Consider the following 57,066-nt stretch of genomic DNA (forward strand, 5'->3'; position numbering starts at 1 on the left):
GATCCAACCATTCTTTAAGTCGAGTGATTGCGCCAACAACGCCGCGCGACCGAGGTGGAAGAAGTCAACAGAGATTTCTTCGCCTTGATAGGTCAATTTGCCTTCGTAGGCATTTAACGCAGCACCATAATCCATTTCCGCTTGGAAAGTTTCGATGATCTGACGGAAACGCTCTGATTCAGACACGTTTGATTGATCCATCAAGTCACGCAACATAGCAACACGGTCAAGACGGCTTTGCTTGTTGATCGGCAAGTCTAACTCGATGAATGCTTCGAGTGAGTCGATCATTTTGTACATCAACGGCACAACGCCTTGCTTCGTCTCATCGATGCGATCGATCTGACGCTGCAATGAAGCGAGCGAGGCATTCTGGTCGTCGACCAAACCTTGAACGTGGTCATTGTAGACTTTTAAGTTTTCATACTCGTCTACAACAGCGCGATATTCATACAGCAGTTCCTGACTTTGCTCGAACAACGAATCGATCTTCTGTTGTGAGCGAACGTCAGCTGCATGGACTTTTGCTTCTTCGTTTTGCAACGAAGAAACATCTTGAGCGGCAACGCTAGCGCTACCTGCAACCGCGAACATGCCGAGTACGGCAGCTGCGACTTTGCTTTTATTGATTACTTTGGTCATAGTTCCCAACCAATTTGACTTAACTTCATATCAACGGCAAAACACCGCCAATATCCCAGTTATGTGAATGACGAAAAGAGTTTAATCAACACTTGCAGCTATTACCGACAAAATTTGTACGGTAATAATGCCTCAATACTCCCACGATCAGCCCGACTCTGTCAACAGCAGATATGCACCGAAACGCTAGATAATATCTATTCATTTTGCGACCCAGAACAATCCTTACATCCGCTTAACAGAAAGCCTGCAATATCTTGTCTTTTACTTTCCAAGCGCAAAGATGTTAGGCATACTCAAGCCCATCCAAGCAACCGTTGGCGGCTCGATTGAGACCATGATTGAACCTGAAATTGTGCATAGAATAGAGAAGATTCTGCAATCTTATGCAGAGCAAATTGAGCGCCTACAACTCGCTGAGGAAGATTTTCAAGACTGGTTTGGGCCGCAACTGTTTTACCGCGAAGTAAACCATCCGCGCGACTATCTGCTCGAAATGCAGCACAACTTAGCGCAGTTAAAAGATGCCGATAGCCCGCAACGCGAGCTGATCTTAAGTGAACAACTCGCCCGCCAACTCAGTGCCTTCGAGCAAGCGCTACGACATCATCAATCGCGCTGAAAACCGAGCGCCCGTTTGACCGAATCAGGCAGTTGCGGTAAGGCCGCTTTTGGCAAGAGATAGGTGGCCATGGCAAAGAAATCTTTAAACACTCGGTTTTGCTCGGTCGTGCGGCGCAAATAATCGTGCCCTGATGAACCTCCGGTACCGATTTTAGTCCCTAACATCCGCTGTACCATCATCGCATGCTTGTATCGCCAAATAGTCAGTTTCTCATCCATTTCAGCCAGCGCTGTAATGGTCTGAAATGCCAACTGGAATACAGGCTCTTCGCGATACTGAGTAATAAACAATGCACTCAACATGGCGCGCTGTGATAATCTTACCGCTCCTTGCTGTTGTAACTCAGCATAACGCTCAGCGTCGAAAATTGCGGAGAAATTATCCCGGTTCGCTTGCAAGCCCTGCAACTCCTGCGCCAGCTGCTCTGCATCCACACTATTATCACGGATAATCTGCTCATCACGGTCAAGCGCGGCATTGACCGCTGCCTGATAATGCTGCCAGAACTTAAATTCGCCAAACTCCAAAAATGGCATCCGCGCCAACCACGCATCGACACAGTCGAACAAACTCGGCTGTTGCTCCAGTTGCTCAAGATAATTTCGGTCGTCATCATGCAAACGGTTGTAGAACGACTGCTGGTCGAAAGCAATGCGCCGCGCACGAGTCAGTCCCAGCATGATTTCCAGCTCTTTAAACTGAATACTTTGAAACCCAGAAGCCGGTACTAAGTAATCACGAAAGGCTAAGAATTCCTGTGGCGTCATCGTCTCGAGCACCGCAACCTGGTCATTCATCAAATCTTGGATGGTCAAGACCCGTCGTAAACGATGGCTAACTGTGTATAAATCACTATCGCCCAGACTCGGCTGTTGAAATAAGCGATAGATTGAACGCAGTTCATGAAGGACTTGCTTGAACCAGAGTTCGTAAACTTGGTGCACGATAATAAAGAGCATCTCTTCATGCGCTTCATCGCCATATTTCGGACTGTGGGGATGTTGGGCATCAAGCAGACGATCAAGCTTTAGGTAGTCACCGTAATAAACTGGCTCTTGATTTTTAGGCATCTGAGTCTTCTTTACTAAGCAAATAAGTGGACTAGATGGTAACGAGATTGCTTGAGTTTGTATAGCGGCAGAGAGAATGGGTGGCGGCCTCACCAGCCAACACCTCGGCACCCACATCCCTGACTACGGCTGCTCCCTTCCGGGCCTGACCGGGTTCGCCAGTTCGTGTTGCGAGGGGACCAATAAGGCCGCCATAACGCCGCGCATTATCCACGACTGGCGTCGCAAAGACAACCATAGCGGACGCGACTGGCGAACATTTCACCGATTATTTTTGCAAACGTGCAGCAATCGCCGCCCGCGCAGTGTCAGAACGAAGCGCTTTAGCAAACACTTCCACTTCACGGCGAATCCGCGCTGCGGTAGTTTCTCCAGGAGCTTTAAGCAAGGCTTTACTGGCCCGCACAGCCGCTGCTGGACGCTGCGCAAGTTGTTCAGTGAGCTGCTCGACACGAGCCTGCAGTTGATCGGCAGCAAGCACTTCGTTTACGAGCCGCATTTCGAGTGCTTGCTCGGCGTTAAAGCTATCCCCAAGTAGCAACAATTCTGCCGCTTTGAGATAACCGCATTGCTGCGGGAGCAATAAACTCGCTGCGGCCTCGGGAACCAAGCCCAAATGGACAAATGGCATCGCAAACTTGGCGTCAGAACTGGCATAAACAAAGTCACAATGGAGCAGTACTGTGGTGCCAATGCCGATAGCCAAGCCATTTACGGCGGCAATCAAAGGCACTGATAACTCGTTTAAGGTGAGTAAAAACTCAAACGGTGGCGCATTCTCATCCAAGCTATCCATCTGCAAGAAATCCTGCAGATCATTACCCGCAGTGAAACTGTCGCCACTTCCGGTGAGCACCACAGCCGTAACGCTCGGGTCAGCATCAGCCTCTTTCAAGGCTTGCGTGAGGGCGCGGTACATGGCCGCAGTCAACGCATTTTTCTTATCACTTCGAGTTAACTGCAGCCAAACTGTCGTGCCACGTCTGGATAGGGTCAGATGTTCGACTTCTTGCACTGCTTTTTGCACCTTATTATTCACCACTTTGCTCACGTTTTTGCCAAGCAGCTTTGGTGTTTTGATGAAGTGGCAAAATCAAATCAAGGGCACTTTGGCCATTGCTTTCAAGCTGCATATTGTTCGGTCGTTTCGGAGTGACGCGAGAACCCCATTTAATGATCCCAGCGCCACAAGTGAGTCCGCCACCGAACACTGCCGAAACAATGGTATCGTGAGGTTTGACAATCCCCTGTTCAACCGCTTCAGCAAATGCAATCGGCAGGGTTGCTGATGAGGTGTTGCCGTATTTCTGAATATTAATCACGGTTTTCTCTGCCGGAACCTGACACATTTTGGCCAAGTAATCGATCAGACGTTTATTGGCTTGGTGTGGAATCAGTGAGTCGATATCAGCCGTGGTCAAGCCCGTTTCAGCAAATACCTTTTCGACGGCCATGTTCATCCCTTTAACGGCTCGTTTAAAGATCTCTTGGCCGACAAAGTTAAATGGCATAATCCCGTCGAAACCGAAGCGGTCGAAACTCATCCCAAAATCGAGCGAGAGCACATCGCGCGCTTCGGCATCACAGGTCACATGCGATGCCAGCAAACCACACTCTTCAGTGCTGGCCTCAAGTACCATAGCACCTGCACCATCACCAAATAACACCGCACTTTCGCGCTTGGTCCAATCTAAAATGCGAGTTAAGCGCTCAGCACCAATAATCAGTACTTTTTTGTGCGCACCCGTGCGAATGGCTTGGGTCGCATAGTGCATGCCATACAAGAAACTGCTACAGGCTGCATTTAAATCAAACGCTGCAGCATATTTAGCCCCAAGGTCACGCTGCACCGCCGATGCAACGTTAGGAATAATCTCATCAGCGGTACAGGTACCGACTAGAATCAAATCTAACTCGTTCGGGTCTAAATCAGCTGCGGCTAGCGCGTTGCGCGCAGCAACTGTCGCTAAATGCGACGTCCCAACATGACTCACGCGACGTTCTTCGATTCCAGTTCGCGTCTTAATCCATTCATCAGAGGTGTCGAGGAATGTGGCTAAATCATCATTTGTCATAATGGCTGGCGGTAAGCATTTACCCCAGCCGGTAATCTCAGCGTATATTTTCACGTGCTAAAACCTATAGTCATCTCGTCTTTTTCGGTATCATAGCACGATTATTCGCAGCTAAAACGTCCGACCAATGCCGAATACAGAATTTTCTACCGCACTCGGTAACTGGCAATTATATCGTTACCCCAAACGGCGCAACGAAACCCTACAAGCTTGGGATGCGGGGGATCTGTTATTACTTGAGCGCTTGGCGCCGATAATAACCGGTAAATCACCCCGCTCTTGGGTGGTGGTCAATGACCAATGCGGTGCGCTCAGTCTGCCACTGTGCGCTCTCAAACAAACAGTGTATAGCCTCAACGACTCCTATGTTAGCGATTGCGCCGTAACCGCTAACCTCGAGCACAATCAGATAGCGACACCCGTGCAAGTCCTCGATCCAACCGAGCTCAACCCGGTAACGGCTGAACAGGTTCTGCTTAAAGTTCCGAAAAGCCAGAGCTTGCTGGACTATCAGTTACTGCAACTGAGTCAACGTTTGCCCGTTGGCACACCAATTATGATCACCGGTAAGAGTGCGCTTTTTACGCCGAATATGCGCTCACGAGTAGAGCGTTATCTCACAGAGCCCGAGTATTCTTTGATTCAGCGTAAACATCGAGTGCTGATGGCCAAGTTACGCCGCGACTCGACCGCGGCCAATTTTATCGAAGCATGGCAATGTCCGGTTACGCAGCTGCAGTTACAACATTACCCAGGGGTATTTGCGCGCCAACAGCTCGACATTGGTGCTCGCTTTCTGCTCGATCATTTACCCGCGCCCGGCGCTCGGCATGTGATCGATTTAGGCTGTGGTAATGGTGTGCTTGGGCTTGCGTACGCCAAGCTCTCGCCTGCTTCAGAGGTAACTTGGGTTGACCAATCAAAATTAGCGCTCGCATCATGTCAGCTTAATATCGAGGCAAACCTGGGCAACTCAGCACAATACCAGACTCAGCTTGATGATTGCTTACAGCACCAAGCTAGCCAAACTGCCGATTTAATTTTGTGTAATCCACCCTTTCACCAAGAACATGCGGTGACTGAGCATATTGCCCTGCAAATGTTCCGCGATGCGCATCGAGTTCTAGAGCGCGGTGGTGTTTTGGTGGTGGTAGCTAATCGCCATCTGCCGTATTATCGACCTTTAAAAGGTTTATTTCGCTCTGTTGCGCAGCTTGGAGCCCACCCTAAATTCACGATTTACTGCGCAACCAAATAATTGATTACTGGAGGTTTGCAATGGGTTTGACGCGTTATTTTTGCATGGGTGCGATCGCTGTGTTGAGTTTGCTCTCGTTCTCGACCCACGCCAAAGTGCAACCGGACAATCCCTTTCCAAAAGTAAAATTAGTCACGACGCAAGGCGAGATAGTAGTTGAGCTAAACCGCTTGCGCGCGCCGTTGACGGTCGATAACTTTCTCCAATATGTTCAAGCCGGTAGTTACAATGGCACCATTTTCCATCGCATCGTTCCGGGGTTTGTGGTCCAGGGCGGAGGCTATGACGCGCAATTCAGTCCGCGCGATGATTTTGGCCCCATCCCGAATGAATCTGGCAATGGCCTTAAAAACGTTTACGGCACGATCGCAATGGCCCGCGAAAACGACCCACATTCTGCAACCCGCCAGTTTTTCTTTAATATGAACGATAACGAAAGCTTAGATCCGGGCAGTCGCTGGGGGTATACCGTGTTTGGCTGGGTCGTATCGGGCGAAGCAGTGTTAGAAGAAATGGCAAGCCTGAGCACAGCGCCATTTCATCAACCCACCGGCTGGGAAGATGTGCCCTTAGAGCCGCCAGTGCTTGAGAAAATTGAGATTTTACCGCAACCATGAGTAAACACTGGCTGGACGATTTAAGCGTCTATCGCGAGCCGCGCGTTTGGGTCATCTTTACCTTTGGTGTGATCAGTGGTTTTCCATGGGTGGTGATTGGCTCCATGCTCTCGGCTTGGCTGCAAGAAACGGGCGTTGATCGCGCCAGTATTGGCCTATTCGGCTTAGTCTTTGCCTCCTATTCAATTAACGCCTTATGGTCGCCTGTGATCGATCGGGTCAAACCTTGGCCATTTGCCAAAGGACTTGGCATGCGGCGCGGCTGGATGGCGATCTGTACCCTCGGTCTACTCCTTTGCACGCTGGTCTTGAGTCAGCTCACACCGGCCTCTGAACTGTGGCTTATCGCCCTCTGCGCAGTATTCATTGGTTTTTTCTCGGCGACCCAAGATATCGCTATCGATGCCTTTCGGATTGAGTCGTTTGCAGCTCATGAAGCACGCCTACAATCGGCTGGAGCCGCTATGGCGACCGCGGGTTGGTGGACCGGTTATAGTGGTTTAGGAGTGATTCCGTTTTACCTCGTCGGTGGCGACATGGGCTGGACTTGGTCACAAGCATACAGCTTAATGACCGGCTTGTTCGTACTGCAGTTACTGTGGCTGCTCAGAGTCAAAGAATCGACCCGCTTTAGTGAAGTCGCACCACTGACAAGCCAAGAAAGTTTTATCCGCACGCTTTATCAAAGTGTGGTGCAACCGATCGCGGAATTTTTTCAACGCAGTGGCGTCGGTTTTGCCTTGGCGCTGCTGATATTTATTTTCACCTTTAAAATCGGTGAAGCTTTTTTAGGTCGAATGTCGATCGTTTTCTATAAAGAAATCGGCTTTAGCAACCAAGACATTGCGGTTTACTCAAAGTTTGTGACCTGGTGGGTAACCATCATCTTTGCGGTGCTCGGTAGCTACGTTAACCTGCGCTTAGGTATTGTTCGCGGGCTACTTATTGGTGGTATCGCAATGGCCAGCAGTAACCTGATGTTCGCTTGGATCGCGCAAGTCGGCCCGGATACGCAGTTGTTGCTCAGCGCGGTCCTGATTGATGGCTTCACCGGAGCTTGGTCAACGGTTGCTTTTGTTGCCTTTATTTCGTTGCTTTGTAGTCGAACCTTTACCGCAACTCAGTACGCCCTGCTCGCCTCCTTGGGTAACCTCGCCCGCACCATGTTGTCCTCCTACAGCGGCTATGTCGTGGATTGGCTCAACGGTGATTGGAGTCTGTTCTTTATTCTTACCGCGGTGATGGTGCTGCCAAGTTTGGTCATCTTGTTGCTGCTCCGTAAGCGCCTTACTCAGCTTGAACAGAACTACCAACAAGCCAGCACGGAGCCTGATCTATGAGCTGGTTAATCGTGGGTGAAGGTGCCTTGAGCGGCCTCATCACTGCCGAGATGGCCAGCCAAGGTTTGCCGTACTATGTCAAAACCCGCGGGCAAGCCGCGCGTCCATTGGCGTATTGCAATCGTCAGCAACAATGGCTGCCAAGCTTTCAGCCAGAGACTTGGCGTGGCGAGCCCGTCAGTACCATTTTTGCGGCAATCAAAGCCTATCAGGTCAGCGACTTTATCGCCGAGTGGCGCACTTGGGAGGTCAGCACAGTCCCACTTATTTTGAGCTATAACGGGATGTTGCTTGATGAACAGCAGTTGCTGCCGGATGTCACCGCCCATTTAGTCTGTACCACCGCAGCTGAGCGCATCCGCGCAGATGATTTTGATCGTCTCAGCTACCACGGCAGTGGTCTGAACAATCTTGGTTGGGCGCTCCCCTCTGCAGCCCGAGCTCACGACAGCGAAGGCCAGCAAGCGGAATTGCTCGCAACTCTCGAGCGCACCTTAGCGCCGGTGCATTGGGTCGATAATATTCGCCAATTACGTTGGGAAAAACTCGCCATCAACTGCTTGATTAACCCCTTTACGGTGATCTACCGCTGCCGCAATGGTCGACTCGCTGAGCTGAACCTAGAGCAGCGGCAACAACAATTAGCCGCGGAAATCGTGCTGTTAGCGAGGCAGTTCGGGGTCACCCTCGAACTCGAGAACTTACTTAAGAAAACCCAATATATTATCGCGCAGACCGCCAGCAATCGCTCCTCAACACTGGTTGATGTGTTAAGCGGCAGACCGACAGAAATGGATTATTTGACAGGTTTTGTGGTGGCCCAGAGCGAACGGTGCGGGCTTGCCGCACCGCACCATCAGTTACTACTCGAGCAATTTTACCAGAGCCTTACAGCTCCCGCTGATCCTCAATAAAATCAACCACTTCAAGACCAAAGCCGGAGAGGGCTGAATAGCGTTTCGGCGAACTCATCAAGTTCATTTTATGCACGCCTAAATCCGCTAAAATTTGCGAGCCAATGCCGACATTACGGGAGGCGTTCGAGGCTTTATTGGTCGGTTTACGTTCGCCCCGATCTTCTTGGGCAAATCCCGTCACCATATCAATGATATCTTGCGGTTGTTGCTGCCGCCCGATCACCACTAATACCCCCTCATTTTCGGCGATATATTGCATCGCGTGAGGCAATGGCCAACTCCGTGTCGCCGCCCGTTCCGTCGCAAACAAGTCGTGAAATTGATCTTGCAGATGAACACGCACATTGGTCACGCTATCTGCGCCGATTTCGCCTTTCACCAGAGCATAATGCACTTGAGCATCAATGGTGTCTTGGAACGTGATGAGATCAAACTCACCATACGCAGTGGGCAGTTTACAACGGCCTTTGCGGGCAATGGTTTTTTCAGTCAGTGCGCGATATTCGATTAAGTCAGCAATGGTGCCCATCTTCAGTCCATGCTGCTGGGCAAATACCTCAAGATCAGGACGCCGCGCCATGGTGCCATCTTCGTTGAGGATTTCGACGATAACAGCCGCGGGCTCGAATCCTGCTAAGCGCGCCAAGTCACACCCTGCTTCAGTATGCCCGGCACGGTTCAAAACCCCACCTGCTTTGGCCTTTAACGGGAAAATATGGCCCGGCATAACTAAATCCGTCGGCTTTGCGTCACGCGCGACTGCAGCTTGCACGGTACGGGCGCGGTCAGCCGCAGAGATCCCCGTGGTGACCCCTTCTGCCGCCTCGATCGAAACCGTAAAATTGGTCGCGAATGGGGAATGATTTTGGTCAACCATCAAAGGCAAGCGTAACTGCTTACAGCGCTCTTCGGTCAAGGTTAGACAAATCAAACCACGGCCAAAACGGGCCATAAAGTTGATGGCCTCAGGAGTGATGCATTCGGCTGCCATGATGAGATCGCCCTCATTTTCACGATCTTCATCATCCATCAGAATCACCATTTTACCCTGACGAATATCTTCGATAATCTCAGCCGCGCTATTGAGCGTAGTCACGATTCTAGGTCTCCTCTCCCGTTATCGGGAATTGCGATTAGACGGAGGTCAGCTCCGATTAAACGAGTCTCTGTAAACTTAAACTTTGGGGTTTGCTGTAATTCACTATAATTCGGCAACTGCAGCATGGATTGTGCTTGATGACCCAATACCTGTGGCGCCAGATAAACGATCAATTCATCCGCCCAACCTTGTTCGATCAGACGTCCAGCGAGGGTTGCACCACATTCAGTCCAAACAATATTAATTTCGCGACGGGCCAGCTCCTGCCAGAGTGCTTCCAAATCCAATCCTTGCCCATCTGCAGCAACACCAAAATGTTCAACATGTTGTGGCCATACCACCTCAGCGTTTGGCTGCAGGGCCTGGTCATGAACTAACAAAATAGGACCAGTTTGCGCAAAGAGCGCCGCCTCAGGAGTGAGTTGTAAGCTTCTATCCAACACCACTCGCAACGGTTGCTGCACAGTTTCTGGAGCGCGTGCGGTAAGCTTGGCTTGGTCGCATAATACGGTTTTTGCCGTACTAAGGACCGCACTGCTGCGTGCCCGAAAACGGTGCACGTCAGCGCGGGCATCCGGCCCGGTAAGCCACTGACTCTCGCCATTTGCGAGCGCGATGTTGCCGTCCAAACTACTTGCCATCTTAACTTGTAGCCACGGCCGACTGCGGGTCATGCGGCTGACAAAGCCACGAATAAGCCAGCGTGCTTGCGCTTCACAAACCCCAACCTTGGTTTTGATACCAGCGGCCTCGAGCGCTGCTAAGCCACGCCCGGCAACCTGCGGATTCGGATCCACCATAGCCACCACGACTTCCGCAACTTCAGCTTCAATCAGGGCATTTGCACAAGGGGGAGTACGGCCGAAATGGCTACAGGGTTCAAGGGTCACATAAACCGTCGCACCTTTCGCTGCAGCCCCAGCCTGCTGTAATGCGTGCACTTCAGCGTGTGCCTCACCTGCGCGTCGATGCCAACCTTCACCAACAATTTGCTGGTCGCGCACAATCACACAGCCCACCATAGGATTGGGTGCGGCGCTATATTGAGCTTGTGCGGCGAGCGCTAGAGCACGCTCCATGTAGAGTTTGTCAGTCATTAAGTCGGGCAATTTCTTCGCCGAATTCACGAATATCATCAAAGGCGCGATACACGGATGCAAAACGAATGTAAGCGACTTTGTCGAGCGCTTTTAGGTTTTCCATCACTAGCGCGCCGATTTCTTGCGAGGTCACCTCGCGTTCGCCGGTTGCCCGCAAACTTGATTTGACGTTGTTGATCGCCTGTTCAGTTGCTTCGATACTCACCGGACGTTTTTCGAGGGCACGGTGCAAACCACTGCGCAGTTTATCTTCGTTGAAAGGCTCGCGGGTGCCATCGGTCTTAATCACCCGCGGCATAATCAGTTCAGCGGTTTCAAAGGTAGTAAAACGCTCTTTGCAATCGGTACATTCGCGCCGCCGGCGCACAGAGGCCCCCTCAGCCACGAGCCGTGAGTCGATGACTTTGGTGTCTTGCATTCCACAAAAGGGACAATGCATGGGCCTCTCCTATCCGATTCCAATCAAATCCAGCTTAACCGTACACTGGGAATTGCGCGCACAAGGCTTTCACTTGCTCACGCACACGCTCGACGACGCTTTCGTCGCCCATGTTATCCAGCACATCACAGATCCAGTTCGCCACCTGCTCTGCTTCCGCAACTTTAAAGCCACGGCGAGTAATTGCCGGTGTTCCTAAGCGCAGGCCCGAAGTCACAAACGGTGAGCGCGGATCATTTGGAACCGAATTCTTGTTGACTGTGATATAAGCACGTCCAAGTGCTGCGTCTGCGTCTTTACCGGTAATGTCTTTGTCGATTAAATCAACTAAGAACAAGTGATTTTGAGTACCACCCGAAACAATCGAGTAGCCACGCTCTTGCATCACTTTAACCATGGCATTGGCATTATCGAGTACTTGCTGCTGATACGCCTTAAAGCTTGGTTCCATGGCCTCTTTGAAGGCCACTGCTTTGGCGGCAATTACATGACACAACGGCCCACCTTGGCTGCCTGGGAAGACGCCACTGTTGAGCTTCTTGTGCAATTCTTCATCATCACGACCCGATAAAATCAAGCCTGAACGCGGGCCTGCCAACGTTTTGTGCGTTGTGGTGGTGACCACATCAGCATATGGCACTGGGTTCGGATACAAACCTGCGGCAACCAAACCGGCAACGTGCGCCATATCGACCAGTAAATACGCGCCAACTTCATCGGCAATTTCGCGGAATTTTGACCAGTCGACGACGCCTGAATAAGCAGAGAAACCAGCGACAATAAGTTTCGGTTTATGAGCACGCGCTAATTCTGCAACTTCAGCGTAATTGATTTCACCTGTGCGCTCGTCAAGCCCATATTGTACCGCGTTGTAAAGCTTCCCTGAGAAGTTTACCCCCGAACCATGGGTCAAATGACCACCGTCCGCCAAGCTCATCCCAAGCACGGTATCACCGGCTTTAAGGAGGGCCAAAAATACGGCTGAATTGGCTTGCGAACCAGCATGTGGCTGCACGTTGGCATATTTTGCGCCGAATAGTTGCTTGGCCCGTTCAATCGCCAAGTCTTCAACCTTATCAACAAACTCACAACCACCGTAGTAACGCTTATGTGGGTAGCCCTCTGCGTATTTATTGGTCAACTGCGAGCCCTGTGCTTCAAGCACGCGTGGACTGGTATAGTTCTCAGACGCGATCAATTCGATGTGCTCTTCTTGACGCGTCACCTCATCGGTCATCGCTTGCCACAATTCAGCATCGTAATCGGCAATGTTCATATCACGCTTTAACATCAGGGCTCCTAACTATTTCGAGGGGGGTTTAGGCATAATTTATGTGCGCTAGTTTACCAATATACTTGGGTTAGCGCCAACTTAAGGGTTAAAATAACTGCCAAGATCACCCAAGCTTTCAGGAGCAACCAAAAACATGGCTCAATATATCTATTCGATGTCACGCGTAAGTAAGGTCGTGCCACCGAAAAAAACCATTCTAAAAGATATTTCGCTATCGTTTTTTCCCGGCGCTAAAATCGGCGTGCTGGGCTTAAATGGTGCCGGTAAATCTACCCTTTTGCGGATTATGGCTGGGGTCGACAAGGAAATTGACGGTGAAGCCCGCCCACTCGCGGGGATTGAAATCGGCTACCTACCTCAGGAACCTCAGCTCGACGAGGGTAAAACCGTTCGCGAAGTGGTCGAAGAAGCCGTTAGCGAAGTTAAAGATGCGTTAGCAGAATTAGACCAAGTCTACGCAGCTTATGCGGATGAAAATGCTGACTTTGATGCCCTTGCGAAAAAACAAGGCGAACTTGAAGCCATTATTCAAGCCAAAGATGGTCACAACTTAGAGAATATCCTCGAGCGGGCAGCCGATGCCCTGCGCTTACCACCTTGGGATACGCCGATTAAGGTACTCTCAGGGGGAGAGCGTCGCCGGGTCGCCATTTGTCGCCTGTTACTTAGCAAGCCAGATATGTTGCTCCTTGATGAGCCAACCAACCACTTAGATGCTGAATCAGTCGCTTGGCTGGAACGCTTCTTACACGATTATGACGGCACTGTGGTCGCGATTACCCACGACCGTTACTTCCTCGACAATGTAGCTGGCTGGATTCTTGAACTTGACCGTGGCTACGGTATTCCATGGGAAGGTAACTACTCCTCTTGGTTGGAGCAAAAAGAAAAGCGCTTAGAGCAAGAAGAGCGCTCTGAAAAAGCCCGTCAGCGCAGCATCAAACAAGAGCTTGAGTGGGTTCGAAGCAATCCGAAGGGGCGCCAAGCCAAGAGTAAAGCGCGGATGGCCCGATTCGAAGAGCTGCAAAACAACGACTATCAAAAGCGTAATGAAACCAATGAGTTATTCATTCCACCGGGGCCACGCTTAGGGGACAAGGTGCTCGAAGTGAATCACTTGTCGAAAGCCTATGATGGCCGCACCCTGATCAACGATTTAAGTTTCACCCTACCTAAAGGTGCGATTGTCGGCATTATCGGTCCAAATGGTGCCGGTAAATCAACCCTATTCCGGATGATCACCGGCAAGGAGCAACCGGATTCTGGTAGCGTTGAGCTTGGTGAAACTGTCCAGCTCGCAAGTGTTGATCAGTTCCGCGATGATATGGTCGATAGCAACACCGTCTGGCAAGAAATTTCCGATGGTCAAGACATTCTCAAAATCGGTAATTTTGAAGTGAACAGCCGCGCTTACGTGGGCCGTTTCAACTTCCGTGGCAATGACCAGCAAAAACGTATTGGAGAGTTGTCTGGGGGTGAGCGCAACCGAGTTCACCTAGCTAAGCTGTTGAAAGCTGGCGGTAACTTGTTATTGCTCGATGAGCCGACCAACGACCTCGATGTTGAGACGCTGCGAGCTCTCGAAGAAGCGTTACTGGAATTCCCCGGTTCGGCCATGGTGATCTCGCACGACCGCTGGTTCCTCGACCGCGTTGCCACGCACATTCTCGATTATCGTGATGAGGGGCAAGTAAACTTCTACGAAGGAAACTACAGCGATTACGAAGAGTACATGAAGAAAACGTTTGGCGAGCAAGCGATGGAACCACATCGCACCCGCTACAAGCCAATCGGAGTTTAACTCAAATGCGGCCCTATAATGGGGCCGCATCCACTCCCCCAGCGAGGAATGGGATCAATCGGTCAACCACCTCATCGGCCGCTAGATGCTCGCCAAAATCAGCTGCTGCAATTTCTCGAAGCGCCGGCCCCGATACTTGGGTAAACACGGTCGCACCTAACACAAAATGCAACCGCCAGAACATATCAACCGGGCTCAGTTTAGGGTTTGCTTGATGCAATACCGCCATCAGTAACTGCACAATATCGCCATAATGCTCAAGAATGTAGCGGCGCAAATGCCCCTGAATTTCAGCATAAGCAAAGCCCAGTAGACTCATAAAAATAGTTGGCCCACCGCGACGGACTTGGCTGAGACTGCGGAGCGGCTCACGAAAACAATCGAACACCTCGCGCGTACTAAGTTGTGGACGCACCTGCACGGCACTGAGCTGATTTGCCAGCGCCGGCATAAACACCTCAAGATAACGTGCCATCACCGCTTGGATAAGGGATTTTTTAGAACCAAAATGGTAGTTCACTGAAGCCAAGTTGACATCGGCAGCAGTGGTAATTTGGCGCAGCGAAGTTTGCTCATAACCATGCTCGGCAAACAACAGCTCAGCTGCGTTTAAGATTTTATCTTTGGTGCTGATACGCTTTGCCATAATCGGCACACCTTCTCTCGTACTAAATTTTAAACATGCGTTTTAATCTATAGTATGAAAGAAGGTGGTGCAAGCCCGATTAATCATGAGCCGTATCAAGTGCAGGGAAAGCTTTCACCAATTGATCAACGGCTTGCATTTGGGCAAGGTAAGGCTCGAGTTTGCTCAGTGGCAAGGCACATGGGCCATCGCATTTGGCTTGATCTGGATTTGGATGCGCTTCAATAAACAGTCCAGCCAGCCCCAAGGCCATACCTGAGCGCGCTAATACTGCCGCTTGTGCACGCCGACCATCAGCAGAATCAGCACGTCCACCTGGGCGCTGGAGCGCGTGGGTCGCATCAAAAATGACCGGGGCCATATTGCGCATTTCGTCCATGCCAAGCATATCCACAACCAAATTGTTGTAGCCAAAGCAGCTACCGCGCTCGCACAAGATAATTTGCTCGTTGCCCGCTTCGGCAAATTTATTAATGATATGGCGCATTTCATGTGGCGCAAGAAATTGAGGCTTCTTCACATTAATCACTGCACCAGTTTTCGCCATCGCCACCACAAGATCCGTTTGCCGCGCAAGAAATGCTGGCAATTGAATCACATCAGCGACTTCAGCAACCGCTGCAGCTTGCTCTGGCTCATGCACATCGGTAATTACAGGAATTTGAAACTGCGCTTTAATTTCGGCAAAGATTTCTAAGCCAGCATCGAGCCCTGGGCCACGATACGAATGCATTGAAGAGCGGTTCGCCTTATCAAATGAAGCCTTGAACACATATGGGATCCCGAGTTTGTTGGTGACTTCGACATAGTGCTCAGCAATGCGCAGGGCTAAATCTCGCGATTCCAGCACATTCATCCCACCAAATAACACGAATGGCAGTTGGTTACCGACCTTTACACCATTGATATCAATCACTTGGGTATTCATTCGCACCTCGCGATTAAGCTACAGCCAAGGCCCGCAGGACCTGACCACAAAAATAAGCCACATAAGTTCCCACCGCGTAACCGAGCACGGCTAAAAGAACTCCTACCGATGCCAATGACGGATGAAATGCGGAGGCAACAACCGGGGCCGATGCGGCACCGCCGACGTTGGCCTGACTGCTCACCGCCATATAGAAAGTCGGCGCTTTGATAAGACGAGCAACCAACAGAATCAAACCCGCATGAATTGCCATCCAAATCGCCCCAATTAGGAAGTATTTAGGGACCTCAGCAATCGCTGTGATATCCATCGATAAACCGATGCTTGCGACCAAGAAATAAATGAACACCGAACCAATCTTCGACGCACCAGCGCCCTCTAATTTGCGCGCAGGCGTAAACGACAGCGCGATCCCAATCGCAGTCGCCACCAAAATCACCCATAAAAACTTCGAGTCGAGACTCATTTCTTTTAACGCAGGATAATTCGCACCAATGTATGGCGCCAAAATATCAGCCGCTAGATGACCGGCTGCCGCCGCCCCAAACGCGACCGCTAAAATTAAAATATAATCAGCAACTTTCGGCTCGCGGCGGTGCATGGCTTCGTAATCTTCAACCCGCTTACGGATGTCATCGATAGCACTGACATCCGCGCCGATGCGCGCATCAATCTTGCGGCTGTTACCCGCCATAAACAACAACACCGCCATCCAAATGTTAGCGATGATGATATCGACCGTGACCATGGCTGAGAAAATATCATTGCCTACTTCGTAGGTTTCTTTCATCGCCAGTTGGTTAGCGCCGCCACCAATCCAGCTGCCAGCAATGGTGGTCATGCCACGCCATACGGCATCAGGACCGTCCACGCCAAGCATTTCAGGGAAAATAGCCGAAACAGCTAACAGTGCAATCGGGCCACCAATTAAAATTCCCAGCGTCCCGACAAAGAATAAGAGCACAATGCGCCAGCCCAATTTGCCGATAGCCTTGAGATCAAGACTCAGGGTCAATAACACCAAACATGCTGGCAGCAAGTAGGTTTTCACCACCTTAGCTAGGCCTGAGCTTTCGCCGTGCACAATATCAAAGGTGTTTAATAACGATGGAATGAAGTAACACAGTAATAAGGCCGGGACAAAAGTATAAAATTTCTGCCAAAACGGCTTTTCACTCTGTTGGGTATAAAAAATGGCACCGAGGATAAGTGCAAGGATGCCAAGCACGATCCCCTCGTTGGTAATTAGTGGCGTCTCCACAGTTGCTCCTTATCGTTATTATACTGTGCTTATTTAATGCAAAATCGGTTGTGGCGCGGCCCAAGTTTCCAGTTGCAAGCGCAATAACTGGGCACTTGGATCATCCGGGCACTGCTCGACAAAGTATTGATAATCATCAACCGCAGCCTGAGGACAATCAAGCTCCTCCAACACATAACCGCGATCACGAATCTCATACGGGTCGTTGGGGAGTAATGTCAGTAACATATGTACCGTCGTTAACGCATTGGCAAAAGCGCGGTCTTGGATAAAAGCATGCTTTAAATCAGTTAAATAGCGCACCAAAATCGTCTTCTGCTCGGCACCAACTAACAGCTCCCAAGCAAAATCATGACCGTCATCGGTCAGTTCAGAAAAGCGCTCGCGCACTTGTTCGTTCTCGAGCAAGCGACCGTTACAGGGATCAATAAAATAGCTGCGCTGATCGTCATCACAACGCAATAATGGATAACCTGGAAAGTCGACTAACTCGGCTTGCAGCCCTGCATAGGCCAAGGCTTCTTGCAGCAATACCGCCATCGCAATCGGCAAACCAGTGCGATAGCTTATCACTCGATCGAGTAAAATACGCTTTGCGCTCAAATGGCTTTCCGGAGCCTCGCTGAAGCCGAGTTCACGGTAAAAGGCGCGACAAATTGCGGTAAGTTTTTCATGCTCGGTTTGCCCACGATGGTGTTCAGCAAGCTCCCGAATCAGTTGATAATACTCCCCCACATAGGCATCACTGTCGCCATGAAAGGTACGACTGATTTCCCACAAAATTTCGATGGTCGGGAGAATTTCTCGTTCAACATGTTCGAGATATGAAAACCGCATAGATTACCCAATAAGTGCCTGTTTACTGTAGGCGACGTGCAACAGTGCCAGAATGAAAAGCATGGCACCGGCAAAGCCGATGGCACGACCTTGCGTTGTGGTTGCTTTCATCGCCACGATACCAAATCCAATATAACCAAGTAGCCCGACTGTCTTGTTTGCCAACCAAGCTGTAGTCCATGGCCATTGGCCAAGTTGAACTAATAGCCCTACGATACTCAGCAATAACAAAGTGTCGATAATATGGGGGACAACTTTAACCCACTTCTTTTGTGCCCAGCTTGAGCCAATAGCATGCCAAGCAAATCGAATCACAAATAATATCACACTTAAGCCAACGAGAGTGACATGCAGATGTTTATAAGCTTCATATGGCATCAGAGATTATCCTTGTTTGAGTTGTTGTAATTGTTGTTTAAGCTCTGCGACTTCAGCTTCAGCACGCTGCCGAGCCTGATCGACTTCAATAATATCGCGGTACGAACGAAGCGCCGACATCACGCAGGTGAATAATTTTTGCGCGGTCAGTTCCGTCTTCGATTTATAATCATTGATATCGTAATTTAAGACCACCGCTCGCTCTGGGGCATGCCCTGGCTGACCGGTTCGCAAGACAATGCGGGTGAAGCGATTATGCGCGTGCTGACGGATATAATTCACCACCTGCAAACCTGCATCATCGGTCTCCATCACCACATCGAGTAAGACAATCGCCACATCGGGATTGGCATCAATTGCCGCTTCCGCTTCAGCCCGTGAGTGCGCCGAGATAAATTCAATACCGCGCCCTTCGAACACCATTTCCATCAGCGCCAGACGCGTGACTGCGTGCACTTCAGGCTCATCGTCAACAATTAGAATTTTCCAGCCCGGCTGCGAAGCTTTGGCGGGCTTTAACTCAGCATCCTGTTCATCTGCGAACAAAAAATCAGAATCATGCTCTGAGCTCATACGCTACCCCTTCCGTGCCCCAGTTATGCGCTCTAGATTAGCATAATCAGTCCAAGTTTGAATCTCTTGATAAGCATGCTGACGAAGCACCTGCTGCACCACTGCGGCCTGCTCATAACCGTGTTCAAACAGCAACCAGCCGGTCGGTTTAAGGTAAGCCAGCGCGTTCGTACTAATCTGCTTGATATCAGCGAGCCCCTGATCGGGTGCGATTAATGCAGAATGGGGTTCAAAGCGGACATCGCCTTGCTGCAAATGAGGATCATCAGCGGCGATATAAGGAGGATTTGAGACAATCAGGTCAAACAGCTCGGTGCCGACATTTTGAAACCAATCGCTGACTTTAAAGTCGACCTCTAACTGCAAGTTATCGGCATTCGCTTGTGCCAGCGCAATCGCCGCTTGCTGCTTATCCACTGCGCAGATATGCCAATCAGGTCGCTCACTTTTAAGCGCCAGTGCAATGGCTCCAGTGCCAGTGCCAAGGTCGAGTACGCGCGCGCGCTCTGGTAGCGCTAACTCAAGCGCTATTTCCACTAGCCGTTCAGTCTCTGGGCGCGGAATAAGTGTGCTCTCATTACAACGCAAAGCTAGCGACCAGAACTCTCGTTGACCTAAAATGTAAGCTATCGGTTGGCCTTGCTCACGGCGCTGTAATAGGACCTCAAACTGGTCTTGTTGCGCTTGGCTAAGCTCTCGCTCAGGCCACGTATAAAGATAACTGCGCGGCTTCTGCAAGACCTCAGCCAACAACACTTCAGCGTCAAGGCGTGGAGTCTCTGAAGCGGTCAACCGCATCACTGCAGCTGCGAGCAGTTGGCTAATGGTCACTGTTGCTCGGCCAAGGCCGCCAATTGGTCTGCTTGATGCTCTTGTAAAATGGGATCGAGGATCAAATCAAGATCGCCATTTAACACTTCATCAAGCCGGTACAGGGTTAAGTTGATGCGATGATCACTGACGCGCCCCTGCGGGTAGTTATAAGTGCGGATCCGTTCTGAACGGTCACCACTGCCTACTAGCGAGCGGCGGGTACTTTGTTCCTCTTGCCGCCGCTTTTCTTCTTCTGCTTGCTGTAACCGTGCTTGCAACACAGACATCGCCTTGGCGCGGTTCTTGTGCTGCGAACGCTCATCCTGACACTCCACCACAAATCCACTTGGGATGTGGGTAATCCGAATCGCTGAATCAGTCCGGTTAACGTGCTGTCCACCTGCCCCTGAGGCACGGAAGGTGTCGACTCGGAGGTCAGCAGGATTAATTTCAATCGCTTCCGCTTCAGGCACTTCGGGCAGAATCGCGACAGTACAAGCTGAAGTATGCACACGGCCTTGCGACTCAGTTTCAGGAACCCGCTGCACCCGATGACCACCGGATTCGAACTTCATCCGGCCATAGGCACCATCACCCGATAAATGCGCAATCACTTCTTTATAGCCACCATGTTCACCCTCGTTGGCACTGACAATGCTGACTTTCCAGCCATTGCGCTCGGCATAGCGACTATACATACGGAATAAATCGCCCGCGAAGATACCTGCTTCATCGCCACCGGCGCCGGCCCGGATTTCGATGTAGCACGGATGGTCATCATTCGGATCGCGGGGTAACAATAACACTTGCAGTTGCTGCTCAAGCTCCGCCAATTGTTGCTGCGCTTCAGCCAGCTCTAATTGCGCCATTTCGCGCAGTTCCGCATCATCCTCGCTCAGCATTTCTTGCGCGCCTGCTTCATCCTGCTGCGCTTTTTGATAGGCCGTAAAACACTTCACAACTTCTTCTAATTGTGAATACTCGCGCCCCAAACTACGGAATCGATCTTGATCTGAGATAACCCCGGGGTCACTCATTAAGTGTTGCACTTCTTCATAACGATCGAGCAGGCTCTCGAGCTTTTGCACAATAGATGGATTCAACATACCAGTAAGAACCTATTCAGAATTGTTTTCATCGAAAACTAAAAGTTGTTGGAAGATCTCAAGTACCGCCTGATCGCCGCGAGTACTCGCTGATCTCAATACTCGAGTAGGCTGATGCAGGAATTTCTTGGTCAGCCGCTGGCTTAATTCAGCAACCACCTCAGTGGCCGCTTTGCCAGCTTGTAATTGTGCCAAGGCCCGCTGTAGTTCAAGTTCAGCGTATTGCTCATGGCTAATCCGAAAATCACGCAGCAAATCGACATGGACCAACCCTTGCAGCCAGCCACAAAATTCTTCGCTATGTTTAGCAATGATCAGTTGTGCTTCTGCTGCAGCACTTTCGCGGTTTTTAATATTTTCACTGATGATGCCCTGCAAATCATCAACTGTGTACAAATAGGCATCATTTAAGTCGTTAACCTGTGCTTCAATATCGCGCGGTACGGCGAGATCGATCAACAGCATGGGCTGATAACGCCGTTGTTTCAGAGCATTTTCAACCCCACCTTTACCGATAATCGGCAAAGTTGCGGCGGTCGAGCTGATCACAATATCTGCTTGTGGCAACAAATCAGGCAACTCGCCAAGTGTATGCGCATCGCCATTAAATTTCCGTGCGACTGTGGCTGCTCGCTCTAAAGTCCGATTGGCCACGCGTAATTGGCGCACGCCCTGTTCGGTAAGATGTTGCGCAACCAACTCAGCGGTATCCCCCGCTCCAACCAACAACACTTGCGCTGTGGCGAGGTCAGGAAAGATTTGTTTCGCCAGATTCACCCCGGCATAAGCCACCGAAACCGCATTTTCACCCACGCCAGTTTCACTACGAACGATTTTAGCGACCCGAAAGGTTGCCTGAAACAAACGCTCAAGGACCCGGGCCACACTGCTTTGATTTTTGGCAAACTGATAGGCCTGTTTTACCTGGCCGAGAATTTGCGGCTCACCGAGGACCAGCGAGTCGAGTCCGCTCGCGACAGCCATGAGATGGTTCACGGCCTCTTGGGCTTGATAAAAGTAACAATGCTGTTGCAGTTGGCTCGGATCCACCCCGTGAAATTCAGCCAACCAAACCAGCAAACGCTCTGCTGCAATGTCACCATAACCATAAATCTCGGTGCGGTTACAGGTCGAAACAATCACCGCTTCGGCCACGCCTGCTACCTCACGCACAGCCGGCAGCGCCTGATGCAACTGCTCTGGACTGAAGGCAACTTGTTCGCGCAATGCAATCGACGCGGTTTTATGGTTAACACCGAGGGCAAAAATGGTCATAATAAAGCGTAAGTGAAGTGTCCTTCGCACGTGCAAATTGCCGCTAATTGTACGTTAAAGCCTAGGGGATGAAAAGCGACACTAAGCGACCTTTTGGCGGTCATTGCAACTAAGGTAACCGAATGAGAACTATTGTAATCGCGGGGCTTGCGCTGTTTTTAGTGGGGTGTGCCGTGCGTCCTTCGACAGAATCGATCGTAGCAATCGATAACAACGGTGGCAGCATAACCGTCGACGCGGACACCTTAGCCGCCATCGAATCACAACAGCAGTTACTCAGTGGTCTCACCCAGTGGCGAATGCGCGGCCAAATTGCCGTGTTTAATCTAGTCGAAGATGAGCGCCAAGCAGTTTACCTCGATTGGCAAAGTAGCCCAGAACAACTTGAAGTGCGCTTCACTCACCCCTTACAAGGCACGCTCGCACGCATCATCGAAACCCCAAATTTCGCAGAACTGATTGATGAAGACGGCAACAGTTATCAAGCGGCCGATGCCAGCACACTGCTCGCTCAATATTTGAATGTGAACGTGCCGTTTAGTTTATTTAACGACTTACTTCTCGGTCGCCGGCTAACAGGCATGCGCGAGCAAAGCTACCTGATCAGTAGTCATCAAGCGCAAACCTACGGCTTGTTGCATCGCTACACCATGCGCGCCAATGGGGCTGAATGGGACGGCTTGCTGCGTCGCTACGAATGGCAAGGTGAACGGGTGTTTTTGCCGCAACAGTTGGAGCTATCCAGTCAGGCCTGGCGGATTAAATTACGGGTAACCGATTGGGATCTCCGCTCATGACCAAGCCTGTTTTAAGTTTATCCGCACCAGCAAAACTCAACTTGTTTTTGCATATCGTCGGGCGCCGTGCCGATGGCTATCATGAGTTAGAGACACTGTTCCAATTTATCGATTTAACGGATGAACTCAGGTTTAGCTTGCGGGATGATCAGCAGCTTACCCTGCAGTGCTCGGATGCAGAATTAAATCAAGCAGATAATTTAGTGTTACGCGCCGCTCATTTACTTCGCGACTATGCACTGCATCACCCGCTGCCTCGAGTCCAAAAACACCTTCGCGGCATCCATATTGATTTGCAGAAAAACATTCCGCACGGCGGTGGCTTGGGTGGTGGCTCTTCTGATGCCGCGACCACCTTGCTGGCTTTAAAACAACTTTGGCAAATTCCAATCAGCTCGCAAGAATTACTGGATCTGGGCGCCCGACTGGGCGCTGACGTCCCGATCTTTTTGCATGGTCATGCCGCCTTTGCCCAGGGGATTGGTGAAAAGCTAACCCCAGCTGCACCGGAAGAACTCTGGTATCTGGTTATACATCCGGCAGTTGCTGTGAGCACTCAGAGTATCTTTCAACACCCTGACTTACCTCGAGCAACCACGCCGCTCAATTGGCCCCACTGGACTTGGCGCAATACTCAAAATAACTGTGAAGCATTGGTACGACGACTGTACCCCGAAGTTGCCAAGGCCTTAGACTGGTTGCTACAATACGCACCAGCACGACTGACCGGTACCGGCTCCTGTCTTTTTGGCCGTTTCACCAGTCACGAAAAAGCCCTCAGGATACTGCAAAAATTGCCAAATAACTGGCGCGGTTATGTTGTCAAAGGGCTAAATGAATCCCCGGTCTGTGCGCAATTGCGCCAGGCTTCTCTTTCAAACCGAACGATACAAAGTTGAGGTTTAGTGTGCCTGACATGAAGCTTTTCGCTGGTAATGCAACGCCAGAACTCGCCCAAAAGATCGCAGATCGACTCTACATCAAACTTGGTGACGCCCATGTTGGCCGTTTCAGTGACGGTGAAATCAGCGTCTCGATCAATGAGAATGTGCGCGGCTCTGACGTTTTTATTATCCAATCGACCTGTGCGCCAACCAACGATAACTTAATGGAACTTATCGTGATGGTCGATGCGCTACGCCGGGCTTCTGCAGGCCGGATTACTGCGGTGATGCCATACTTTGGTTATGCCCGCCAAGATCGTCGCGTCCGCTCAGCACGGGTTCCAATTACCGCGAAAGTTGTCGCCGACTTCCTCTCTAGCGTTGGTGTTGACCGGGTCCTTACCGTCGACTTGCACGCTGAACAGATTCAGGGCTTCTTCGATGTACCCGTGGACAACGTGTTCGGTACGCCAGTGTTGATGGAGCACCTGCGCAAGCAAGATTTTCACAACCCTGTGGTGGTCTCGCCAGATATCGGTGGTGTGGTTCGGGCCCGAGCGCTGGCCAAATTACTCAACGATATCGACCTTGCGATCATCGACAAACGCCGTCCACGTGCCAACGAATCGCAAGTCATGCATATCATTGGTGATGTGCAAGACCGCGACTGCATCATCGTCGATGACATGATTGATACCGGTGGTACCCTGTGTAAGGCTGCTGAAGCATTGAAGCAAAACGGGGCCCGCAAGGTATTTGCTTACGCCACACACCCAGTCTTCTCGGGCAATGCGTACCAGAATATTAAAGATTCGAATATCGACCTGTTTGTAGTGACCGATAGTATTCCACTCAGCGCCGAAATGAAGGCCCTCGATAAAGTTCATCAGCTGACTCTAAGTGGGATGCTCTCTGAAGCGTTACGCCGCGTCAGTAATGAAGAATCCATCTCAGCAATGTTCGAGTATTGATTGAAATCTAAGGGCGCGAGTGCTAATATTTCGCGCCCTTAAAATTCGACCTAAAAATTTTAAGGTAAACGTCGGGTATTTGGTCGCGGATATCCGGCTTATTTTTATTTAACGGAGAGACAGAAACATGTCGACTATCGATTTAACGATTCATGCTGAAATCCGTACGGACATGGGGAAAGGTGCGAGCCGCCGCCTACGTCGTTCGGACAAACTTCCTGCAATCCTTTACGGTGCAGGCCAAGAGCCAGTTGCTTTGACTTTAGACCATAACAAAGTAAACAACATGGCTGACCACGAAGTATTTTACTCGCAAATCATCAACTTGGTGATCGACGGTGAAAGTCACGAAGCAATTTTGAAAGACGTGCAGCGTCACCCTTTCAAGCCAAAATTGACTCACATCGACTTCCAACGTGTTAAGCGTGGTGAGAAGCTTCACACTAACGTTCCAGTTCACTTCATTAATGAAGAAACAGCTCACGGCGTGAAGCAAGAAGGTGGCGTTATCGCACACCACATCGCTCAAGTCGAAATCAAGTGTCGTCCGCGTCACTTGCCTGAGTACATCGAAGTAGATGTTGCGAACTTGAAGCTTGGCGAAACCATGCACTTGTCAGATTTGACTCTGCCTGAAGGCGTTGAGTTAGTTGAATTAAGCAAAGGCGCTGATCACGATCAAGCCGTTGTTTCAATCAACGCTCCGCGTGTTGAAGCTGCAGCTGAAGAAGAAACTGCTGAAGAACCTTCTGCTGAAGTTCCAACTGCGAAAGAAAGCGAAGCTGAAGACAAAGACGCAGAATAAGTCGTCATGGCGACAATTCGCTTACTGGTGGGCCTGGGTAATCCAGGCCCCGAATATGCCCAAACCCGTCACAACGCTGGATTTTGGCTGGTTGAGCAATATGCTCAGCAACATCGCCAGAGCTTGCAACCCGAAGCAAAATTTTTCGGTAATACCGCTCGGATTCAAACCAGCAAACTCGATCTACGCCTGCTTTGCCCTAGCCTTTATATGAACCGCAGTGGTCAATCTGTGGCAGCGCTTGCGCGCTTTTATAAAATCGAGCCAGAGCAAATTCTGGTGGCCTATGACGAGCTCGACCTCGCCCCTGGTACAGCCAAGATTAAACAAGGTGGTGGTAGTGGCGGACACAACGGCATTAAAGACATTATTAGTCAGTTAGGTAGTCAAGATTTTTATCGCTTACGTATCGGTATCGGTCATCCCGGTCATAAAAGTAAAGTAACCGGATATGTGCTTGGCAAAGCGCCGGCACCAGAACAACACTTGCTGGACGATACCATTACGCAAGCCTGTCGCAGCCTTGATCTCTGGTTTGATCAAGATCTTCTTGCGGCGCAGCAACAACTGCACTCGTTTAAAGCAAAGAGAGAGAACTAACATGGGATTCAAATGCGGTATCGTGGGTTTACCCAACGTTGGCAAATCAACTTTATTCAATGCCCTCACTAAAGCCGGCATTGAAGCAGCTAACTTCCCGTTCTGTACCATTGAACCAAACACCGGTGTGGTTGCAGTTCCAGACCAACGCCTCGACCAACTGGCAACTATCGTGAATCCACAGCGCGTTATTCCAACCACAATGGAATTTGTTGATATTGCGGGCTTGGTCAAAGGCGCCTCTAAGGGTGAAGGTTTAGGTAACCAGTTCCTCGCTAATATTCGTGAAACCGACGCCATCGGCCATGTTGTTCGCTGCTTCGAAAATGACAATATCGTCCACGTCGCCGGCAAAGTTGATCCGGCTGAAGATATTGCTGTGATCAATACAGAGCTTGCTCTTGCCGACCTCGACTCAGTCGAGAAAGCGATCCATCGGCTTGGCAAAAAAGCCAAAGGTGGCGACAAACAAGCCAGCGCCGAAATTCAAGTGTTGGAAAAGCTGCTGCCCGCACTAGAGCAAGGCGAAATGGCTCGCTCAATCGAGCTCAGCAAAGACGAAAAAGCGTTAATTCGCTCATATAACCTGCTCACCCTGAAGCCGACCATGTACATCGCCAACGTCAATGATGACGGCTTCGAGAATAATCCCTATCTTGCTCAGGTCGAAGCAATTGCGGCAGAAGAAAATGCGATCGTGGTGCCGGTGTGCGCAGAAATCGAAGCAGAAATCGCTGAGCTAGAAGAAGATGAAAAAGTCGAGTTTATGGCGGATATGGGCTTAACTGAGCCGGGCCTAAACCGCGTAATTCGCGGCGGTTATCAATTGCTAAACCTGCAAACCTACTTCACTGCCGGTCAAAAAGAAGTGCGAGCTTGGACGATTCCTGTTGGCGCAACCGCGCCGCAAGCAGCCGGAAAAATCCATACGGACTTCGAGAAAGGCTTCATCCGCGCAGTTGTTATCGGTTTCGATGATTACATCGAATTCGGTGGTGAACAAGCGGCGAAAGAAGCCGGTAAACGCCGTGAAGAAGGGAAAGACTACATCGTCCAAGATGGCGACGTCATCTTATTCCGCTTTAACGTTTAAGTTCGACAACTCAAAGTTTTACGACCTCTGGGTGCATCTCAGCCAGCAGCGCTAACAACTGGTTTTGTGCACCCACAGGGATTCCCTCAGCATCCATCGCAGTCATTAAATTTTCCACTAAAGCATTAAACTCAGCGTGGCTAATGCCCATGCCGGTATGCACAGTCACCATATCCTCGCCTGAATAGACACACGGGCCACCGACGAGCTCGCAAATTTGTTCCGTTAAAAGCCGATGTAAGCGCTCGATATCAGTATCAATAAAATGCTCGACGATGCGCTCATCTGCCGCAATCTCAAGTAAAAAAGTCTCCATCAAACGGCTGATACCGGCCTCCTCGCCTAAGGCTGAGTAGAGCTCTGTTTTGGCAGCAGCCGGGGCTGGCAGCAATAGTGCAAAGGTCACCAAAACCCCAGGTAAAACGTTAATCCATCTCATTTATTCACCTCAAAACGTCGCTTGTAGCGAGACATAAATACCCTCTTGCGCATCAAGCCCTGCGATACTTCCCAAATCGGCGTAAGCGGCCACCAGCGCGACTGACTTGGTCGGGAAATATGCGACGAAATAATCGCGCCAGTGCTGCTCATCGGCAAAACTCAGATTATTCGGCTTTTGCTTATATTCCATCCCGACGGCCCAGTGGCGGTTGATAAACATGCCCACAGCAGCCTCGGTCATTAGCTTGTAATCGTCGTTCTGATCGCCACCAAAGCCGAGTAAGCCAGTTTGGTTTGCACGGGTGGCGCGCAGCGTCACGTTCGCCAACCAAGTGCGATGAAACGGTCCATCAAGCCAAGCCTTCGCCGCACTCACATAATAATCTAAGCCACTGTCATCAACAGCACCAACGGCACTTGGTAAATCAAACCGACGATTTTTCTTATATTGAATCCCCGCGCTAATTTGCGGTAGGTCACCGTAAATCAAATCACCGTATAAGCGCGTCTTCACACCGATAATGTCTTGTTCTAGTTCGCCGCCAATGGTGCTCAGGTCAAAACGCTGCCGCGCAATGGAGAACTCGAAACGATTATCAAAGGTCAAACTGGCAGCACTCACCGACAGCGCAAAGTCATCAACATTGACCTCGGTTAAACTTGCTGTCGCACCCCATTGCCCCTCTTCAGCATAACTTGATAAGGTGGCCCAAGGCACAATACCGCCCCCACCTGCCCCATCAATCGTGGTCGCTGCACCGGTTGCGATAAAGCGCCCTTGATCTGCGTAGACAGGCTGAACTACAGCTAGGGCTAAGCCCGCCAAGGCCACTCCAACAAACTTATTTGTGTGCACGCAAATACTCCTTTAACCATTTATCAAACTGAGCGGCTGCCAGCGGTCGACTGAAATAAAAACCCTGTAGTACGTCACAGTTTTTGTCGCGGAGCAGCTGCCACGCTTGTTCGTCCTCAACACCCTCGGCGACTGTGGTCAGCCCCATATCGCGAGCTAGGCGTAAAGTCGAAGCAACAATCGTCAGGTCAATATCACTGATTGCTAAATCTTGCACGAATGAACGGTCGATTTTTAACTCATCTACCGGCAGGCGCTTTAACTGTGCCAAAGATGAATAGCCGGTACCGTAATCATCAATCGAAATTTTCACGCCCAGTGCGCGTAACTCAGCTAACTTGGCAATTGCAAGTTCAGGTTCAACCATCAAAGCACTTTCCGTCACTTCAAACGTTACTTTACTTGGGTCAATATGACGTCGCTTGAGCTGTTGCTGAATTGACTCAACGAGCTCCGGCTCTTGCAGATTCACAGCTGACAAGTTTATCGCCATCACAAAGTCAAAGCCTTGCTCTTGCCAAAGTTGCAATTGATCGAGTGCGGCTTGTATCACCCATGCGGTGATGGGAGTAATTTCACCCGTCTGTTCAGCCAGCGGAATAAACTCGTCTGGACGAACCACCCCAATACCGTCATCACGCCAGCGCAGCAAAGCCTCAGCACCGATCACACGACCATCCGCCGCGGCTATCTTCGGTTGATAATGAAGCTGGAGATTTTGCTCCGTGACCGCATTCGGTAGCGCTTGTAGAATCCGCAACCGGCGCATATGCTGCTCATCCATGCCCGGCTCATATTCCACCACGCTCAACTGCTGTAATTTCGCTGCTGAAGAGCACATTTGCGCCCGTCGGACCAAGGTATCGAAATTATCGCCATGCTCTGGAAGCTGAACAATCCCGAGTCTGCATTGCAGCGGATAGCGCGATTTATCAATGCTATAAGGATGCTGAAACTCTTCTTGCAAGCGATCGATCAGAACCTCTCGCTCAGCTCGACGTTGACCGCGCAAGACGAGGACAAATTCGTCGCCAGCGAGCCGCGCAATCGAGTTATCGTCGGCTTGAAATGACTTCAAACGCTGAGCGACGAGTTTCAATAACTGATCACCGATACGTTGACCGAGCCGATCATTAATTTCTCTGAACCGAACAATGTTAAGAATCACAAACGTCGCAGGTTGTTGACGCTCTAACAAGGAGCGGATTAATTTTTGCAACGAGGTCCGATTTGGCAGACCCGTTAATAAGTCATGCTCAACTTGATAGACAATATGCTTTTCACGTTCACTTACCGCACTGCGCATGGCATCAAACGTTTCTGCCAACTGCACAAACTCATAATCTCCCGTGACCGCCACCGGCTCGTTATAATCGCCTTTACGCAAGCGTTCAGCGGCATTGGTCAAACGCGCGACCGGCTGATTAATGCGTCGCGCTGCAACGCTGGCAAACACCAACGCCATCAGCAAGGTTGCAATTGCAATCCCGATATACTGCTGCCGCAACAAAGCAAACTCCGCAGTCGCCTCGGCATAGTCAATACTAAACAGAATATTGACCTCAGAATCACCCGCTGGCACCAATTCTGTTTGCCGCAGCGGCAGTGTTCGATTTGCCCAATCGCGCTGTTGTAGCGCGCGCTGATAAGGTTCGCTCGGCAGCAGCATCGCTTGCTGTAACCAGTCCTGATCGGCTGGCGCTAAACTCGAAGCCAGCACTCGGCCGGTGCTTGTCACCACAAAACTCACTTCAGCACCGGTCAAACGGCGTAAACTCGTTGCTAAAGCATCATCGAGTTGAAAACCAAGGGTTGCCCACGCACTTAGGTCAGGGCTTCTGACCGCGACGGTTACCAGTTGAAACATCTGCCCGTCAACATTTACCAAAGTTGAAGTGCCCAAGCGTTGGGTGAGCTGGGCGAGTGCAGGTAAGCTACTTGGCTCATGGGTGGCGGCGATTTCCTCACCATTAGGTGATTGTAGGACCATCAAATCGGTGCCAATCCGCTCACCATGATTAATTAAAGCTGAAATAATGGTCGCTTGATCGCGCGTGGCAACCGCCTCTCGAAACGCGAAATCATTAATAAGCACCTCAGCCGCCTGCAATAATTGCGCACCTCGTGCATTAATGACCTCGATAAACACCCGCTGGCTCACTTCCAGTTCACGCTCAACAGTACGCTCAGACTGGCTTGAGGTAGCAAGACTCACCGCGACCATAGAAATAGCCAAAGCGCCCCCGGCGAGCCCAGCAAATAGCAAAACAAGACGGGCGCGAAAACTAACCATCGGTGCGCGCTCGGCGATTAAAGCGTTGTTGTAAAGGCGATAATTCGGTCCGCTCTTGCTGGTCTTTGGCGACGTCTAGATGCACTTCAATACGCTCTTGCCCCGCGTCGACCACCACCTTAACCTGCTCACGAATATCGTCGCTCACCCCAGGATACCAAACACTGACCTCGTTAAAGTCCATTTCACTGCTAAGGGTGGCCACTCCGTCAGCATCCGTTACCACCGATTCGATATAGGGCGACACCAAAACATACGCACGCATACCATCATGGATATTACAGCCCAACACCACCAAACCTGGCTTATCGAAGGTAATCGCTGGAGCTTCTTGATTTGAGTACAGCGGCAACTCAAAGGGTTTCGCTTCGGAAAATGAATACACTTGATGGCGAATGTTGTCGCTATTCGGGAAATTGATAGTGACCCCAGGTCGAACCGGGAGTACGAACGGAACGAACATTTTATCGACTTGGTCAACAATAGCTGTACTGGGCTGAGTAGGCTCATTTGCCAATATCGGAATACTGACAATGGCTTCGGCCAGCGGAGCGCCGCTATTATCAAATACGACAACGTCTAGTTGCCGTGCTAGGCTTACAGTTGAGTTGGCTGCAAACGCAATAAGGGTGAGCTTTAACAAGCCGATAAACCTGCATTTCATTATAGAGCGCCTTTCTACTTTTGTTAAAAACAGTTTGCCCAATAACTAACGTAGAATCCAGTCAAACCGATCCATATCGATTTGGATTAACCCAGAAAAGAATGAGGTCAGCATGACAGCAGAACACAACACGCGTGTAGAAAAAGACAGCCTAGGCGAGATAGAAGTCCCTGAGCAGGCCTATTGGGGTGCGCAAACTGAACGGGCTCGGCAAAACTTCAAGCTCAGTTCACTGCGCTTTTCAACTGCGTTTATCACCACCCTCGCCCAGCTTAAAAAAGCAGCGGCGCGGGCCAATGCAGATTGCGACGTACTAACCACTACGCAAGCCGAACTTATTGCGACCAGCGCTGATGCGATTATCGCCGGGCAATATCATGACCAATTTCCGCTCGATATTTTCCAGACCGGCTCCGGCACCAGTACCAATATGAATATGAATGAGGTGATAGCGACCATTGCTAAGCGCCAGCACCAACAAAATTTGCATCCAAATGATCAGGTGAATGCCAGCCAAAGCAGTAACGATGTGATTCCAACCACAATTTTAGTGAGTGTTTGGTTACAGTTACAGCAGCAATTATTACCGAGCTTAAAAGAGCTCGCAGGAGCCATCGAAGCCGCCGCCGCTGCCCATAAAGATGTTGTGAAAACGGGTCGAACGCACCTGATGGATGCGATGCCATTGCGATTAGCCGATGAATTACTCGCTTGGTGCCAACAATTGCACCATGCAGAAGCTGCTCTGACGGCAGCCATGACCCAGCTCCAAGCCTTGCCCCAAGGTGGCACCGCAGTGGGCACGGGTATCAATGCTCCAGCTCAGTTTTCTGAGCGCTTCTGCCAACATTTAAATCAGGCCATAAACACTGACTTTTATCCCGCGCCAAGCAAATTCGCCGGCATTGCTGGGCAAGAGCTGAACCAACAGGTCGCCGCGGGACTCTCCATGCTCGGCACCGTATTACTCAAAATCAGTAATGATTTACGTTGGATGAATAGCGGGCCATTGAGTGGCCTTGCAGAAATTGAGTTAACCGCCTTGCAACCGGGCAGTAGCATTATGCCGGGTAAGGTGAACCCGGTTATTCCTGAGGCCGTTGCTATGGTTTGTGCCAAGGTTCTCGGTAATAGTCACAGCATCGAGTGCGCCGCCCAACAAGGGAATTTCCAGCTCAATGTCATGTTACCTTTAATTGCTCATCAACAACTCGAGAGTATCGCCCTGTTAACTGAGGCATGCTCGCATCTAAGCCGCCACGTCTTTGCTGACTTTAAAGTGAACAAAGCGCAACTCGAACAAAATCTCGCGCGCAATCCAATTTTAGTGACAGCGCTCAACGCCCGCATCGGCTACCAAGCCGCCGCCGCGATCGCCAAGCAAGCGTATCAAGAGGGCCGCCCCATTGTTGAGGTGGCCGCAGAGCAAACCGATATCTCGCGGAGCGAACTTGAACAACTTCTTGAACCGCACAAATTGGTGTGAGCCGAAACTGAGTTTTACCTGAACTTAACGTAACGAAACAGTGAAGTTGCGGTCGAAGTGTTATCAACAACTACAGGGAACAAGCAATGCGTCTATCTAACTCTCTTATTATCGGTACAGCCGCCATTATTTGCACTGCGTTAATTAGCTTCACTATCAGCGATACCGTACAACAAGTGCAGCAACAACAACGCACTGTCGTGGTTAAAGGGTTAGCGGAACGAGAAGTCGCCGCAGACACAGCCATTTGGCCGTTGCCTATTGTTCACGCTGCGAATGACCCAACTGAAATTTATCGTAATCTTGCGAATGATATGGCTGCGATTAAAGCATTTCTGCGCGAAAATGGGTTTAGTGATGCTGAAATGACTGTTTCAGCTCCTGCGGTTTTCGATAAAGCTGCGGCCCGTTACAGCGATTACGACGAACGCAAAGATTTTCGCTACAGCGGCCAGCAAACATTAACCGTTTACACCGAGAAAGTCGAAATGGTCAGAACGGTGCGCCAGCAACTCTCACAATTAGGCCAGCAGGGGGTCGCATTAGGTGGCAGTGAATATGAACACGCAGTGGAGTATCATTTCAACGGCCTAAACTCAATTAAACCCAGCATGATCGAAGAGTCTGCCGCAAATGCGCGTGCGGTCGCGTTGCGTTTTGCCGAGCACTCGGATAGCCAGCTCGGAAAAATAGCCCGCGCCCAGCAAGGGCAATTTTCAATCAGCGACCGTGATTCAAACACGCCTCACTTAAAAATCGTCAGAGTCGTTTCAACCGTTGCGTATCAACTCGTCGATTAATTGAGCAATCCTGTGCTTTTTTAGCCAGTCGTGCGGAATAAGCGCGTTTTTTGCGAAAAAGAGGTTGACGGTTTCGCCCCTGATTTGCATAATACGCGCCGCACTCAACGAGCGCATAATAGTTTTGTTAAGGTTGGCTACGTAGCTCAGCTGGTTAGAGCACAGCACTCATAATGCTGGGGTCGCAAGTTCGAATCTCGCCGTAGCCACCAACAAAATTGCAATGGGCGGACGTGGTGGAATTGGTAGACACGCTGGATTTAGGTTCCAGTGCCTCACGGCGTGAGAGTTCAAGTCTCTCCGTCCGCACCAAGCTCGCTGAAGTGTTGTTTGAGAACTGCAGTTGGGGTATAGCCAAGCGGTAAGGCAGCGGGTTTTGATCCCGCCATTCCCAGGTTCAAATCCTGGTACCCCAGCCACTCAAACGCCTGCGTTAGGATGGGGTATAGCCAAGCGGTAAGGCAGCGGGTTTTGATCCCGCCATTCCCAGGTTCGAATCCTGGTACCCCAGCCATAACCTCCTCGTTTGTTGCGGGGGTGGCGGAATTGGTAGACGCACTAGCTTCAGGTGCTAGCGAGCTTACGCTCGTGGGGGTTCAAGTCCCCCCCTCCGCACCACGACCTCGTGGTGGCTCAACAGAGCTCGCAACAACCGATTTAGGCCTCCGGTAAATTAAATCCCATCGCTTCTTTCAAGATCAGTTTTTGTGCCCATGCTTGGCGTTTAACCATGTTTAAGCCCAAGTGAATCGGTACTCGCGCCAACCAATGTTGCGAGTTAAAGCCAAAATGAATCAAATCCATAGCGCGCATCATCTGTTGATTTGCGGCCGTGCGCTCGCGGCCATAGGCCTGTAATGCCGCAGCGAGTGGGTGTGCTTGCACTAGCCGAAAGAGCGCCTGAACATCAGCAAAGCCCAAATTTACCCCCTGCCCAGCGAGCGGATGAATACTATGGGCTGCATCGCCAACTAACACGATTTTATCTGCCAAGCTATATTGCAAAGCGCGTTGCCGGCGCAGCGGAAAATGACCGAACTGCTCTAGCGTAAAGTGACCAATCAGCGGTTCGAATTGTTCTTTTAACGCAGTTTCGATTTGCGCTGGCTCGGCTAAACTCAGCCACTCTTGCTCGCGCCGGTAATCGATCAGACAGGCCTTATTCGCTGCCAAGGGTAACAAAGCAAATGGTCCTCGCTGCTGCGGCCGAAAGACTTCCCATGTCGCCGCTGGAATCGCTTGCTCAGTTTCAACATTAGCCAGCAGACAACGCCAGCCATAATCCCAACCCCGAAAGCCGATACCCGCTAACCGCGCCACCATAGAGTTAGCTCCATCAGCGGCAATTAATAGGTCAAAGGAATAATCCTGTTCATTGGTAGTAATGGTTTGTGCCGCGAGATCTAACCCAACCACCCGTTGCTGTGGACATAAGTTGACCTGCTCAAACTCTGCTAATAACTCCCACAAGGCAGTTTGCAACGCATTGTTCTCGATCATCTCGCCAAGCTTTTCTGCACCGACGGTGGCGGCTTCGAAATCAACCTGTACGCCATCAGCAGAGGTGACCGATAGACCAGTGTAAGGCAAGTGGCGCTCGTCATGCAGACGCGCAAACACCCCGAGTTGGGTCAGCCATTGCACATTATGCTGGTGAATCGACGAAATGCGGATATCCCAGTCCTCGCCCACTTTGGGCGCAGCACCGGCTTCAATTAAGTGAACCTGATGGCCTTGTTTGGCGGCGCACAGTGCCGCAACCGCACCGACCATTCCGCCACCAACAATCACGATCTTCATAGCAACCTATCTTGGCATAATCATTAAAGCTCTCAGTACTATACCGCAGAATCATATCGATTGGTTTGCGAAGATGCTAAAATAGCGCTTGTTCATTGCCAATAAGCCCTTACACTGAATGACCGAATCTAACGGGTATGCACCACCACGAATTATTCTTGCCTCTAGCTTGGTGCTAGCGGCTGAGTTGTGCTTTGCTGGAGTAAGTGCATTGGTGAAGTATTTGAGTACCGATGTGGCTGCTGAACAGCTGGTGTTTTTTCGCAGTTTGATGGCATTTATCATCTTATTACCTTGGCTTTGGCGCAAAGGTTTCTCGGCTTTTCGCACCAGCGCTTGGCGCTTTCATCTAACCCGTGGCCTAGCCGGCGTTGCTGCGATGTATTTGTTTTTCTATGCGCTCGGTGTACTGCCCCTCGCCCATGCGACGCTTACGCTATTATTATCGCCTTTTATTATCCCCATAATTGGCCGCGTCTGGCTCGGTGAGCAAGTTCTTAAACAAACCTGGTTGGCAATTATTGTAGGGTTTGCCGGAGTATTTATTTTTCTCAACCCGCTTGGCCAGAACTTATCCCCGGTGCTCCTCGTTGCCTTCATTGCGGCGATCTTGGCCGCCTATACAAAAACCCTGATTCGGCGCATGTCACGCACTGAGTCATCAAGTAAAATCGTCTTTTACTTTGCTGCCATCGCGACGTTGGTGTCTGCCATACCTTTGCTTTGGCGCGGTGAAGCCCTTGCAACTGAACATCTAGTGGCAGTGATCGCGATGGGCGTACTCGCCGTATCCGGACAGCTGGCGATGACCAAAGCATTTGCTCTCGCACCGGCAGCTCGAGTCGGTGTGTTCACCTACAGCTCAGTGATTTTCGCCAGCCTTATCGGTTTTTGGATCTGGCATGAGGCCATTACGCTTTATATGATTGTTGGTGCACTCATCATTATCATGGCGGGCTATCTTGAGCTTCGCACACGTTCAAATCGATAATTCAGCGACAAAGTTGGCAGTTAGGGCTGCTTCAAGCTAAAATAACCGCCCTCTGTAATAACGAGATTAGGAACCAATGAGTAAGAAAATTTATATCAAAACTTGGGGTTGCCAAATGAACGAATATGATTCGTCAAAAATGGCAGATCTACTCCACGCAACCCATGGTTATGAGCCCGCGGCCGAACCAGAAGAGGCGGATTTGATCTTACTCAATACCTGCTCGATTCGCGAAAAGGCTCAAGAAAAGGTCTTTCATCAGCTGGGCCGTTGGAAAACCCTAAAAGACAAAAACCCAGACTTAATTATTGGGGTGGGTGGCTGCGTCGCATCACAAGAAGGCGAGCATATTCGTCAGCGCGCGCCTTATGTCGATTTGGTATTCGGACCACAGACCCTACATCGCTTGCCGGAAATGGTTAAACAAGTCAGCCACGACAAGCAACCTATGGTCGATATCTCGTTTCCAGAAATTGAAAAATTTGACCGCTTACCTGAACCGCGCGCTGAAGGCCCAACCGCATTCGTTTCAATTATGGAAGGTTGCAGCAAATACTGTACCTTCTGCGTGGTGCCGTATACCCGTGGTGAAGAAGTCTCACGCCCAGTCGATGATGTGTTACTCGAAATAGCGCAACTTGCCGAGCAAGGTGTGCGTGAAGTGAATCTGCTTGGCCAAAACGTTAACGCCTATCGCGGCGAGCATTTCGATGGTTCAATCTGCCGTTTCGCTGAGTTGTTGCACTTGGTGGCTGCCATTGATGGCATCGACCGTATTCGCTACACCACCTCGCATCCAGTTGAGTTTACTGACGATATCATCGAAGCCTATGCCACCATCCCTGAGTTGGTGAACCATTTGCACCTACCCGTACAGGCTGGCTCAGATCGCATTTTGACCATGATGAAGCGTGGTCACACAGCCCTCGAGTACAAAGCACAAATTCGGAAACTGCGTAAAATCCGGCCTGATATTGCGATGTCATCAGACTTCATTATCGGTTTCCCAGGCGAAACCGACGAAGACTTTATGGCCACCATGGATTTAATCCAAGCCATCGACTTTGATCTGAGTTTCAGCTTTATTTACAGCGCCCGCCCAGGCACGCCAGCCGCTGATTTGCCTGATGATGTGAGCGAAGAGACCAAAAAGCAGCGTCTCCACCTACTGCAACAGCGACTGAATCAGCAAGCACAGAATCATGCCCGCCGCATGCTTGGCACTGAGCAGCGGATTTTGGTCACCGGCCCATCGAAAAAGAACCCGATGGAACTCACTGGACGGACTGAAAATAACCGCGTGGTGAACTTCGAAGGGCAACCGGACATGATTGGTCAATTCGTTGATGTCACCATCACTGACGTCTTTGCGAATTCGCTTCGCGGTGAAGTGGTGCGCACCGAAGACCAAATGGGTCTGCGCGTTGATACCGCCCCAGCCACAATTTTGGCCAAGCAAAGCGCGCCGCAAGCCGATGCACTCGGGGTAACTAAAGTCACCCCTATGCCAACGAACAACGTAAATTAAGAGGTTAATTTGAGCCCCGCAGTAACCACTTTAGATATTGATTTAGAACCCGCAGACAGTCGTCGCCTCGCTAGCTTAACGGGGCCTTTTGATGCAAATCTCAAGCATATCGAGCGACGCCTCGGGGTCGAAATTAGTTACAAGCAAAATGCCTTTCGAATTCTTGGCCCCAATCAACCGGCCAACGCAACCGCAAAGATTCTCCGTGACTTATACGTAGAAACGGCTCCGGTTAAAGGACAAATGAAAGAAATTGAGCCGGATCAAGTTCACTTAGCCATTCAACAGGCGAACGTGCTTGAGCAAGGGCAGGAAGATCCGAGTGAAGATAAAATCACTCACATCAAGACCAAACGCGGCTTAATCAAACCGCGCAATCCGAATCAAGCACATTATGTTCGCGCGATTCTGAGCCATGATGTGAATTTCGGCGTAGGACCAGCTGGAACCGGGAAGACCTATCTTGCCGTTGCCTGTGCAGTGGATGCGTTAGAACGCCAGGAAATTCGGCGTATTTTGCTGACCCGCCCGGCTGTTGAAGCAGGCGAGAAACTCGGCTTTTTGCCGGGGGACTTAAGTCAAAAGGTCGACCCTTATCTGCGTCCACTTTACGATGCCCTATTCGAGATGCTCGGCTTTGAACGCGTCGAAAAACTTATCGAACGCAACGTGATCGAAGTTGCGCCGCTTGCATATATGCGGGGTCGAACTCTTAACGACGCGTTTATCATTCTCGATGAGAGCCAAAATACCACCTGTGAACAAATGAAAATGTTCCTGACCCGAATCGGCTTTAATTCGCGTGCAGTGATCACCGGGGATATTACCCAAGTTGACTTACCACGCGGGCAGAAATCGGGGCTACGACATGTCATCGAAGTGCTTAAAGATATCGAAGATGTAAGCTTTACGTTCTTCCAAGCAGGCGATGTTGTGCGTCACCCTGTGGTCCAACGGATCGTCCAAGCTTATGATAAATTCGAGCAAAACGATGCTAAGCCTTGATTTGCAGATTGCCGTTGACGACGCTAACTTACCCAGCGCTGCTGCGTTCGAACAATGGGTCAACGCCGCTTTAGTCGCTGCGCAACATAGCTCACAAGATAGCAGCGAAACCGAGCTCACGATTCGCTTAGTCGATGCCGCCGAAAGCCAAGCATTAAATGCCACTTACCGAGGCAAAGACGCCCCCACCAATGTCCTTTCGTTTCCATTTGATAACGAAGGGTTGCCGCCAGAATTGAGCCTGCCATTGTTAGGCGATTTGATCATTTGCGTCCCCGTGGTGAACGCAGAAGCTGCCGCTCAAGGTAAACCTGTCACGGCCCACTGGGCTCATTTAGTCATTCATGGCACCTTGCATTTGTTGGGCTATGACCATATAAAACAAACTGAAGCCGAAGTCATGGAAACGTTAGAGAAAGACATCATGGCAAAGCTGGGGTATCCTGACCCTTATCAGGATGAACTAGACATCGATACTGTGGAGCAAACACAAACTAATGAGCGACGATAATCCCCACTCTAGCAACGGTTCTGCGCAGAAAAGTTGGGCCACTAAATTACTCCAACTTTTTACCGGAGAGCCGAATAGCCGTGAAGAATTAGTCGACCTGATTCAAGACGCCGAAGAACGCGACTTGATCGACAATGACACCAAGGAAATGATCGAAGGTGTGCTTGATGTTGCGGAGCTGAAAGTTCGCGACATCATGGTGCCACGCTCACAAATGGTTACCATCGATATCAATCAGTCAGTGGAGTCATTTCTACCGATAGTGATTGAATCGCAACACAGTCGCTACCCGGTCGTCAGCGAAAACAAAGACCATGTCGATGGCATCCTGCTTGCCAAAGATCTCCTCGCTTATGGTTTCAATATGACCACAGAGCCCTTCTCACTCGAGAAAGTGATGCGCCCTGCAGTGATCGTGCCCGAAGGTAAACGTGTGGATGTGCTGCTCAAAGAGTTCCGTGAACAACGCTATCACATGGCCGTGGTCGTTGATGAATACGGCGGCATCTCGGGCTTGGTGACCATCGAAGATATTCTCGAAGAAATTGTCGGCGAAATTGAAGACGAAACCGACACAGATGAGGACAACAAAGCGGATATTCGCCGCATCAACGCCTCGCGTTTTTCGGTCAAAGCGCTCACCACTATTGAAGATTTTAACGAATACTTTAATACCGAATTTACCGACGAAGAGTATGACACGATTGGCGGCATGGTTGCCCATGGCTTTGGTCATTTACCCAAAATCGGTGAAGAAGTGCGTTTAGGTGATATCAGCTTTAAAGTAACCGCTGCGGACAAACGTCGCATTCAACAACTGCAAGTCACGCTGCATGAAGACAGCGTCGAGACTGCGAGCGACGCAACGTAACCTCAATGAACCCAACTGTTCCTCGTGCATGGCTTTCGCGCTTACTTGCCCTGTTGTTGGGGGCCAGCCTGGTTTTCGCGTATGCACCGTTTGGACACAGTTGGCTTACCCTCCCCGTCCTATTAGCGCTGCTGCTCTTGTTGCAATGGCAACCACTGCAGCAGGCTTGGCAACTTGGCTTTAGCTTTGGCTTAGGCTGGTTTAGTGCCGGGCTCAGTTGGATTTTTGTCAGCATTGATACCTTCGGCGGAATGCCGATATACGCCACCATTGGCGTTCTTGCCTTGCTATTTAGTTATCTCAGTTTATTCCCTGCCACCGCGCTTTGGTTATGGCGCCGCGCACAAAGCTGGCAAGCAGAGCTCGGGTATTGGAGCTTACCCCTTATCTGGTTATTATTTGAGCAGTTGCGTGGCACACTCCTGACCGGCTTTCCTTGGCTTCAGCTTGGCTATACACAGACCGATAGTTGGTTATCAAGTTATGCTGCATGGCTTGGTGTCGAGGGGATCACGGCAGTCTTATGGTTGCTGGCATTACTGATCCTCAAAGGTTGGCAACAACGCCGACTGCTGCTCGCTGGATTCGCGTTGATTCTCGTTTGTTTGCCGCCAGTACTTGACCTGCTCAAGCCCATCGAGCGTAACGGCGAGCATGCCAAGATCGCACTTATTCAAGGTAATATTGCACAAGAATTAAAATGGAACCCGGACCAGTATTGGCCCAACTTTACCCGTTACCGCAACCTGAGTGTTCCGTACCTCGCTGATCACGACATCGTTATCTGGCCAGAATCAGCGGTCACTATGCCAGAACCCTTTACTGATAATGCCTTGAGTGAACTTCATCAAGAGTTCGCTGAGAGTCAGACTGCGCTCATCACCGGTATTATTGATATCCAAGCGAATGACTACTTCAACAGTATGATCGTACTCGGCCAGGATGCGGACGCGGGCGTATTAGAGCCCTATCGGCACGGCCATAGTAACCGCTACAACAAACACCAATTACTCCCTATCGGCGAATTTGTGCCATTTGAAGACTTACTCCGGCCACTCGCCCCGTTATTTGACTTGCCGATGTCGTCGTTTACCCGCGGCGCCCTGCAACAAGCACCGCTGCGCGCCAGTGGCTTGCAGTTAACTGCGGCAATTTGTTACGAAATCGCTTTTTCCGAATTAATTCGGCAAAACCTCAGGAGTGCCAGCAACTTTATCGTGACCGTCAGTAACGATACCTGGTTTGGCGCCTCACATGGCCCCGCCCAGCACCTCCAGATTGCCCGCATGCGGGCAATTGAATTCGGCCGTCCGGTGCTGCGCGCAACCAATAACGGACTTACGGCAGTTATCGATGAAAATGGCCGAGAGCTTGCCCGGGCAGCACAATTTGAAGTCGCTACCTTGAGTACCAAAGTGCCCATTGTGCAAGGCTTTACCTGGTATCAGATGACCGGCTCGTGGAGTATTTTTGTGTTACTCCTCACAATCCTCGGGTTTATTGCTTTGAGCGTAGTCAAACGCCACGAAAATCAGTAAACTAAACAAAACAATCGTTTTGACCCTAACCTAAGAGAAGATGACCATGGAAAATATCATCGCCGCACTTATTTTCGCAGTGATCACAGCCGCCGGTACCTTGGGTATCAGCAGCCTTGGTATGGCCGCATTCCACACCGTTGAAGGTGACCGTGATGCGACCCAGCGTGAGCGTTTTGAATACTTATTCTTCGGCGTGGCAGGCCTCGTTGTGATGCTTCTAGCATGGTATGCCCTGTAACCATAAACATACCCTTTAAGCCGTCACATTAACCTAGTCGAGAGCCAAGTAGAGATGTCCAAATTGTTGTCTGAGCAGTACGATCCAGCTGAAATTGAAGCCAAAGTTCAAGCCCGCTGGGAACGTGACAAAGTATTCGAAGTCACCGAAGATCCAAGCAAAGAGAAATTCTATTGCTTGAGCATGTTCCCGTATCCAAGTGGCAAGCTCCACATGGGCCACGTGCGTAACTACACGCTCGGTGACGTAGTCTCGCGGTTTCAACGTTCACAAGGCAAAAATGTGCTGCAGCCGATGGGCTGGGATGCATTTGGACTACCTGCTGAAAATGCGGCAATTCAAAACAAGACTGCGCCAGCAAAATGGACCTACCAAAATATTGACTACATGCGCCAACAGCTGAAATCCCTTGGTTTTGGCTACGACTGGTCGCGCGAAGTCGCAACCTGTACCCCAGAGTATTACCGTTGGGAGCAGTGGTTCTTCACTAAGCTTTACGAGAAAGGCTTAGTCTACAAAAAAAATGCAACGGTTAACTGGGATCCGGTTGATCAAACCGTATTGGCCAACGAGCAAGTTATCGATGGCCGTGGTTGGCGCTCTGGCGCGAAAGTTGAGCAAAAAGAGATCCCACAGTGGTTTATCAAGATTACCGCTTATGCCGAGGAGTTGCTCAACGACCTTGACCAACTTGAAGGTTGGCCTGAGCAGGTCAAAACCATGCAACGCAACTGGATTGGCCGCTCAGAGGGGGTTGAAATTGACTTCTCAGTGGTCGATGACGCGCAACAACTCACCGTATATACCACTCGCCCAGACACGCTGTTTGGGGTGACTTACATGGCGGTTGCTGCGCAACATCCATTGGCACAAAAAGCGGCGGCATCAAATCCTGAGCTCGCTGCTTTTATCGACGAACTAAAAAATACCAAAATGGCTGAGGCTGAACTTGCCACAGCTGAAAAACGCGGTATGGACACCGGCATTCGCGCGGTGCATCCGCTTACTGGTGAGCAGATCCCCATCTGGGTCGCTAACTTTGTCTTGATGGACTACGGTTCAGGGGCAGTCATGGCTGTTCCTGCCCACGATGAGCGCGATTGGGAATTTGCCACTGCGTATCAGTTGCCAATCAAACCGGTTATCGAACCTGCCAGTGGCGAGGGTGATATCAGTCAAGCTGCGATCACCGAAAAAGGCACCGTGATTAATTCTGAAGGCTTCAATGGTCTAAGCAGCGCCGCTGCATTTGATGCGATTGCTGACAAGCTTGCTGAATTAGGGATTGGCCGGCGCCAAGTGAACTATCGCCTTCGTGATTGGGGTGTGTCACGGCAGCGCTATTGGGGTGCGCCTATCCCCATGCTCAACCTCGCCAATGGCGAGTCGGTGCCGGTGCCTGCGGATCAATTGCCGGTGCAACTACCTGAAGACGTGGTGATGGACGGCAATCAATCCCCCATAAAAGCCGACCCGCAATGGCGCCAAACGACATACAATGGCGAACCTGCAGAGCATGAAACCGATACCTTCGATACCTTTATGGAATCCTCTTGGTATTATGCCCGATACTGCAGCGCCAACTTTGAGCAAGGCATGCTCAATCCAGACCAAGCTAATTATTGGTTGCCCGTCGATCAATATATCGGCGGCATTGAGCACGCAATTTTGCATTTGCTCTACTCACGCTTCTTCCACAAATTGTTGCGTGATACCGGCTTAGTCGCCTCAGATGAACCCTTCAAACGCTTGCTCACTCAAGGCATGGTGTTAGCGGACAGTTATTTCCGCGAAGATGAAAGCGGCAAAATCACCTGGTATTCACCGCTTGAAGTTGAGGTTGAGCGGGATGATAAAGGCCGTATGAGCCGGGCTATTTTGCGTAGCGATGGTCAGCCAGTCGAATACGGCGGCATGACCAAAATGTCGAAATCGAAAAATAACGGTATCGACCCACAGGTCATGATTGATAAGTACGGTGCCGACACCGTGCGCTTGTTTATGATGTTTGCAGCACCTCCTGAAGCGACCCTTGAATGGTCAGATTCTGGGGTAGAAGGTGCGCAACGATTCTTGCGTCGGGTCTATCGTTTAGTCGCTGATTTCGTTGCATACCCAGAGCAGGACTGCGATAGCGACTGGAGCAAACTCACTGATCAGCAGCAGGATTTGCGCCGGGCAGTGCATCGTACGATTCAAAAAGTGACCGATGATTTTGGTCGTCGGCAACACTTTAATACCGCCATTGCGGCCATTATGGAGTTGCTCAATAGCTTGCAAAAAGCCAGCTTAGCGACAGCATCCGATCGCGCCGTAATGAAAGAAGCGTTAGATGCCTTAGTGGTTATGTTAGCGCCTGTCACACCGCATTTGAGTGAAGTTTTGTGGCAAGCACTTGGCCATCAAGACGACATCAACTTTGCGCCGTGGCCAAGTTTTGATGAAGCGGCCTTGGTTGAAACGAGTATTTTGATCGTGGTGCAAGTAAACGGCAAGGTTCGGGCAAAAATCACCGTGCCAGCAGATGCCGATGAAGCAACCGTCAAAGCCATTGCCCATCAAGATGAAAATGTAACCCGCTTCATTGCGGAGAAAACCATTCGTAAAGAAATTTACGTGCCCGGCAAACTCTACAATATTGTGGCAAATTAATGATGAGAAACGGCGTCCTTGCAATACTCTTAGTGCTGATGCTACAAGGCTGTGGCTTCCAACTGCGCGGCAGTTATGATTTACCTGCCGCGTTCCAGCAAGTCGCCGTGACTGCCCCGAAATTTAGTGAATTTGCCGATGTGCTCAAGCTGCAACTCGAGCAAGCTGGGGCGCAACACGCGGGCGCGCAGCCGAGTCTCACCATTGACATCGTCAGTGATCGACTCGATCGCCGCACCCTATCTCTCTCGAGTAGCGGTCAGGTCGCTGAGTATGAATTGATTTACACCGTCCAATACCAACTCGAGCTCAATGGTCAGTTAGGGGAAGTGAATCAAATTGAAGTCTTCCGCGATTATCAAGATGATCCTAACTTCGCCCTCGCCAAAACTCGTGAGCGCGAACTACTCGTTGCAGAAATGCGCATGGAAGCCGCGCGTATGCTCTTACAACGTGTCATCCAGCAAGTGTCGCAGACTGCGACTGACGCATAAAGGGGCGTGCCGTGCAGCTTTCCATTGGGCAACTGCAAACACAACTTCAGCAGCAGCCGCTCCCTGCACTGCTCTGCATCTTCGGGGATAGCCCATTACTGGTTGATGATGCCCTGCAACTGATTCGTGTTGCCGCCAAACAACAAGGGGTAGAAGAACGCCTCGCTTGGCGCCAAGACAAACAGTTTGACTGGCAGCAGCTGAACCACAGTAGCGATAGTCTATCGCTGTTCTCAAGTAAAAAACTGGTGGAATTAGAGCTCCCTGAGGGTAAGCCTGGACGTGACGGCGGCGAAGCCATCCGCAGCTACGCGGCGAGTCCCAATCAAGACCAGATACTGGTGTTATACGGCCCCAAACTGCGCCAAGACCAACAAAAAGCCAAGTGGTTTCAGGTCCTAAGTCAAACGGCCTGGACTGTTCAAGCCAATGCTCCGTACCGCGAACAATTGCCACGTTTTGTGCTCGACCGGGCCAAGCGCTATCAACTTACGCTGGCTGCAGATGCGGCCCAATTGATGAGTGATTGGTACGAGGGCAATCTACTTGCATTGGATCAGCAATTACAGAAATTAGCTTTAAGCGACTTAGCCAGCCCGATTGATGCCGCAGCGATTCGAGCCAGCGCCGAAGATCAAAGCCAATTCACCGTATTCGCACTCCAAGATGCTATCATCAGCGGTCAGACCGAACTCGCGCTCCGACGGTTACAACGGTTGCTCGAAGAAGGCGAAGAAGTCGCGATTATGAGTTGGATGCTACAGCGCGAGTGGCAAACCTTGCGCCAGCTCGAACAACATCTAGCGGCTGGCGGAAACTTTGCTCAAGCATGTAAAGCACTGCGCATTTGGCCCTCGCAGCAACAACACTATCAAGCGCTGTGGCAACGTTGCCAAAACCAGTTAGGTCAACTGAACCATTGTCTGGCAGCCCTTGAAACAGCGTATAAGCGCGACGATGGCGGTGATATCCAGGCACTCCTGACACATATTGTCTTGCTCTTTTGTAGCCCGGAGCGGGTAAAGGATCTGCAATTACCATGATGCGGGTCATTTTAGGGGGAACCTTCGACCCGATTCATAAGGGCCATGAAGAAGCACTTGCCAGTGCTGCCCACGAGCTAGGTGCTGAACAGGTAGTGTTACTGCCAAACGGTGTCCCACCCCATCGCCCGCAACCACTGGCTAGTACTGCACAGCGCTTGGCCATGGTTGAATTAGTGGCCGCGACGCATGCGAATTGGTCAGTTGAGCGCTACGAACTCGAGCAACAGCAACCCTCGTACATGGTCAAAACTCTGCGCGCACTGCGCCAGCGTTGGCCCAATGACAGCTTGGTGTTGCTTATCGGTGATGACGCCCTCGCAGGTTTAACCAGCTGGTATCAGTGGCAAGATTTACTGACCTATGCACACTTAGGTATTTTGCGACGCCCTGACCTCAAGCAACCGCTGCAAGTCGAGCTGGCCGAGTATGTGCAAACTCATCAAGTTGAAGCTGTAACCCAATTGCAGCAACACAAGGCTGGGTGCATTTATTTCACCGCGAGTACCATTCACCCCATTAGTGCCACAGCAATTCGTGCGAGCGTCGCTTCCCACGCCAGTGCAGACAACCTACTTAACCCCGCTGTGCGGGCCTATATCGAACAGCAACAGCTGTATCGATAGCTGATTTTTACGCCACAGTCGTGATAAACTGAGCGCAGTATAGATAACGGAGTAAGAAACCTTTGCAAGCTGAACAATTACGCGATTTTGTTATTGATAAAATTGAAGATCTTAAAGGCCGCGATATTCGCGTGCTCGACGTCCATGATCAAACGGATGTTGCCGAATTTATGGTGGTCTGTTCGGGCAACTCGAAAACTCATGTAAAAAGTATCGCAAATCACGTTGCCACCGAAGCCAAACACCAAGGAATTCCTCCTTTAGGTATCGAAGGCGATGATACCTCAGAGTGGGTTTTGGTTGATTTAGGTGATGTCATCGTCCATGTGATGCAAGAACCGATTCGCGACTTCTACGAGCTTGAAAAGCTTTGGAGCGCGCGTAAATGAAAATCCAGCTGATCGCAGTCGGACAAAAAATGCCGAGCTGGGTCAGTGACGGTTATACGCAATACGCCAAACGCATGCCGGCAGAATGTCAACTTGAATTAGTTGAAATCGCGGCCGGCAAGCGTGGTAAAAACGCCGATATCCAGCGGATCTTGCAGCAAGAAGGGCAAGCCATGCTCGCTGCCGTTGGCAAAGGCAATCGCATCGTTACCCTCGAAGTCACCGGCAAGCCTTGGTCAACGCCACAGTTGGCAGAGCGCTTAGCCACCTGGCAAATGACTGGACAGGATGTCAGCCTGCTCGTTGGTGGGCCTGAGGGGCTCGCCCCAGCTTGCCAAGCTGCCGCTGATGAGCGTTGGTCGCTGTCGAATCTGACCTTGCCACATCCTATGGTGCGTATCATTCTTGCTGAGAGCCTCTATCGTGCCTGGAGTGTCAACAGTAACCACCCCTATCATCGTGAATAACCATGTTGCAGCCACGTCGAACCCATATTCGTGATACCCAAGCAGAAGCTAGCTTGTTTGGCCGGCGGGTTTGGGTTGCCATGGCCATCGTGGTCCTCGTTTTCAGCATTTTGCTGAGTAATTTATATAAGTTACAAGTGTCTCAATTTGAGCAATTTCAAACCCGCTCAAATGACAATCGCATTAAAGTGGTCCCGATTTCACCCAACCGTGGTTTGATCTACGACCGCAAAGGTCGCTTGCTGGCTGAAAACGTGCCAGTGATGAGTCTCGAAATAACGCCTGAGCGCGTGGTGGATCTCGATAACACCCTCGCCCGCTTGCAGCAGCTCCTACAACTTGATGACAAAGTGATTGCGGATTTTCACGAAGCGCGGCGACGCGAACGGCGTTTTAACCAAGTCATTCTGCTTGATGATTTAAATGATGAACAAATCGCGAAATTGGCGGTGCGTCAACACGAATTTCCCGGAGTGAGTATCGAGGCGCGACTGGTCCGCTCCTATCCCCATGGTGAAGCCTTTACCCATGCCCTCGGTTATGTTGCCAAAATTAACCGCCGCGACTTGAACGCCCTACAAGAGCGTGGGCAAGGCGCTAACTACGCAGCGACCCGCACCATTGGCAAATTAGGTCTCGAGCGGTTTTACGAAGATTTATTACACGGCACTGTGGGTTACCGCCAAGTTGAGGTCGATATCCATGGCCGCAATTTGCGTACCTTATCCATTGAACCACCAATTCCTGGGCAAGATTTGTATCTCGAGCTTGATCTCGATTTACAAAAGTTTGCCTACGAGCTGTTGGGCGATCGCCGCGGCTCGATCGTCGTTATCGACCCACGTGATGGCGGCGTATTAGCCATGGTCAGTAAGCCCAGTTATGACCCCAACTGGTTCGTACGCGGGATTTCTTATCAGCAATATCAGTCATTGTTGCAGTCAAAACATTCACCGCTACTAAACCGCTCCACCCAGGGGGGCTACCCACCGGCTTCGACTATCAAGCCACAAATTGCGGTATTGGGGCTCGAAGAAGGGATCATCGAAGAGGATACCCAAATTTGGGATCCCGGTTGGTTTGAGATTAAAGGCGTCGACCACCGCTATCGTGACTGGTTGAGTTGGGGCCATGGCTGGGTCGATGTCAATGATGCGATTGTCGAAAGTTGTGACACCTTCTACTACGATTTAGCGCTGAAACTTGGCATCGATACTATTTCAGGATTCATGAGCCAATTTGGTTTTGGTGAAACCACCGGACTCGATTTGTTTGAAGAATCCGCAGCGGTGATGCCATCGCGCGGATGGAAACGCGCTCGTTTTAATGAACCTTGGTATGCCGGTGAAACTGTTTCGATCGGAATTGGTCAGAGTTACTGGACCGCAACGCCAATTCAGTTGGCCGTCGCCACCGCCGCTACCATAAATCGTGGCAAACGCGTGGTGCCACGATTATTAGGTGAAATCGTCGATGGGCCGATTCGTTTACCCGCAGTCAGCGAAGAAGCGGAACCCATTATTTTGCGCGACCCAAGTCATTGGGATGTGGCCATTAAAGGCATGAACGATGTCGTCGATAAGGTGAAAGGAACCGCCCACAATGCATTTCGCGGCGCCAGCTATAGTTCCGGTGGTAAAACTGGGACAGCGCAGGTCATTAGTATTGGCCAAGATGAAGAATATGTTGAAGAAGAAATTGCTGAAAAATTTCGGGACAACGCCATGTATGTTGGTTATGCGCCACAAGAGAACCCCGAAATTGTAGTGGTTTTCACCGTTGAAAATGCCGGTGGTGGCGGACGTATTGCGGCACCAAAGGCTCGTGAATTGATGGACTTTTATTTCGAAAAGGTAAGAACCGATGCGGACCAGTGACGAGCGCCAGCGCAATCCATGGCTGCAACGCTTCCATATTGATGGCCCTTTGTTTGTCGCGCTCTTGATTATGGCTGGGATCAGCATGGTCACTGTCTACTCTGCTGCCGGTGAAAATATGGCAATGCTTGAGCGGCAAGCGGTTCGAATTGGCCTTGCTTTTGTCGCTATGCTGGTCGTCGCCCAAGTCCCACTGGCGGTGATTCATCGCTGGTCGCTGCCCCTATTCGCAGTCGGAATTGTGCTATTACTCGGAGTTTTGCTGTTTGGTGAATCCAGCAAAGGCGCTCAGCGTTGGCTTGACCTTGGCCCTGTTACCATTCAACCGTCGGAGCTGATGAAACTTGCAGTCCCTATGGCAATCGCTTGGTTCATCGCTGAACATGGTCTACCTCCGCGGCTGACACGACTCGCTGCTGCCTTTTTGCTGCTGATGATTCCCACCCTAATGATTGCCAAACAACCGGACCTCGGAACCTCGTTGTTGATAGCAAGCTCGGGAATATTTGTGCTGTTCTTAGCCGGAATGAGTTGGCGTTTGATCACCTTCTTGGCTGTTGCCGCCAGTGCCTTTTTGCCGGTGCTATGGCTGTTTTTAATGCATGACTATCAGCGCCAACGGGTGTTAACCTTTCTTGACCCAGAGCGTGACCCACTTGGCGCAGGCTATCAAATTATTCAATCTAAAATTGCGATTGGCTCAGGTGGCATCGAAGGCAAAGGCTGGCTGCAAGGCACTCAATCACAACTGGAATTTTTGCCTGAACGGCATACCGACTTTATCTTCTCAGTGTTTGCTGAAGAGTTCGGCCTACTGGGCGTTATCGGCCTGTTTTTGGTGTACGGCTATATTATTTTCCGCGGCCTTCAGATCGCGCTGCGGGCGCAGCAAGTTTATCAAAAACTTCTCGCCGGAAGCCTCACCCTTACCTTCTTTGTTTATATTATGGTAAATATTGGCATGGTCTCTGGGCTATTACCGGTAGTTGGCGTACCCTTGCCGCTCGTAAGCTATGGCGGAACCTCTATGGTCACACTACTGACTGGGTTTGGCCTGTTAATGGCAATTGCCACTGACCGCCGTTTGGTGATGCGAAATATCTAAGGATGATGAAATGAAAACCCTAACTTGGCTGTCCACACTAGCACTTACCGCTGCGCTAAGCGCCCCAAGTAGCTTTGCCAATACCGAACAAGCAGAACAAAGTTTTATTGCTGAAACAGCGCAAAAGTATCAGCTCGAGCCCGAACAAATCGCCCAATGGCTTAGCCAAGCCGAGCTGAATCAAGAGGTTCTTGACGCCATTCAGCGCCCATGGGAAGCCAAACCTTGGCATCAATATTACCCAATTTTCCTCACCGAGAAGCGTCTCAATGCCGGTCTCAAGTTTTGGCAACAACATCAAGCTGAACTTGCGCGCGCCGAGCAGGAGTTTGGGGTTCCGGCGGAAGTTATCGTTGCCATCATTGGCGTTGAAACCTTTTATGGTAGCTACAAAGGTAAATACCCTGTCCTCGATGCGCTTTATACCCTTGGTTTTCACTATCCACCGCGGGCCAAATTTTTCCGTTCAGAACTTGGTCATTTATTCGCCCTTGCCAACGAAGAAGGTTTTGATATCGCAGCGCTAAATGGCTCTTATGCCGGAGCCATGGGTTATGGCCAATTTATCTCCTCCAGCTATCGCGCTTATGCGATCGATTTTGACGGGGATAATATTCGCGATCTACTCAATAATCCGGTCGATGCCATTGGCAGTGTTGCGAATTATTTCGCTCGGCATGGCTGGCAGCCAAATGCCCCGGTCGCATTTGAGCTCGTTGCCAACGAGACCCATGGCGCGCTCGTTAAGGAAGGTCTCAAACCGAGCCAAACAGTGGCAGAGTTGCAGGCCCAAGGGTTGCAACTACCCAGCAATGTAACGCTCACTGACTCAGCCAAAGCACAAGTGTATGCGTTTGAGCAGGCAGAGGGCGAAGACTACTGGCTGGGCCTGCAGAACTTTTACGTCATCACCCGCTACAACCATAGCCCGTTATATGCCATGGTCGTACATCAGTTCAGTCAACAACTGCGTGAGTCGATGAGCCCATGAACAGCGCGGTCAAAGTTTGCCTCAGCCTGCTCTTGATAAGCCTTTTAGCCAGTTGCGCGAAAGGCCCGAACCATGGCCGCTATAGCCAAAAATATGACAGCATTCCAGATCGCCTCCCGAGTGCCGCGGAGCTGGTCGAGCCAACCCCAAAAGTTGAACCGCCGAGCCGTCAAGGCAACCGCGACTATGAACTGTTTGGTCGCACCTGGCGAGTCATGTCAGATGCGCGCGGCTTCAGCGAAACAGGTGTCGCCTCTTGGTACGGTGAGAAGTTTCATGGTCACCTGACCTCCAATGGCGAAATTTACGACATGTATGCTATGAGCGCAGCGCATAAAACCCTGCCGCTGCCGACCTATGTGCGAGTGACGAATCTGAATAATGACCAAAGTGTGGTGGTGCGAGTAAACGACCGTGGGCCCTTCCATGACGATCGCATTATCGATCTCAGTTATGTCGCTGCTTATAAAATCGGCATGCTCGATACGGGAACGGCACCGGTGCGCGTCGAGGCCTTGCATCCGCCACTCCAACCAAACCAGTTGTTAACCGCAACGCCACTTGAGCCAGCTGAATTACCGCCGCAATACTTTATCCAAGTTCACGCGGGAGGAAATCTCGAACGGCTGAGTCAAGAAGCCGCGCGTTTACAAGAAATATACCAAGTTCCTGCAACTACTCAGCCAAATAATGGTCTATATCGACTCGTCCTTGGACCTTTTGCTGCACCGCAAACCGATATTTTGCTGGCACAACTACGGGCCGATGGATTTACCGGAGTTTTTCGCGTGCAAGTGCAGGAGTAACTGCACATTCGTACTAATAAATGGTACGATTCGCACTTCATTTTAGGCATGAGAAACGTAGAGAATTTACACATGGGAAGTTTTGTTCGTCAGTTCGTTCAAATCGTTATCGTCGCCACTGCATTACTTGGCTATACCGCTAGCGCAGCGATTGTTCCACCGCCACCTAAAGTCAATGCAAACGGCTATATTTTGGTCGACTACACGACCGGTCAAGTAATTATGGAAGGCAATGCTGATGAGCAATTGTCACCTGCTTCACTGACGAAAATGATGACCAGCTATATCATTGGGCGCGAAATGCAAGCAGGCCGCATTGCCAACGATGACTTAGTCACCATCAGCGAAAACGCTTGGGCGAAAAACTTCCCTGAATCATCAAAAATGTTTATCGAAGTTGGCAAGCAAGTTTCCGTCGCAGAACTGAATCGCGGTATCGTCATCAGCTCAGGTAATGATGCGTGTGTTGCGATGGCCGAACATATCGCGGGCAGTGAGTCAGCCTTTGCCGACTTGATGAATGCCTATGCAGCAGAGCTTGGCTTAAGCGGCACTAACTTCATGAACAGCCATGGCTTGCCCGACCCTGATCAATACACCACGGCTCGAGATATGGCCACACTTGGAATTGCACTTATTCGTGACGTTCCTGAGGAGTACGCCCTTTACGCTGAGAAATCATTCACCTACAACAACATCAAGCAATACAACCGTAACTCACTGTTATGGGACCGCAGCATGAATGTTGATGGGATCAAAACCGGGCATACCTCAGAAGCAGGTTATAGCTTAGTCTCTTCAGCAGTAGAGGGCGACACCCGCCTAGTTGCTGTGGTGATGGGCACAGCTAGCGAGCAAGCACGTAAAGTCGAAAGCAAAAAACTTCTTAATTACGGCTTCCGCTACTACGAGACAGTCAAAGCCTATGCCGCAGGCGATAGCTTCGTGGAACATCGCATCTGGGGAGGTGAGCAAGACACCATTCAGTTGGGTGTAGCCGAAGATGTGGTGGTGACGCTACCACGCGGTCAGCGGGACAATCTGCAAGCGAATTTTGAGCTCAGTCAAGAGCTTGAAGCGCCATTAGAAAAAGGCACTCAAGTTGGTATGGTGTATCTCCAACTTGATGGTGAAGATGTTGCCAGCTTCCCTTTGGTCACCCTCAACTCAGTTGCTGAAGGTGGCTGGTTCAAGCAACTTTCAGATTGGGCTGCGAAGAAGTTTAGCGACGAATGAACATAGTCTATTTAAACGGTAGCTGGGTTGCTGCCGAAGATGCAAAAGTCTCGGTTTTTGACCGAGGCTTTTTGTTTGCGGATGGTATTTATGAGGTGGTGACAGTTTATAGTGGTCGCCCTTTCCTGCTCGATGAGCATTTGCAACGCCTGCAGCGCTCGCTCAAGGCATTGCACTTGCAACATGCCCTCGACCTTGATTATCGACAGCTAATTGCACAATTAATTGAGCGTAACCAAGTTGATAATGGCTTAGTCTATATTCAAGTGACCCGCGGTGCCGAAGCACAACGCTCGCACCTGCCACAAACAGAGATGACGACGCCCACGATATTCGCCACTGTTTCACCGCTCACACCGCATTGGGACACTCCTGAGCCAGTACGGGTCTGTTTGTTGGAAGACATTCGTTGGCTGCGCTGCGACATTAAGAGCATCAGTCTGCTCGGCAATATTATGCTCAAACAAGAGGCCGCCAACCGTGGTGGCGCCGAGGCAATTCTGCATCGCAATGGCAGTATCACCGAAGGCACCTCAGCAAACTATTTTGCCGTGCGTGACGGCAAACTCTGGACTGCGCCAGCTGACCACTTGATTTTACCCGGTATCACCCGCATATGGACTATTGAGCTTGCTCGACAGTGCGGTATCGAAGTCATTGAACAAGCCTTCACTGTTAACGACTTAGATACTCTTGATGAGCTCTTTTTAACGAGCTCAAGTCGAGAGATTCAACCTGTCGCGCAAATTGATGATAAAATCATCGCAGCAGGTCGAGTGGGACCGATAACCCAACGGTTAATCGAAGCCTTTCACGACAGTAAACGGCGTCATCTGGAACAGTAATCATGCAGAAAACACGTTTTGATGAACTGGTAGACTTCCCCTGCCACTTCACTTTTAAAGTGATGGGTGTGGCAACCGAGAGCTTACCAGAACAAATTATTGAAGTAGTGCAACAACATGCACCGGGCGATTATTCCCCCACGGTAAAACCAAGTAGCAAAGGCAACTACCACTCCGTCTCAATTAGTATTCGAGTGGAAAGTCAAAGCCATATCGAAACACTTTATACTGCCCTCGCAGCGATCGAAGATGTCCGCTATGTGCTCTAAATTAGTGGTGCGTAACCTTGGTCGGCAGCCTTACGAGCCGATCTGGCACGCAATGCAACAATTCACCGATAACCGTGATGGCCAAACGGCTGACGAGATTTGGTTGCTCGAGCACGACCCAGTGTTTACGCAAGGGCAAGCGGGCAAGGAAGAGCACCTGCTTGCGCCTGGTGATATCCCCGTGGTGAAAGTCGATCGCGGCGGTCAAGTCACCTATCACGGTCCTGGCCAACTCGTCGTCTACTTTTTGCTCGATATTCGCCGGCGCAAAATGGGCGTCCGACAACTGGTCAGCCATATCGAACAAAGCATCGTGGCGCTGATGGCAGACTATGGCGTTGAGGCAGCGCCGCGCGCTGATGCTCCCGGAGTTTATGTCGATGGCGCTAAACTATGTTCACTTGGTTTGCGTATAAGAAACGGCTGCTCATTTCATGGGCTGGCGTTAAATGTTAATATGGACCTCGCGCCGTTTTTGCGGATTAACCCATGTGGGTATGCTGGCATGCAAATGGTGCAAAGTAGTGATTTAGGCGGCCCCCAAACGGTGCAAGACGCTGCCGAGAAATTAACGGACTGTATTTTAGCCGAGCTCGATTACGAGCAAGCAATTCATGTAACAGGACTCGCAAAAGATTATGAGTAAACCCGTACGCGTTGAACCTGGAGTCAAACTCCGTGATGCCGATAAAATGGCACTTATCCCCGTTAAAATCGTTCCGACTGAGCGCGACCAAATGTTGCGTAAGCCGGAGTGGCTAAAGGTTAAGTTACCCGCTTCAACGCAACGCATCGACGAAATCAAACAAGCGATGCGCAAACATGGTCTGCACTCGGTATGTGAAGAAGCATCTTGTCCAAACTTACCTGAATGCTTCAATCACGGCACTGCAACCTTTATGATCCTTGGCGCTATCTGTACCCGCCGCTGCCCATTTTGTGATGTTGCCCATGGTCGGCCATTGCCGCCCGATCCAGAAGAGGCGGTCAAACTCGGTCAAACTATCCGTGATATGAAAGTAAAGTATGTGGTAGTGACCTCAGTTGATCGGGATGATCTGCGCGATGGTGGTGCCCAACACTTTGCTGATTGTATCCGCGAAATTCGCGCACACAGTCCGGGTATTCAAGTCGAGGTTCTGGTTCCTGACTTCCGTGGACGGATGCAAGTTGCGCTCGATATTCTGACAGCTGAGGCGCCTGACGTCTTTAACCACAATCTTGAGACCGTGCCACGCATGTACAAAGCAGCTCGCCCTGGCGCAAATTATCAATGGTCGCTCGATTTATTGAAAAATTACAAAGCCGCTCGTCCAGATATCCGGACTAAATCTGGACTGATGGTCGGTCTTGGTGAAACCAACGAAGAAATCCTTGAAGTGATGCGTGATCTGCGTGCTCACAACGTCGATATGCTGACCATTGGACAATATTTGCAGCCAAGCCGTCACCATCTACCGGTAACGCGCTACGTCACCCCTGATGAGTTTGAAATGTTCCGCGTAGAAGGCGAAAAAATGGGCTTTACCCACATCGCTAGTGGCCCTCTCGTGCGTTCATCTTATCATGCTGACCTACAAGCAGCGGGAAAGGAGGTTAAATGAGTACCTTAATTTGGTGTTTATTGATTGCGGGATTATTACCTATTGCTGCAAAGGCCCCTGTCGTGTTCTTCCAAAACAAAGACAATGGCTACGACAATCGCCACCCACGCGCACAACAGCAACGCTTAACTGGGGTTGGCGCACGCGCAGTGGCGGGTCATTACAATGCCTTTGAAGCGTTTCCTCTGTTTGCGGCGGCGGTATTATTAGTTATCGCAACAGACCAAATCACAGCCCTAAATCAAACCCTTGCTGTAGCATTTGTGGCGCTTCGTATCGCCTATCAAATTCTCTATCTGATGAATTGGGATAAGCTACGCAGCCTAGTATGGCTATTCGCCCTGCTGTGCCCAGTTGTGATGATTGCTCAGACCGCGATTCAGATTTAATTTA

At 50.5% G+C, this 57,066-nt stretch carries 58 protein-coding genes, 5 tRNA genes, 1 other RNA gene and 1 pseudogene (1 of these 65 running past the window's edge); 42 read left to right on the forward strand and 23 right to left on the reverse strand.

Annotated elements, in window-relative coordinates:
• Positions 1 to 642 carry the 5' portion of a DUF3450 domain-containing protein gene (locus CWI83_RS03630; protein WP_126825807.1) on the reverse strand. 141 nt of this gene lie to the left of the window's left edge, so the window shows 642 of its 783 coding nt (coding positions 1-642); it begins with the start codon at positions 640 to 642; its stop codon lies beyond the left edge, outside the window.
• A 283-nt stretch (positions 643 to 925) separates the two neighbouring features.
• On the opposite strand from CWI83_RS03630, the gene priC reads away from it, so the two are divergent.
• On the forward strand, positions 926 to 1,264 hold the full coding sequence (gene priC / locus CWI83_RS03635) for a primosomal replication protein PriC (protein WP_126825810.1): 339 nt from the start codon (positions 926 to 928) through the stop codon (positions 1,262 to 1,264).
• Here the strand turns inward: priC and CWI83_RS03640 are convergent.
• The 4 genes from CWI83_RS03640 to CWI83_RS03655 form a co-directional block, all read right to left on the reverse strand.
• Positions 1,252 to 2,337, reverse strand: coding sequence for a tryptophan 2,3-dioxygenase family protein (locus CWI83_RS03640; RefSeq protein WP_126825812.1), 1,086 nt, complete (start codon positions 2,335 to 2,337; stop codon positions 1,252 to 1,254). The genes priC and CWI83_RS03640 overlap by 13 nt on opposite strands.
• An 87-nt stretch (positions 2,338 to 2,424) precedes the next feature.
• Positions 2,425 to 2,522: signal recognition particle sRNA small type (ffs, locus tag CWI83_RS03645), an RNA gene on the reverse strand.
• A gap of 83 nt (positions 2,523 to 2,605) precedes the next feature.
• Positions 2,606 to 3,364, reverse strand: a complete 759-nt coding sequence (locus CWI83_RS03650; RefSeq protein ID WP_241969856.1) for an enoyl-CoA hydratase-related protein — start codon at positions 3,362 to 3,364, stop codon at positions 2,606 to 2,608.
• 4 nt (positions 3,365 to 3,368) lie between these two features.
• The gene (locus CWI83_RS03655) at positions 3,369 to 4,466 is read right to left on the reverse strand and encodes a ketoacyl-ACP synthase III (protein ID WP_126825815.1); all 1,098 of its coding nucleotides are present in this window, start codon (positions 4,464 to 4,466) and stop codon (positions 3,369 to 3,371) included.
• 73 nt (positions 4,467 to 4,539) lie between these two features.
• Between CWI83_RS03655 and CWI83_RS03660 the strand changes: the two genes are divergently transcribed.
• Genes CWI83_RS03660 through CWI83_RS03675 form a run of 4 tightly spaced genes read left to right on the forward strand, consistent with a single transcriptional unit; the run spans position 4,540 to position 8,541 of the window.
• A complete protein-coding gene (locus CWI83_RS03660) occupies positions 4,540 to 5,670 on the forward strand; it encodes a class I SAM-dependent methyltransferase (protein ID WP_126825817.1) in 1,131 nt (376 codons plus the stop codon).
• A 44-nt stretch (positions 5,671 to 5,714) separates the two neighbouring features.
• Positions 5,715 to 6,287, forward strand: a complete 573-nt coding sequence (locus CWI83_RS03665) for a peptidylprolyl isomerase (RefSeq protein ID WP_420849385.1) — start codon at positions 5,715 to 5,717, stop codon at positions 6,285 to 6,287.
• The gene (locus CWI83_RS03670) at positions 6,284 to 7,627 is read left to right on the forward strand and encodes an AmpG family muropeptide MFS transporter (RefSeq protein ID WP_126825822.1); all 1,344 of its coding nucleotides are present in this window, start codon (positions 6,284 to 6,286) and stop codon (positions 7,625 to 7,627) included. The genes CWI83_RS03665 and CWI83_RS03670 overlap by 4 nt, the downstream gene beginning before the upstream one ends.
• Positions 7,624 to 8,541, forward strand: a complete 918-nt coding sequence (locus CWI83_RS03675) for a ketopantoate reductase family protein (protein ID WP_126825825.1) — start codon at positions 7,624 to 7,626, stop codon at positions 8,539 to 8,541. Before CWI83_RS03670 ends, CWI83_RS03675 begins: the two co-directional genes overlap by 4 nt.
• Here CWI83_RS03675 and ribBA read toward each other — a convergent pair.
• Genes ribBA through glyA form a run of 4 tightly spaced genes read right to left on the reverse strand, consistent with a single transcriptional unit; the run spans position 8,516 to position 12,473 of the window.
• Complete coding sequence (gene ribBA, locus CWI83_RS03680; protein WP_241969863.1) at positions 8,516 to 9,586, reverse strand: bifunctional 3,4-dihydroxy-2-butanone-4-phosphate synthase/GTP cyclohydrolase II; 1,071 nt, start codon at positions 9,584 to 9,586, stop codon at positions 8,516 to 8,518. The two genes, CWI83_RS03675 and ribBA, sit on opposite strands and share 26 nt — an antisense overlap.
• Positions 9,587 to 9,636: 50 nt before the next feature.
• The gene (gene ribD / locus CWI83_RS03685; RefSeq protein ID WP_126825830.1) at positions 9,637 to 10,740 is read right to left on the reverse strand and encodes a bifunctional diaminohydroxyphosphoribosylaminopyrimidine deaminase/5-amino-6-(5-phosphoribosylamino)uracil reductase RibD; all 1,104 of its coding nucleotides are present in this window, start codon (positions 10,738 to 10,740) and stop codon (positions 9,637 to 9,639) included.
• Positions 10,733 to 11,182 (reverse strand): transcriptional regulator NrdR, encoded by a 450-nt coding sequence (gene nrdR / locus CWI83_RS03690; protein ID WP_126825832.1) that lies wholly within the window; start codon positions 11,180 to 11,182, stop codon positions 10,733 to 10,735. The genes ribD and nrdR overlap by 8 nt, the downstream gene beginning before the upstream one ends.
• Positions 11,183 to 11,216: 34 nt before the next feature.
• On the reverse strand, positions 11,217 to 12,473 hold the full coding sequence (glyA, locus tag CWI83_RS03695) for a serine hydroxymethyltransferase (protein WP_126825835.1): 1,257 nt from the start codon (positions 12,471 to 12,473) through the stop codon (positions 11,217 to 11,219).
• Positions 12,474 to 12,609: 136 nt separating this feature from the next.
• Between glyA and ettA the strand changes: the two genes are divergently transcribed.
• Positions 12,610 to 14,277, forward strand: a complete 1,668-nt coding sequence (ettA, locus tag CWI83_RS03700; RefSeq protein ID WP_126825838.1) for an energy-dependent translational throttle protein EttA — start codon at positions 12,610 to 12,612, stop codon at positions 14,275 to 14,277.
• Between the two features lie 13 nt (positions 14,278 to 14,290).
• Here ettA and psrA read toward each other — a convergent pair whose 3' ends face one another.
• From psrA to hemA, 9 genes and pseudogenes are all read right to left on the reverse strand, one after another.
• Positions 14,291 to 14,923, reverse strand: coding sequence for a TetR family transcriptional repressor PsrA (psrA, locus tag CWI83_RS03705; protein ID WP_126825841.1), 633 nt, complete (start codon positions 14,921 to 14,923; stop codon positions 14,291 to 14,293).
• Between the two features lie 79 nt (positions 14,924 to 15,002).
• Positions 15,003 to 15,851, reverse strand: coding sequence for a 3-deoxy-8-phosphooctulonate synthase (kdsA, locus tag CWI83_RS03710; RefSeq protein WP_126825843.1), 849 nt, complete (start codon positions 15,849 to 15,851; stop codon positions 15,003 to 15,005).
• Positions 15,852 to 15,864: 13 nt separating this feature from the next.
• Positions 15,865 to 17,112 (reverse strand): DUF819 family protein, encoded by a 1,248-nt coding sequence (locus tag CWI83_RS03715; protein ID WP_126825846.1) that lies wholly within the window; start codon positions 17,110 to 17,112, stop codon positions 15,865 to 15,867.
• A gap of 33 nt (positions 17,113 to 17,145) precedes the next feature.
• Positions 17,146 to 17,949: a SirB1 family protein gene (locus tag CWI83_RS03720; protein ID WP_126825848.1), complete on the reverse strand. Its 804-nt coding sequence runs from the start codon at positions 17,947 to 17,949 to the stop codon at positions 17,146 to 17,148.
• A 3-nt stretch (positions 17,950 to 17,952) separates the two neighbouring features.
• Positions 17,953 to 18,327, reverse strand: a complete 375-nt coding sequence (locus tag CWI83_RS03725) for a SirB2 family protein (RefSeq protein WP_126825851.1) — start codon at positions 18,325 to 18,327, stop codon at positions 17,953 to 17,955.
• Between the two features lie 57 nt (positions 18,328 to 18,384).
• Positions 18,385 to 18,900: pseudogene (locus tag CWI83_RS03730) on the reverse strand (response regulator); the annotation flags it as partial.
• A gap of 3 nt (positions 18,901 to 18,903) precedes the next feature.
• Positions 18,904 to 19,731 (reverse strand): peptide chain release factor N(5)-glutamine methyltransferase, encoded by an 828-nt coding sequence (prmC, locus tag CWI83_RS03735; RefSeq protein ID WP_157980357.1) that lies wholly within the window; start codon positions 19,729 to 19,731, stop codon positions 18,904 to 18,906.
• Positions 19,728 to 20,819 carry a peptide chain release factor 1 gene (prfA, locus tag CWI83_RS03740; protein WP_420849380.1) on the reverse strand — a complete coding sequence of 364 codons (1,092 nt, stop codon included), beginning with the start codon at positions 20,817 to 20,819 and terminating at the stop codon, positions 19,728 to 19,730. Before prfA ends, prmC begins: the two co-directional genes overlap by 4 nt.
• 12 nt (positions 20,820 to 20,831) lie before the next feature.
• Entirely contained in the window at positions 20,832 to 22,094 is a 1,263-nt protein-coding gene (hemA, locus tag CWI83_RS03745) for a glutamyl-tRNA reductase (RefSeq protein ID WP_126825857.1), read from the reverse strand.
• Positions 22,095 to 22,216: 122 nt separating this feature from the next.
• On the opposite strand from hemA, the gene lolB reads away from it, so the two are divergent.
• The 6 genes from lolB (at position 22,217) to ychF (ending at position 27,244) form a co-directional block, all read left to right on the forward strand.
• Positions 22,217 to 22,891: a lipoprotein insertase outer membrane protein LolB gene (gene lolB / locus CWI83_RS03750; RefSeq protein WP_126825860.1), complete on the forward strand. Its 675-nt coding sequence runs from the start codon at positions 22,217 to 22,219 to the stop codon at positions 22,889 to 22,891.
• Positions 22,888 to 23,790 (forward strand): 4-(cytidine 5'-diphospho)-2-C-methyl-D-erythritol kinase, encoded by a 903-nt coding sequence (gene ispE / locus CWI83_RS03755; RefSeq protein WP_126825863.1) that lies wholly within the window; start codon positions 22,888 to 22,890, stop codon positions 23,788 to 23,790. Before lolB ends, ispE begins: the two co-directional genes overlap by 4 nt.
• 8 nt (positions 23,791 to 23,798) lie before the next feature.
• The gene (locus CWI83_RS03760) at positions 23,799 to 24,746 is read left to right on the forward strand and encodes a ribose-phosphate pyrophosphokinase (protein WP_126825866.1); all 948 of its coding nucleotides are present in this window, start codon (positions 23,799 to 23,801) and stop codon (positions 24,744 to 24,746) included.
• Positions 24,747 to 24,873: 127 nt separating this feature from the next.
• Positions 24,874 to 25,551: a 50S ribosomal protein L25/general stress protein Ctc gene (locus tag CWI83_RS03765; protein WP_126825869.1), complete on the forward strand. Its 678-nt coding sequence runs from the start codon at positions 24,874 to 24,876 to the stop codon at positions 25,549 to 25,551.
• A 6-nt stretch (positions 25,552 to 25,557) separates the two neighbouring features.
• The gene (gene pth / locus CWI83_RS03770; RefSeq protein WP_126825872.1) at positions 25,558 to 26,151 is read left to right on the forward strand and encodes an aminoacyl-tRNA hydrolase; all 594 of its coding nucleotides are present in this window, start codon (positions 25,558 to 25,560) and stop codon (positions 26,149 to 26,151) included.
• 1 nt (position 26,152) lies between these two features.
• The gene (ychF, locus tag CWI83_RS03775; protein ID WP_126825875.1) at positions 26,153 to 27,244 is read left to right on the forward strand and encodes a redox-regulated ATPase YchF; all 1,092 of its coding nucleotides are present in this window, start codon (positions 26,153 to 26,155) and stop codon (positions 27,242 to 27,244) included.
• Positions 27,245 to 27,254: 10 nt separating this feature from the next.
• On the opposite strand, the gene CWI83_RS03780 is transcribed toward ychF, so the two are convergent.
• From CWI83_RS03780 to CWI83_RS03795, 4 genes are read right to left on the reverse strand one after another with little or no spacing between them, the layout of a single operon-like run.
• The gene (locus tag CWI83_RS03780; RefSeq protein ID WP_126825878.1) at positions 27,255 to 27,683 is read right to left on the reverse strand and encodes a group I truncated hemoglobin; all 429 of its coding nucleotides are present in this window, start codon (positions 27,681 to 27,683) and stop codon (positions 27,255 to 27,257) included.
• 9 nt (positions 27,684 to 27,692) lie between these two features.
• The gene (locus tag CWI83_RS03785; protein WP_126825881.1) at positions 27,693 to 28,541 is read right to left on the reverse strand and encodes a DUF3034 family protein; all 849 of its coding nucleotides are present in this window, start codon (positions 28,539 to 28,541) and stop codon (positions 27,693 to 27,695) included.
• Positions 28,528 to 30,834, reverse strand: a complete 2,307-nt coding sequence (locus CWI83_RS03790) for a putative bifunctional diguanylate cyclase/phosphodiesterase (RefSeq protein WP_126825883.1) — start codon at positions 30,832 to 30,834, stop codon at positions 28,528 to 28,530. Before CWI83_RS03790 ends, CWI83_RS03785 begins: the two co-directional genes overlap by 14 nt.
• Positions 30,827 to 31,498 (reverse strand): methylamine utilization protein, encoded by a 672-nt coding sequence (locus tag CWI83_RS03795; RefSeq protein WP_126825886.1) that lies wholly within the window; start codon positions 31,496 to 31,498, stop codon positions 30,827 to 30,829. The genes CWI83_RS03790 and CWI83_RS03795 overlap by 8 nt, the downstream gene beginning before the upstream one ends.
• 112 nt (positions 31,499 to 31,610) lie before the next feature.
• On the opposite strand from CWI83_RS03795, the gene CWI83_RS03800 reads away from it, so the two are divergent.
• From CWI83_RS03800 to CWI83_RS03830, 7 genes are all read left to right on the forward strand, one after another.
• Complete coding sequence (locus CWI83_RS03800) at positions 31,611 to 32,984, forward strand: class II fumarate hydratase (RefSeq protein WP_126825888.1); 1,374 nt, start codon at positions 31,611 to 31,613, stop codon at positions 32,982 to 32,984.
• An 86-nt stretch (positions 32,985 to 33,070) separates the two neighbouring features.
• Positions 33,071 to 33,784, forward strand: a complete 714-nt coding sequence (locus CWI83_RS03805) for an SIMPL domain-containing protein (protein WP_126825891.1) — start codon at positions 33,071 to 33,073, stop codon at positions 33,782 to 33,784.
• 135 nt (positions 33,785 to 33,919) lie between these two features.
• Positions 33,920 to 33,996, forward strand: a tRNA-Met gene (locus CWI83_RS03810).
• Between the two features lie 15 nt (positions 33,997 to 34,011).
• Positions 34,012 to 34,096: transfer RNA gene (locus CWI83_RS03815), tRNA-Leu, on the forward strand.
• Between the two features lie 32 nt (positions 34,097 to 34,128).
• Positions 34,129 to 34,203 (forward strand) — tRNA-Gln (locus CWI83_RS03820).
• Positions 34,204 to 34,223: 20 nt separating this feature from the next.
• Positions 34,224 to 34,298: transfer RNA gene (locus tag CWI83_RS03825), tRNA-Gln, on the forward strand.
• 17 nt (positions 34,299 to 34,315) lie between these two features.
• Positions 34,316 to 34,402 (forward strand) — tRNA-Leu (locus CWI83_RS03830).
• Between the two features lie 39 nt (positions 34,403 to 34,441).
• Here CWI83_RS03830 and CWI83_RS03835 read toward each other — a convergent pair.
• Positions 34,442 to 35,584 carry an FAD-dependent oxidoreductase gene (locus tag CWI83_RS03835; RefSeq protein ID WP_126825894.1) on the reverse strand — a complete coding sequence of 381 codons (1,143 nt, stop codon included), beginning with the start codon at positions 35,582 to 35,584 and terminating at the stop codon, positions 34,442 to 34,444.
• Positions 35,585 to 35,702: 118 nt separating this feature from the next.
• On the opposite strand from CWI83_RS03835, the gene CWI83_RS03840 reads away from it, so the two are divergent.
• From CWI83_RS03840 to CWI83_RS03950, 23 genes are all read left to right on the forward strand, one after another.
• Positions 35,703 to 36,575, forward strand: a complete 873-nt coding sequence (locus CWI83_RS03840; protein ID WP_126825897.1) for a DMT family transporter — start codon at positions 35,703 to 35,705, stop codon at positions 36,573 to 36,575.
• A gap of 76 nt (positions 36,576 to 36,651) precedes the next feature.
• Entirely contained in the window at positions 36,652 to 38,103 is a 1,452-nt protein-coding gene (gene miaB, locus CWI83_RS03845; RefSeq protein ID WP_126825900.1) for a tRNA (N6-isopentenyl adenosine(37)-C2)-methylthiotransferase MiaB, read from the forward strand.
• Between the two features lie 9 nt (positions 38,104 to 38,112).
• A complete protein-coding gene (locus tag CWI83_RS03850; protein ID WP_126825903.1) occupies positions 38,113 to 39,108 on the forward strand; it encodes a PhoH family protein in 996 nt (331 codons plus the stop codon).
• Positions 39,095 to 39,619 (forward strand): rRNA maturation RNase YbeY, encoded by a 525-nt coding sequence (gene ybeY, locus CWI83_RS03855; protein ID WP_241969857.1) that lies wholly within the window; start codon positions 39,095 to 39,097, stop codon positions 39,617 to 39,619. The genes CWI83_RS03850 and ybeY overlap by 14 nt, the downstream gene beginning before the upstream one ends.
• Positions 39,606 to 40,490: a CNNM family magnesium/cobalt transport protein CorC gene (corC, locus tag CWI83_RS03860; protein WP_126825908.1), complete on the forward strand. Its 885-nt coding sequence runs from the start codon at positions 39,606 to 39,608 to the stop codon at positions 40,488 to 40,490. The genes ybeY and corC overlap by 14 nt, the downstream gene beginning before the upstream one ends.
• Before the next feature lie 5 nt (positions 40,491 to 40,495).
• Positions 40,496 to 42,028, forward strand: coding sequence for an apolipoprotein N-acyltransferase (lnt, locus tag CWI83_RS03865; RefSeq protein ID WP_126825911.1), 1,533 nt, complete (start codon positions 40,496 to 40,498; stop codon positions 42,026 to 42,028).
• 46 nt (positions 42,029 to 42,074) lie between these two features.
• Positions 42,075 to 42,269: a hypothetical protein gene (locus tag CWI83_RS03870; protein WP_126825914.1), complete on the forward strand. Its 195-nt coding sequence runs from the start codon at positions 42,075 to 42,077 to the stop codon at positions 42,267 to 42,269.
• A 66-nt stretch (positions 42,270 to 42,335) separates the two neighbouring features.
• Complete coding sequence (leuS, locus tag CWI83_RS03875) at positions 42,336 to 44,921, forward strand: leucine--tRNA ligase (protein ID WP_198677242.1); 2,586 nt, start codon at positions 42,336 to 42,338, stop codon at positions 44,919 to 44,921.
• Complete coding sequence (locus CWI83_RS03880; RefSeq protein WP_241969858.1) at positions 44,921 to 45,415, forward strand: LPS-assembly lipoprotein LptE; 495 nt, start codon at positions 44,921 to 44,923, stop codon at positions 45,413 to 45,415. The genes leuS and CWI83_RS03880 overlap by 1 nt, the downstream gene beginning before the upstream one ends.
• 11 nt (positions 45,416 to 45,426) lie before the next feature.
• On the forward strand, positions 45,427 to 46,458 hold the full coding sequence (gene holA / locus CWI83_RS03885; protein ID WP_157980358.1) for a DNA polymerase III subunit delta: 1,032 nt from the start codon (positions 45,427 to 45,429) through the stop codon (positions 46,456 to 46,458).
• Positions 46,455 to 47,084: a nicotinate-nucleotide adenylyltransferase gene (gene nadD, locus CWI83_RS03890; RefSeq protein WP_126825921.1), complete on the forward strand. Its 630-nt coding sequence runs from the start codon at positions 46,455 to 46,457 to the stop codon at positions 47,082 to 47,084. The genes holA and nadD overlap by 4 nt, the downstream gene beginning before the upstream one ends.
• A 62-nt stretch (positions 47,085 to 47,146) precedes the next feature.
• Positions 47,147 to 47,473, forward strand: coding sequence for a ribosome silencing factor (rsfS, locus tag CWI83_RS03895; protein ID WP_126825924.1), 327 nt, complete (start codon positions 47,147 to 47,149; stop codon positions 47,471 to 47,473).
• Positions 47,470 to 47,940 (forward strand): 23S rRNA (pseudouridine(1915)-N(3))-methyltransferase RlmH, encoded by a 471-nt coding sequence (rlmH, locus tag CWI83_RS03900; protein ID WP_126825927.1) that lies wholly within the window; start codon positions 47,470 to 47,472, stop codon positions 47,938 to 47,940. Before rsfS ends, rlmH begins: the two co-directional genes overlap by 4 nt.
• 2 nt (positions 47,941 to 47,942) lie before the next feature.
• Entirely contained in the window at positions 47,943 to 49,817 is a 1,875-nt protein-coding gene (mrdA, locus tag CWI83_RS03905; protein ID WP_126825930.1) for a penicillin-binding protein 2, read from the forward strand.
• Entirely contained in the window at positions 49,804 to 50,922 is a 1,119-nt protein-coding gene (gene rodA / locus CWI83_RS03910) for a rod shape-determining protein RodA (protein ID WP_126825933.1), read from the forward strand. Before mrdA ends, rodA begins: the two co-directional genes overlap by 14 nt.
• Positions 50,923 to 50,932: 10 nt before the next feature.
• Entirely contained in the window at positions 50,933 to 51,913 is a 981-nt protein-coding gene (gene mltB / locus CWI83_RS03915; protein WP_126825936.1) for a lytic murein transglycosylase B, read from the forward strand.
• A complete protein-coding gene (locus CWI83_RS10680; protein WP_126825937.1) occupies positions 51,910 to 52,719 on the forward strand; it encodes a septal ring lytic transglycosylase RlpA family protein in 810 nt (269 codons plus the stop codon). The genes mltB and CWI83_RS10680 overlap by 4 nt, the downstream gene beginning before the upstream one ends.
• 72 nt (positions 52,720 to 52,791) lie before the next feature.
• Positions 52,792 to 53,955, forward strand: coding sequence for a D-alanyl-D-alanine carboxypeptidase family protein (locus tag CWI83_RS03925; RefSeq protein WP_126825940.1), 1,164 nt, complete (start codon positions 52,792 to 52,794; stop codon positions 53,953 to 53,955).
• Positions 53,952 to 54,800 carry a D-amino-acid transaminase gene (gene dat / locus CWI83_RS03930; RefSeq protein ID WP_126825943.1) on the forward strand — a complete coding sequence of 283 codons (849 nt, stop codon included), beginning with the start codon at positions 53,952 to 53,954 and terminating at the stop codon, positions 54,798 to 54,800. The genes CWI83_RS03925 and dat overlap by 4 nt, the downstream gene beginning before the upstream one ends.
• A gap of 2 nt (positions 54,801 to 54,802) precedes the next feature.
• Positions 54,803 to 55,069 carry a DUF493 family protein YbeD gene (gene ybeD, locus CWI83_RS03935; protein WP_126825946.1) on the forward strand — a complete coding sequence of 89 codons (267 nt, stop codon included), beginning with the start codon at positions 54,803 to 54,805 and terminating at the stop codon, positions 55,067 to 55,069.
• A complete protein-coding gene (gene lipB / locus CWI83_RS03940; protein ID WP_126825949.1) occupies positions 55,059 to 55,715 on the forward strand; it encodes a lipoyl(octanoyl) transferase LipB in 657 nt (218 codons plus the stop codon). Before ybeD ends, lipB begins: the two co-directional genes overlap by 11 nt.
• Entirely contained in the window at positions 55,708 to 56,673 is a 966-nt protein-coding gene (gene lipA / locus CWI83_RS03945) for a lipoyl synthase (protein WP_126825952.1), read from the forward strand. The genes lipB and lipA overlap by 8 nt, the downstream gene beginning before the upstream one ends.
• Positions 56,670 to 57,062: an MAPEG family protein gene (locus tag CWI83_RS03950; protein ID WP_126825955.1), complete on the forward strand. Its 393-nt coding sequence runs from the start codon at positions 56,670 to 56,672 to the stop codon at positions 57,060 to 57,062. The genes lipA and CWI83_RS03950 overlap by 4 nt, the downstream gene beginning before the upstream one ends.
• Positions 57,063 to 57,066: the final 4 nt, after the last annotated feature.

The sequence above is a fragment of the Pseudidiomarina taiwanensis genome, from assembly GCF_003987435.1.
Lineage (GTDB): Bacteria > Pseudomonadota > Gammaproteobacteria > Enterobacterales > Alteromonadaceae > Pseudidiomarina > Pseudidiomarina taiwanensis.

Bases quoted from the DNA above. Each gene is read 5' to 3' on its own strand.
- hemA (WP_126825857.1), bottom strand. From the start codon at position 22,094: ATGACCATTTTTGCCCTCGGTGTTAACCATAAAACCGCGTCGATTGCA.
- priC (WP_126825810.1), top strand. From the start codon at position 926: ATGTTAGGCATACTCAAGCCCATCCAAGCAACCGTTGGCGGCTCGATT.
- ribD (WP_126825830.1), bottom strand. From the start codon at position 10,740: ATGACTGACAAACTCTACATGGAGCGTGCTCTAGCGCTCGCCGCACAA.
- ychF (WP_126825875.1), top strand. From the start codon at position 26,153: ATGGGATTCAAATGCGGTATCGTGGGTTTACCCAACGTTGGCAAATCA.
- lolB (WP_126825860.1), top strand. From the start codon at position 22,217: ATGAGAACTATTGTAATCGCGGGGCTTGCGCTGTTTTTAGTGGGGTGT.
- lipA (WP_126825952.1), top strand. From the start codon at position 55,708: ATGAGTAAACCCGTACGCGTTGAACCTGGAGTCAAACTCCGTGATGCC.
- kdsA (WP_126825843.1), bottom strand. From the start codon at position 15,851: ATGAATACCCAAGTGATTGATATCAATGGTGTAAAGGTCGGTAACCAA.
- ettA (WP_126825838.1), top strand. From the start codon at position 12,610: ATGGCTCAATATATCTATTCGATGTCACGCGTAAGTAAGGTCGTGCCA.
- CWI83_RS03780 (WP_126825878.1), bottom strand. From the start codon at position 27,683: ATGAGATGGATTAACGTTTTACCTGGGGTTTTGGTGACCTTTGCACTA.
- CWI83_RS03640 (WP_126825812.1), bottom strand. From the start codon at position 2,337: ATGCCTAAAAATCAAGAGCCAGTTTATTACGGTGACTACCTAAAGCTT.
- CWI83_RS03835 (WP_126825894.1), bottom strand. From the start codon at position 35,584: ATGAAGATCGTGATTGTTGGTGGCGGAATGGTCGGTGCGGTTGCGGCA.
- mrdA (WP_126825930.1), top strand. From the start codon at position 47,943: ATGTTGCAGCCACGTCGAACCCATATTCGTGATACCCAAGCAGAAGCT.
- CWI83_RS03660 (WP_126825817.1), top strand. From the start codon at position 4,540: ATGCCGAATACAGAATTTTCTACCGCACTCGGTAACTGGCAATTATAT.
- ybeY (WP_241969857.1), top strand. From the start codon at position 39,095: ATGCTAAGCCTTGATTTGCAGATTGCCGTTGACGACGCTAACTTACCC.
- CWI83_RS03725 (WP_126825851.1), bottom strand. From the start codon at position 18,327: ATGCCATATGAAGCTTATAAACATCTGCATGTCACTCTCGTTGGCTTA.
- CWI83_RS03840 (WP_126825897.1), top strand. From the start codon at position 35,703: ATGACCGAATCTAACGGGTATGCACCACCACGAATTATTCTTGCCTCT.
- ybeD (WP_126825946.1), top strand. From the start codon at position 54,803: ATGCAGAAAACACGTTTTGATGAACTGGTAGACTTCCCCTGCCACTTC.
- nrdR (WP_126825832.1), bottom strand. From the start codon at position 11,182: ATGCATTGTCCCTTTTGTGGAATGCAAGACACCAAAGTCATCGACTCA.
- glyA (WP_126825835.1), bottom strand. From the start codon at position 12,473: ATGTTAAAGCGTGATATGAACATTGCCGATTACGATGCTGAATTGTGG.
- CWI83_RS03805 (WP_126825891.1), top strand. From the start codon at position 33,071: ATGCGTCTATCTAACTCTCTTATTATCGGTACAGCCGCCATTATTTGC.
- ribBA (WP_241969863.1), bottom strand. From the start codon at position 9,586: ATGGTGATTCTGATGGATGATGAAGATCGTGAAAATGAGGGCGATCTC.
- ispE (WP_126825863.1), top strand. From the start codon at position 22,888: ATGACCAAGCCTGTTTTAAGTTTATCCGCACCAGCAAAACTCAACTTG.
- CWI83_RS03670 (WP_126825822.1), top strand. From the start codon at position 6,284: ATGAGTAAACACTGGCTGGACGATTTAAGCGTCTATCGCGAGCCGCGC.
- CWI83_RS10680 (WP_126825937.1), top strand. From the start codon at position 51,910: ATGAACAGCGCGGTCAAAGTTTGCCTCAGCCTGCTCTTGATAAGCCTT.
- CWI83_RS03880 (WP_241969858.1), top strand. From the start codon at position 44,921: ATGATGAGAAACGGCGTCCTTGCAATACTCTTAGTGCTGATGCTACAA.
- CWI83_RS03765 (WP_126825869.1), top strand. From the start codon at position 24,874: ATGTCGACTATCGATTTAACGATTCATGCTGAAATCCGTACGGACATG.
- CWI83_RS03795 (WP_126825886.1), bottom strand. From the start codon at position 31,498: ATGAAATGCAGGTTTATCGGCTTGTTAAAGCTCACCCTTATTGCGTTT.
- lnt (WP_126825911.1), top strand. From the start codon at position 40,496: ATGAACCCAACTGTTCCTCGTGCATGGCTTTCGCGCTTACTTGCCCTG.
- CWI83_RS03870 (WP_126825914.1), top strand. From the start codon at position 42,075: ATGGAAAATATCATCGCCGCACTTATTTTCGCAGTGATCACAGCCGCC.
- prfA (WP_420849380.1), bottom strand. From the start codon at position 20,819: ATGTTGAATCCATCTATTGTGCAAAAGCTCGAGAGCCTGCTCGATCGT.
- lipB (WP_126825949.1), top strand. From the start codon at position 55,059: ATGTGCTCTAAATTAGTGGTGCGTAACCTTGGTCGGCAGCCTTACGAG.
- CWI83_RS03800 (WP_126825888.1), top strand. From the start codon at position 31,611: ATGACAGCAGAACACAACACGCGTGTAGAAAAAGACAGCCTAGGCGAG.
- CWI83_RS03675 (WP_126825825.1), top strand. From the start codon at position 7,624: ATGAGCTGGTTAATCGTGGGTGAAGGTGCCTTGAGCGGCCTCATCACT.
- rlmH (WP_126825927.1), top strand. From the start codon at position 47,470: ATGAAAATCCAGCTGATCGCAGTCGGACAAAAAATGCCGAGCTGGGTC.
- rodA (WP_126825933.1), top strand. From the start codon at position 49,804: ATGCGGACCAGTGACGAGCGCCAGCGCAATCCATGGCTGCAACGCTTC.
- nadD (WP_126825921.1), top strand. From the start codon at position 46,455: ATGATGCGGGTCATTTTAGGGGGAACCTTCGACCCGATTCATAAGGGC.
- CWI83_RS03665 (WP_420849385.1), top strand. From the start codon at position 5,715: ATGGGTGCGATCGCTGTGTTGAGTTTGCTCTCGTTCTCGACCCACGCC.
- mltB (WP_126825936.1), top strand. From the start codon at position 50,933: ATGAAAACCCTAACTTGGCTGTCCACACTAGCACTTACCGCTGCGCTA.
- CWI83_RS03720 (WP_126825848.1), bottom strand. From the start codon at position 17,949: ATGCGGTTTTCATATCTCGAACATGTTGAACGAGAAATTCTCCCGACC.
- miaB (WP_126825900.1), top strand. From the start codon at position 36,652: ATGAGTAAGAAAATTTATATCAAAACTTGGGGTTGCCAAATGAACGAA.
- corC (WP_126825908.1), top strand. From the start codon at position 39,606: ATGAGCGACGATAATCCCCACTCTAGCAACGGTTCTGCGCAGAAAAGT.
- CWI83_RS03950 (WP_126825955.1), top strand. From the start codon at position 56,670: ATGAGTACCTTAATTTGGTGTTTATTGATTGCGGGATTATTACCTATT.
- psrA (WP_126825841.1), bottom strand. From the start codon at position 14,923: ATGGCAAAGCGTATCAGCACCAAAGATAAAATCTTAAACGCAGCTGAG.
- pth (WP_126825872.1), top strand. From the start codon at position 25,558: ATGGCGACAATTCGCTTACTGGTGGGCCTGGGTAATCCAGGCCCCGAA.
- dat (WP_126825943.1), top strand. From the start codon at position 53,952: ATGAACATAGTCTATTTAAACGGTAGCTGGGTTGCTGCCGAAGATGCA.
- CWI83_RS03790 (WP_126825883.1), bottom strand. From the start codon at position 30,834: ATGGTTAGTTTTCGCGCCCGTCTTGTTTTGCTATTTGCTGGGCTCGCC.
- CWI83_RS03925 (WP_126825940.1), top strand. From the start codon at position 52,792: ATGGGAAGTTTTGTTCGTCAGTTCGTTCAAATCGTTATCGTCGCCACT.